This window comes from Lactococcus sp. S64 (assembly GCF_016516525.1).
GTDB classification, from domain to species: domain Bacteria; phylum Bacillota; class Bacilli; order Lactobacillales; family Streptococcaceae; genus Lactococcus; species Lactococcus lactis.
In genome coordinates this window covers 57,672-98,925 of sequence record NZ_JACVUQ010000009.1, presented here as the reverse complement: position 1 = coordinate 98,925, position 41,254 = coordinate 57,672, and the positions used below count along the sequence as shown (strand labels likewise).

Sequence of the window (41,254 nt, the reverse complement as noted above, 5' to 3'; positions counted from 1 at the left end):
TTGGTTTGGTGGGCTAACAGCCAAATTTTCATCAGCCTTTACTGCTAAAGGCAGACCAGGAACTAACAAACTTAAAAGAATTCCAGTGCTAAGTAACCAAAATTTACTTGGTGACTTCATCTGAAAGTACTTTTTCTGATTTTCCAATGCAAAACCTCCTTTCAGTGAATATTTTTTGTTTTCTGATTATTTAATATTATACGCTTAATTAGAAACTTTGGTAAAAATAAAGTAATCGTTTTAACTTAATTTAAAAACAAGACTTTTAGAATACAAAAAAGCCCACCAAAAGTGGTAGGCTGATATTTTAAAACTAAAAAAATCACTGACAGAAGTCAGTGATTAAAAATTCTAATTAGTATTTTTTACGTTTACGTGCTGCTTCTGATTTACGTTTACGTTTTACAGAAGGTTTTTCGTAGTGTTCACGTTTGCGAAGCTCTTGAAGAGTTCCAGCTTTTGTTACTGAACGTTTGAAGCGACGGAGTGCGTCGTCAAGTGATTCATTTTTGCGTACAAGTGTTTTTGACATAGATTTTCACCCCATTTCCAGCTCGAGAGTTCGTGGTCTTTCACACGACTTTCCTATTATATCAAATGGAAAAGACCTTGTCAAACTAGACTAGCTTTGTTGCCTCCTCATTTAAGCGTTCTTGATGAATATTAATTTTTTTATCCAAATAAGCCATCGATTTTTCAAGTTCGGCTAATTCTTTTTCCATTTCCTTTTTACGAGCTTTTAAAACTCCAATTATCATTTCATGCTTATCTGTATTGGCAAAAACTTCTTTAATTTGTGCTAGGCTCAATCCGGCACAGCGATAATGGCGAATGGCATTAATTCTTGATTCTGTTGCCTCATCAAAATCACGAATTCCAGCTTTAGTGCGTGGAACTGAGATCAATCCTTCTTTTTCATAGAATCGTAGATTGTAGGCTGAAATTCCTGTTCTCCCTGCAACTGTCGCAATCGTGACCATTTTTTCTCCTTTGAACTTATAAAAATCACTTTTTTATGGCAATTTTACTTTTTTATTTTATTAATTAATAAAAAGTCAATTTTTTCTCTTGACTTAGAGTAACTCTAACTTGCTATAATATAGCATGTTGATTTCAAAGTGTCAACCACCGCATTTTGAATCTTATTTTAAAATAGAAAAGAGTAAAAATTGAATAAAATACAAGAAAAACGTTCCATAAGAGCCTTTATGCTCTCCAATGTGATGGCAGGTTTAGAAGGGTCAATCGTAGCGACCGCTCTACCTGCAATGATGGCGGAATTACATGGAATTAAATTAATGAGTTGGGTTGTAACCATTTATATGCTCCTCATGGCGGTTTCTTCTCCCATTTGGACGAAATTAGCCGAACGCTTTGGACATAAACAAATGTTTGTGCTTGGCACACTCTTATTTACAATAGGTTCTCTCGGCGAAGGATTAGCCATTAATATGCTAATGGTTATTGTCGCACGCGCGCTCATGGGACTTGGTGCTGGTGTGATGATTCAACTTCCTTTTGTCATCTATGGAATGATGTATCAAGCCGATGAGCGAAGACGAGTGATTGGAAATACTGTCGCTGCTTATTCATTTTCAACTATTGCAGGACCAATTGTCGGGGGGCTGATTGTCACTTTACTTGACTGGCGTTGGGTCTTTTTCATCAATATTCCATTTGGGATTTATATGGCTTTTATTGTTTGGAAAAATTTCGACTTGAAAACAGACCATACTAAAAAATCAATTGATTTTGCTGGCTCTGCTTCTTTATCCATCGCTGTCATTGCAATAATGTTGCTTTTCCAAATGATGGGAAATGCACTCATTAGTCTTCCTCTCCTCCTTATCTTATTAGTTGTAAGTTTTCTCTTTTTCATCGGATTTTATTTTGCTGAAAAACGGGCAGTTGACCCAATTGTTCCACTTGAACTTTTCAAAAACCCTTCATTTATCGCTAAAAATATCATGTTTTTCATGCAATATGGCTTCTTTGGTTTTTACACAAATTATCTGCCTACTTGGGGACAAGGAGTCATGGGCGCAACGGCTTTAGTCGGCGGAATGGTTTTGATTCCATCAGCAATCATGCTGGTTATAGGCACTAGAAATGTCAATCATCTCATTCAAAAAGTGAGAGAAAAGAAAACAATCTATATTGGATTTTCCATTATGGTTTTAGGGGCAATTTTCTTATTTAGCTTGCCTGAACATGCCTCAATTATGATGCTCTTTGTGGCAACAGCAATTCTTGGAACTGCCTTTGGAATTGTCAATATCACCTTGCAAGTTGCGGTTCAAGAAAGTGTTGCTAAGCATTTGATTGGTGCAGCCACCGCGGTTAATGCACTACTAAGAACAATGGGAACAACGCTTGTTTTATCTGGGCTATCCATTGCCCTTAATCGTACATTTACTGAGGCAACAGCACATAATCCAAAACTTACAACAACACTTCTTAATCAAATTTCTGATGCAAAAGCTTTAAAAAATATTCCAGTAAATCTTATTGCCCCTTTGCGTCACACCTTATTTAACGGCATGCACTTGCTTGCTCTTATCTCAGGATTACTTCTTTTCATCGCTCTTTTTGTCAATTGGCTCGACCCTTGGAAAAAAGGCTTAGAATAGGAAAAAAACTGCTGACAGGCTCGTCAGTAGTTTTTATTTTGCTGACAAAATTTCTGTCAAAGGATAGCCGTTTGCGCTTTAGCGCATTTACGGATATGCTAGTATTCCGTCAGTAATTTTTGAGTTCATTAAAGTCTGCAATTGCTTTTTCTAATAAATGATGTAAACTGTCAGCATCATTTTCTAACCATTCTTCCCAAGCCACACTATAAACTGCTCGAGCTAGGCGAACAGCTAATCTTGCACTTCTTTCACCATAAGCCGTCAGTAAATATTCAACTAATAGTTCTTCGATTTTACTTTGTTTTAAAAGTTCACGTTCTTCCAAATCTGGGTGACTGGCAATTATTTTTTGTCTTTTGACTGTTCTTTCTCGATGTTCATCAAAGAAGTCTGCAGCGTAAAAATAACTTTCAAGAACAATAGCCAAAGGATTATTCGCTTTTGATTCTTTCATTTTCGTCAGTAACATTTGGCTGTATTGCTCACCGCCAGCAAAGAAAATATCTGCTTTATTTTTAAATTTACGAAAAAATGTTCGCTCTGTTAAACCAGCTTTGGTGGCAATTTGTAGAACAGTTGTATTCTCATAACCTTGCGCTGTAATCAATTCCAAGGCTGCTTCATATAATTTTTCTTGACTTGTTTTTTTCATTTTTTCTTCCTAAACATATCCCAAACCCTAAAATGTCAGTTTATGACATTTCTCTTGACAATTACTTTCTAAAGGATTATACTATTCTCAAATGTCAGTTACTGACATTATATAAAATTAAGACTGAACCTGTCAAGAGAAAGCTATAGCATACAATTTCATCAGTCAAGTCAGCCCTTAAAGAAAGTCGTCAGGTAATCAAATGAAAATCTTAATCACTGGTGCAACCGGAAAAGTTGGCAGTCGTCTGGCTCAATATTTTCTTAATCAAAAAGAAAACGTACGTCTTTTAGTACGTGATGAGAAGCGAGCCACTTCACTAAAAGAACAAGGTGCCGAAATCGTCGTTGGTGACTTAACAGATCTAAATGATTTGAAAAAGGTGGTAGCTGGCATTGATGTCATCATTCATACTGCAGCAGCTTTTCGTGGTGTTTCTGACCAAACACAAAAAGCAGTCAATCTTGATGCGACACTTAGTCTTGCCAAGGCAGCACTTGAAGCCAGTGTCCAACGTTTTATTTTTGCAAGTACAACTAATGTTTATCTAGGAAATACGCTTAATCGCCCAGCCACAGAAAACGATGAACCGACTGGAAAAGCGACTTATCCAGCAAGTAAAATTGCTGCCGAAAAAGGTCTTCACAGCTTATTAGATGGGACAGCTACCGAACTTGTCATTACTCGCTTTGGCTTAGTCTATGGGGATAAGGACCCTCATCTGAGTGAACTTGCCCCTTATCTGACAGAACGTTATCCTGATAAAAAAAATTCACTGGTTCATCATACAGATATTGACCGCGCCCTCCTGCAAATCGTTCACACTAAAGATTTGAAGCATGACCTTTACAACATCGTTGACGATTCTGAAACTTCTATTGCTGACATTTTGGCCATTGAAAATATTGCTCAAGAGCATTCAACTGACAATGACTACAACAAATGGGAGTCGGTTTCTTCAAATCATCGTTTGAAAGAAGATTTTGGCTTCAGCTTCCTCTATCCGTCTATCAAAGACGCAAAAGACGCCAACACCCTTTAAAAATTAGAAAAGAGAACAAGTATGAAAATTACACTTTTAGGTTCATTAGGAAACATCAATCGGCATTTTATCCCCAGATTAATCGCTGACGGGCATGAAGTCACTGTCATTACTTCACGTTCCGAAGGTGCTGCGGCGATTGAAAAGCTCGGTGCGAAAGCCGCAGTTGGATTAAATAATGACCTCGACTTTCTTAGCCGAACCTTCACTGGTTCTGATTTGGTTTATCTCATGATTACGGGTATCGCTTTTTCATCTGTAACATCAATGTCAGATTTGGCAAAAATTTACAGTCAGGCCATCAAAAATTCTGACGTCAAAAAAGTCATTAACCTTAGCTCAGTCGGCGCCCAAAGTCCTGAAGCTGGCATTCTTTACGAATACCATGCCATGGAAAATGAGCTCGATGCACTCGCTGGTGTTACCGTCAAACACATTCGCCCTGTTGGTTTTTATACCAATTTACTGACAGAAATTGCGCCACTTAAGGCACAAGGAAAAATTTTTGAAGCCATCAGTCCTGAAACAATGAGAGCTTGGGTCCACCCAAGTGATATTGCTGATGCTGTTTATAATCGTATCAATGATTTACTGACAGACAAAGCTGTCAGTAAAATAAAATATGTCGTTTCTGATTGGGCGACAGGTACCGGTTGGATCAATGCCTTAGCGACTAATAAAATTACTGCCCAATATATCACTATTTCTGTGGAAGATTTGATAGAAAACTTTGTCAAAGCAGGTCTTCCCAAAGTTGTGGCAGATGGATTTGGGCAAATGAATCAATTTCAGCAAAGTCCTGACAAACTCTACCAAGAAATCAAATCATCAAATTATCATCATGGCAAAGTCAAAATAAGTGATTTTGCTAAAGAATTTGCGCAAGTTTACTATCAATAACCCATTCCAAAGGAGAAAATAAATGGTTAAAGCACTACAATACAAAACATTTGGTAAACCCGATGTTCTTCAACTCGTGGACCTTCCTCTCGTCCATCCGAAAGCTGACGAAGTTTCTATCAAAGTCAGTCATGTTGGACTCAATCCAATGGATTGGGCTATTATGGGAAATCCTGAAGTGGCTCCAAATTTTGGTGTCAAACTTCCCCAAACTTTTGCCTATGATTTTGCTGGAATAATCGATGAAATTGGTCCAGAAGTGACCGACTTTAAAGTTGGCGACCATGTTTTTGGAACAACAATGAAAGGTGCAGCAACCGAACAACTCATTTTTTCAACGAAAGAACGTGGACTTTTTCATAGACCCGATTTTGTAGAAGATGACGTCGCCTCTACTCTTGCCGTGGCTGGCCATACTGCGGCAGTTGCTCTGCGAAAAGCTCACGTAACAGCAGGGGATACTCTTTTAGTTGGTGGTGCAGCCGGTGGCGTAGGAATTTTTACGGTTCAACTTGCTCAAATTTTAGGCGCTAAAGTAATCGGTACTGCTTCTGACTCTACCGCTGACTTCCTACAAGATTTAGGTGCCGAACAAATAAGTTATGGCCCGGGTCTGGCTGACCGTTTGAAAAATAAAGAAATCACGGCGGCTATCGATCTATTCAGCCATGAAACGCTTAAAGCTGCTCTCGAATTAGGAGTCAAAGCTGATAAGATGTCGACTGTCATCATGTATCCAGAGCCTCCAGCTGGGATTCCAACGGCTACAGGTGGCGAAGCTCTTCCTTCTGATATGGAAATGATTTTAAATGCCATCTCTAATCATCAACTGACGGTTCCAATTGCAGCTAAGTACTCTATCGATGACTATTTGGAAGCAATCAACTTACAGATGAATCGTCACGCACATGGAAAAATCGTTCTTTATTTTTAAATAAATAAAAAAACAGTCAAATCAGACTGTTTTTATTTACTCCAATCAATTGGACTTTGACCAGATTCAACCAGAAATTCATTGGTTTTTGAGAAAGGATGCGAACCAAAAAATCCACGACTTGCTGACAAAGGTGACGGATGCGCCGCTTCTAGTATGAGATGCTTACTTCCATCAATTAGTTTGGCTTTCTTTCTAGCAAAACCACCCCAAAGAATGAAAACTTTTGGTCGCTCATCATCTGAGGCAATCTTGATAATTTCGTCTGTCAACGGTTCCCAAATTTTACCAGCATGGGCATTTGAAGCAAACTCAGGTACGGTCAGAACTGCGTTTAGAAGTAAAACACCTTGTTCGGCCCAAGCCGTCAAATCACTGTCATCTTTAGAAAAACCTTCCTCACGCAATTCTTTTTGGATATTAACAATCGAGTCTGGACGATTCACTTTGAAAGTAGCAGGATAAGAAAAAGCCAAGCCTTGAGCTTTCCCGGGCTGAGGGTAAGGGTCTTGCCCAACAATGATAACCTTTGTTTGTGCCAAAGGAGTCAATTCAATCGCCCGAAAAATTTGATTTTCTGGTGGATATACTTTGCCCTCTTGATAAGTCTGATTGATAAATTCAATCATTTTAGGAAAATAATCTTCTGCTAATCGATTGCGTAAGGGTTGTGACCAATCTGTTTTCTTCATTTTTCTTGTCCTCTCTCCACAAAAATTCGGAGGGTTGTTTTCAATTTTTCTGTTGCTGTCTTTCTGAAATCACTGATATAAATTTCTCGATGATGAAATTCTTTGTGAACAGCTTTTAAATCATGTTCTTTAGCATACTCAAAGAGTTTCTCAAAGCTTTCCCCTTCGTCATCAAAAGAACCTAAATGAATGGTTTGCAGACATAATCCGTCTTGAATAGCTTCAAATTTAACTTTTGATAAATCAAATCCTTTTTTACTCTCAACTAACTTCTTAGCTTTTTCAACTGTTTCAGAATCCACAAAATCGGGCATTCTAATCATCAATCGCCAAATAAAGTCATTTTTATCTAGTTTACCAGCTCTAGGTTCATTTTTACTGGTCCATAAACCTTCAAGAGGCGGAACCACAAAAGGTTGGAAATTTTCAATTATAAAGTCTGGGTTTCTATAGGACATTGAAACCATATAGGCTGTCGCATACAAATATTGAATGGCTTCTTGAAAAGCTGGACTTGTTGGTGCTCCTTTGCCATCTATCATTAGATAATTAAGGACAGGCAGCTCAATTAAAGAAATTCCTTTTGGTAAATAATAATTTTTATCAGATTTTTTATAATCAATTTTCGGGCTAGACATGCTTTTATTATATCAAATTTATAAATAAAAAAACCTGCCTTAATGACAGATTTTTTATTTTCAAATTAGAGATTTGCAACGTTATGATAAACTTTTTGGACGTCATCGTCATCTTCAAGAGCATCAATGAGTCCTTCAAAGATTTCTAAATCTTCAGGTGAAAGTTCAACTTCTGATTGAGGAATCATTTCTAATTCTGTTGTTGAGAACTCAGTAATTCCAGCTTCTTTAAGTGCTGCAATTCCTTTATGAAGGTCTGTTGGTTCTGTATAAACAACAATATTTCCTTCTTCTTCGGTCACATCACGAACATCAACTTCAGCATCAAGCAAAATTTCAAAGATATGGTCAGGGTCAGTTCCTTCAAAAACAATCACCCCTGTATTGTCAAACATATAGCTGACAGCACCGGCTGCTCCGATATTCCCACCATTTTTGTGGAAAGTAGTACGGACATTAGCGATTGTACGGTTAACATTTGAAGTCAAAGTTTCGGCGATAACCATTGAACCATTTGGTCCAAATCCTTCATAACGTCCTTGAACGAAAGTTTCATCACCACCACCTTTGGCTTTATCGATTGCTTTATCAATAACGTGTTTTGGAACTTGCGCTTGTTTGGCACGTTCAATAACGAATTTTAATGATGAATTTGATTCTGGATCTGGTTCACCTTGTTTAGCAGCGGCATAGATTTCAACACCGAATTTTGCATATACTTTAGAAGTTGCACCGTCTTTAGCGGTTTTTTTAGCAACAATATTGGCCCATTTACGTCCCATTGGAATAATCTCCTTGAAATTTTATTTAAATTATTGGCAGAGGATTAATCTGCATGATTTTTTCTATCATATTATATCACAATTTGTAAAGGCTCGTCTATGAGAAATCAAAAAAATCCCGATTTTACGGGATTTTACTTTAATTTCATCAGGGATTATTCTTGTGAGGAAATTTCATTAGAGTTTTCTTCACCTTCTTTTATTTTCATTCTTAATAAGAACACGGCAGCAATAATCCATAAAACAAGCGAAACAAATATAATAACCCAAGCAAAGATTCCTGCAATCAGTGTTAAAATTGCTGCTGCATTGCTCAAATTGAATCTTCTATTTTGGCGAAGTAAAATAATCGCAAGGACAAATGTTGCTATTCCCACAAACCCAATAATAATTTTGATAAACATAGCAGGGCCAGAATTTGCTGCATTAAATCCGGCTTCAAAGCTGTTTGAACCAGTTGAATTGAGTGCTTGCGATAGTGAAGCCATTGAAACGATGGTTGAAAGCACAACCAAGGCAGCACCAATGATGTTAAGAATCCCCGTCACTTTGACAAGATTCTTCATGCTTTTTTCAGTCATAATAAAAATTCCTTTTCTTTTTATCATAACATATTTTTTACGTTATTTACAAATATTTATCGTAAATGTCTATCTGATTGATGAACGAATTGGTTTTCGACCAAAATTTTGTTCTTCAAATTGAACATTTCCTAATTGATAAATTTCATCAGCTTTTTGGGTCAAGTTGTCCCATGGATTTTGCCCAATTTTACTGATAATTTTTCCCCGATTTTGAGCTAAAATTTCTTGACCAGTTTTTGAAAAGCCTAGCACATGAATTTGTTCTGGTAAATCAAACTGCTTTGGAATATTTAACAAAATATAAGTTAAAAGCCTACGAACACGCGCTTTCGTATAACGTTTGGTATAAACTTGTTCGACCAATTCATCAAGATTTTTAGCAGATTTGACCGCCTTTTTTAAGCGGACAGAAAGTTCTTGATTGACTTGAAAAATATTTTCCAAGTGCTCATCAACTCGAATTTTATATTGCAGAAGTGGAAAATAAGCTGCCCAATTAGTTTTTGGACTTGCATAAGTCGCTAAAATGGCTGACGGAACATGATTTTTTATTGCTGACAAGTCTGTCAGCACCGATTTATTACTGACAGATTGATTAGTTTGCTCTGTCAGTAAATTTTGCCTTTCTGTCAGTGAAAATAACTCCTGACGGAGTGCGGTTGCACTAGCAAATCCTTCTGTCAGCTCTAGTGAATGAAATTTTCCGACGCGTTTAATCGCTTGTAAATTAATTTGTTTACCTGCCGCTGCTTTAGCATAGGCAAGAGCTAAGACGTGATTTGGTGTGTTCCCGTCAAATTCAATTCCCGTAAAATGCTGCCACATTTTTTGAGTTTTTTCAGGGTAGGAAAACTGGTCAGCTAATGATTGAATGTAACTTTCCATTTCCTCCCCTCTTTTTTCATAAATATCAGCAATTTCATTATAATCAATTGCTGATTCTGAACCAAAAGCCAGGTCAGTAATTCCAAGATTTTTTAAAATAGCCACAGCACCACTTGCAAAAAAATCAGCTGCCTGTACCGAAACAGTGACAGGTAATTCAACCACTAAATCAGCACCACAAGCTAAAGCCATTTGTGCTCTCGTCCATTTATCAAAAATAGCAGGCTCACCTCGCTGCATCCAATTTCCTGACATGGCTACTATTTTTATGCCCTCAATCTGGTCCAAAAGATATTCATGTCCCTTATGAAATGGATTAAATTCGGCAATAATTCCTGTAATCTTATTCATTTTCTACCTCTAAAAAAATCTGTCAGTAACTGACAGAAATATTTTTTCGATTATTTTTTACAGACAAAGAACCAACGCGCACTTTCTTCGCTCGGCGCCTCGTCAGTAAAATCTGCACAGACCATCGCTTCTTTAAAGCCAGCAGTTGCCAAGCGTGCGAGATAATCGTCGATTGGATAAGTCCGTTCTTCATGAACTTCGTCTTTTCGTGTAAATTTCCCATCAGAACCCTGAATGAAAAAACTTAATTCATGGACAATAGAATGTGGAACTTCTCCTCCAAATGAGTCCCATAAAAAAGCAAAATCTTCCGCATTTTCATGGTAAGAGTAATTGGGGAAAACTTCATCTACTTGATAAGTTGAATGCACATCAAAAATAAAAGTTCCACCTTCATTTAGTATTTCAAAAACACCATCAAACGTAGCTTGTAATTCATCCAAATTTTCCAAATAGCAAAGTGAGTCAGAATAGCAAGTTACCGCATCAAATTTTCCAAGTCCAGAAAGTTCGCGCATATCCCCAGCAGTAAAATCAAGTTGATAACCAGCTTGTCGAGCTTTTTTACTGGCCAAAGTTAACATTTCTTCAGAAATATCAAGTCCAGTCACTTTGTAGCCTTCTTGGGCCAAACGAACTGATAAAGCACCAGAGCCACAAGCTAATTCAAAAACTGATTTTGTTTCTTTTGGTAAATGTCTTTTTGTAAAATCAAGCCATTGCTCATAAAGTTCTTGGTCCATGACCTGATCATAGACTCTCGAAAAATCTTCGTAAAATGCCATTTCAGCCCTTTCTAGAATTACTGACAGCTCTTTTAATAGGGCTGTCAGTAAATTTTAAAATAAATAAGAGCTCTGTCAGTAAGACCGACAAAGCTATTAATTATTCAGCCATAAATCCAGAAATATCTACCATTGGTGCATCAGACCAAAGTTTTTCTAAATTAAAGTGTCCACGTTCATCATGGCCAAAGACACTGACTACGATATCACCAAGGTCAATCAAAACCCAACCTGTTTTTGCATCGCCTTCAATATGACCTGCTGCTTTTGCTCCAGCAAGTTCAGCCGCTTCAGCAATATTATCAGCAATTGCATCTAACTGACGGCTATTCATTGCTTCCATGATCACAAAATAATCTGCAACAAATGTCACTTCAGACATATCTAAGGCCACAATATCAAGTGCTTTTTTATCATCGGCTGCTTTTACAACCACTTCAAGTAATTTTTTTGAATCCAATTCTTTCCTCCGAGACTTTTTGCCTCTTTTTATTCATTAAAAATCTTTTTAAGATTTATTATTCATTTTCTCTAGATCCTTTACAATCAAATGTAAAAACTAGACCCACTTATTTTAACATAAAAAGTTACAGCAACCAAAAGTTGCCTGTTATATTCATTATTTTTAGAGAAATTTTAAAAAACGCTTCTGTGAATGATTACTGGTATAACCTTGATGTTCATAAAATTGATGCGCCTCATGCCTTTGCACTCCGGAGTTCAGTCTAATAACTTTAATCTCTCTCGCTTTAGCCTTTTCTTCTAAGGCATTAAGTAATTGAGCACCAATTCCCTGTCCTTGATTTTTTTCATCCACAACTAAACCTAAGACATTTAGCATCACTTGTTCAGCATAAACCGGAGCATAAATTTCTGCTTCGATGAAAGCTGTCACTCTTTCTCCCAATTCAAAAACAAGAAATTCATGGTCAGCATCTTTTAAAATACGTGCAAGATTTTTCTTGACAGCCGCTTCAGAAATTGGATAACCAAGTACTCCAGAAAGGCGAGCAATGTCAAGATAATCTTTCATTTCAGCTTTTCTAATCATTCATTTTCCTCTGTTCATAATAAGCAGTTTATCTCTAACGATATTTCAAGACAAATAACCAATAAAAGCATTATAGGCTTCAAAAGTTTGAGGATAAATGGTCAAACGACGTTCTGCTAAATACTCAACCAAACGCATGGTTTCAAAAGCAACTGCTTGATTTAAATCTTGATTAGCAACTGCACGGGCTTCAATGACCCCAGGAAATGTTCGACCTTCCTCAATGTAATCTGCTACATACAACACCTTAGCCAAACCAGACATTTCTTTATCTCCGACCGTATGAATCTCAATCGCCCTTAAAATTTCTTCATCTTCAAGTCCGAAATCTTCACGCATTTTATAAATTCCGACTTTTCCATGCCAAATATTATTATCCCAATTTTTCAAATCAGAATCTAAGCCATATTTATCAATCAAGGCTAGAAAAGTTTCATCATCCACTTCTTTACAATAGTCATGTAAAAGTCCAGCTAAACTTGCTTTATGCGGGTCAACTTCACATTTTTGCGCTAACGCAATCGCTGCTTTTTCCACACCGAGCATATGTTCAAAACGTGATTTTTTGACCATGCTAGCAATTTTCGCTAACAAATCTTCTCTTGATAAATTCACTTCTGGATAAAAGTCAAACATATAAGCCTTCTTTCAAAATGTAATCTAAAACCTTCGGCGCCAAAAGAAAATGTGGTTTAATTCCACGGTGCAATTGTTCCCGAATCAAATTTCCAGAAATATCCATCATTGGAACATCCACCCACATAATCGGATAAGAAGTTCCTGCCCGATAACGAGGCCTACGAATCCCAACGAATTGAACTAATTCTAATAACTCATCAATATGTGCCCAATGAGCTAAACCAGAAATCATGTCACCACCGATAATAAAATAAAAATCACAATCTGGATTTTCTTCATGAAGCTCAAGTACCGTTTGATAAATATCAGCGCCATCTTTAGCTTTCAGGCGACAAGCGTCTACTTCTAAACCAGGACAATCTTCAATAGCTGCGGTCAGCATAGCTGCAACATGCCCGTCAGTATTATGTTCTGGTAAAAAGACAACTTTTTCCAAATTAAGTTCTTGGCGCACTTGGTCAGCAATTGTCAAATGGCCAACATGAACAGGATTAAAATTACCCCAAAAAAGTCCGATTGCCCGTCGTTTCTCGTCTTCTTTAGCTTTTAATTCTACCTTTGTAAAAGGAGTCAATAAATCTATTGCCATTTGTTCACCCATTATATCTTAGTCTTTGATTATTTTTTAGAACACTTTATTTCACAATATTTTTAACTTCAACCGAAATTTTGCGATTTTCTTTGCGGTCAGAAACTTTAAACACAATGAGATTTCGACCGATGATTTGAACCACATCAAGTCCCATTTCTTCAATTGCTTCTGCCACATCTGTTGCCACTTCATCTGAGTTTTGTAAAATATTAACTTTGATTAGTTCACGTGCATCAGCAGCATTACGAATGCTTGTCAAAATTTCATTAGACAAACCACTTTTGCCAATTTGAACAATTGGTTTAATATTAACTGCCAAGCTACGCAAGTAGCGTTTTTGTTTTCCGTTCATTTCCATGATTTAATTTTTCCTATTTCTATTTTTAAAATTTCCGGCAACCTTTAGTTATTGGGTAATTTCCAACTCAATTCAGGCGCAATCAACCCTTTAATCAGATACCCTTCTTCACCCTCAACCACTGATTGCACCAAGGCACTTTTTCGTAATTCAGGTAACTGATAGGCTTTTTCGTAAGGTAACTCTAACTCAAAAGCATCAAAAAGTTCATGTAATTTTTCCAAAATTGCTGTTTTCAGCCATTGCACGCCACTTTCAGATTTAATTGAGAGTTGTAAACTTGGCGATAAAGTTGGCAAGAAATCACTTGGTGCTATATCCATTTTATTATAAACATTCAGCACAGGAATATTGGTAAGCTTCAAATCTTCCATGATTTTTAATACTGTTTGTTCATGAATTTCGTGATGAGGGTTGCTAGCATCCACAACATGAATCAGTAAATCAACATTAGCTGATTCTTCTAGTGTTGATTTGAATGCTTTAATCAGCTCTGTTGGCAGGTTTTGGATAAAACCGACAGTATCGGTCAGTGACACCGTAAAATCTTCAACCAATTTAACTGCTTTTGTTGTGGCATCCAAAGTCGCAAAAAGTTCATTTTGCTCATATTGTTCTTTATCAAGCCCAACTAAAGCATTCATAATGCTGGATTTTCCGGCATTGGTGTAACCAATTAAACCAATCCGAAAAATTCCTGATTTCGAGCGTTTTTGACGAATATTTTCCCTTGTTTTTTCAACTTTTTTGAGGGCTTTATCAATGTTTTCAATTCGAGTGCGAATATAACGTCGATCTGTTTCAAGCTTGGTTTCACCCGGCCCTTTAGAACCAATTCCCCCACCTTGACGGCTGAGCATAATCCCTTGTCCCACCAAACGAGGCAAAAGATAATTGAGCTGGGCTTCTTCAACTTGAAGCATTCCTTCATGCGAGCGCGCACGCATAGCAAAAATATCCAAAATCAATTGCATTCTATCGATGACTTTGACACCCAAAGCTTCCTCTAAATTGACATTTTGCCTTGGTGATAAGCGATCATTGAAAATAACCGTATCAATTTCACCCACTTCAATCGCCCAACGCATTTGTTCTAATTTTCCAGAACCAATCATTGTCCGACTATCTGGACGTTCTCTTTTTTGAGTGAATTGGTCAATAACCAAGCCGCCAGCTGTTTTTGTCAGTTCAGCAAGTTCAATCATTGATGACTCAAAAGCCTGAAAATTTTCAGCTGTTTCCACTCCTGCAAGGAGAACTCTTTCTTGTTTTTCTTCTAAATCTATCAAATTTTTAGTAAAATTTTCCTTTTTTATTTTTGTCAGCTGAGTTTAGACTAAAATTGTTATAGAGTCAAACTCTGCTCATTTATTTATTCAGTTGTCACAATTCTTTTGATTTGAGAATTTACTGACAGATTTTTCAGCTCGTCAGCAAAGAATGTCGGGAAAGCTTTGTAATTTTTATACTCAGCAATTGGAATCCATTTCAAAAATTCTTTGCTACCATCAGTCCCAAAACTCTCCGATTTTACTGACAGATTTTCTGTCAGTGGTTTCATCAGAAAATAAAAACTCAATTCATGACAATTGACTTTATTTAAAAAATCACTTTCCTGACCTGTAAAAAAATTTTCATGGATAAAAGCTAATCTTTCGATTTCAAGTTGTAAACCAGTTTCCTCATAAAGCTCACGCAGACAAGCCTCCTCGGCCGTTTCACCCAGTTGCACGGCACCACCAACCGAATAATAATAATCATTGTGGTCATTGCCAACCATCAAAACAGCATCATCTTTAATAATAATTCCAGCTGCCCGATATCGAAACCACTGATTATTACGCGTAAAACCAATATCCTGACTAGTCTCTTCCATTTTAATTCTCCAAGATTTTACTGACAGAAATTCTGTCAGTAATTTTACAAGACAAACTGTGAATATTCTTTACCCAATCAAAGCTTTACGAACAACTACATCCACACCTTCTGGCACCCAAGCTGCCACAACTGCTTTTTGTGGCACACGAACCCAGCCGAGACCAGAAAAGACAATATCCGATTTGTCAGTAATTTTAAACTCACGACGAACCAATTTAGCACCAACTAAAGCAGGAGCCAAGAGTTCTCCTTTATGCTTTTCATAAAATTCAGTTGCACCTTCAAGTTTCGTCCGATGAACGTTGATTTCATTGTCAAAATAAGCCGTCATTCCTTGACGTTCGCCACTTATAAAATCAAAACGTGCCAAACCACCAAAGAACAATGTTTGTTCAGGATTGAGCTGATAAGTTTTCGGCTTAATTTCTTTACGCGGTGACACATATTTCAAATCTTCTGGTTCCAAATAATGAGCCATTTGCCCACGGTGAATAATCCCCGGTGTGTCAATCAATGCCGAATCTTCATCAAGCGGAATTTCAATCTTATCAAGAGTTGTCCCAGGGAAACGTGAAGTTGTAATCACATCCTCAGAACCTGAAGCTGATTTAATAATTGCATTAATCAAAGTTGATTTACCAACATTCGTTACCCCAACCACATAGACATCACGCCCACGGCGGTAGTATTCAATAGCTTCCATCAATTCAGCCACATCATCTTTATTTTGAGCCGAGGTCACTAAAATATCTTTAGGTTTAAGCGAACGTGAAGCAGCTTGTTCTCTCAACCAAGCAGTTAATTTCCCGACTTTTAGTGATTTTGGTAAAACATCACGTTTATTGGCAACCATGAGTAAATCATTTCCACCAGTCAATTTATGAAGGTTAGGAATCAAAGAGCCATTAAAGTCAAAAATATCAACCACATTGACAATCAAAGCATCATGTTGACCAATTTCTTTAAGTAAACGCAAAAAATCTGCATCCGTCAAACTTGTCGGTGCAATCTCATTATAATGACGCAATCGGAAACAACGCTGACAGTATAAATCCTCAGTTTTGATAGAAGCTTCGCTTCCCTCATCTCCAGCCTGAACAGCTTCCATTTGGTCGCGTTCAGCTATTTTTTTCTTCAAAGCACCCGCAGGCAAAAAGCCAAGTGCATTTTTATCCTCAGTTTGAATTTTTGCACCACAACCAATACAGTACAAATCTTCCATTATATTTTCATTTTCAATCATATTGCTTATTATACCACATTTCAACAGCATTTTTAGCCTTTTTTCCTATAATAAAAGACCTATTTTTATCATCTTTTTACTGACAAATTTTTCTGTCAGTAAATTTCAAAATAAAAAAGAGAACGACAACTTGTCAGTTCCCTTTTTTTACTGACAGAATTATTGTCAGTAATTTTTATTGTACAGAATAGTTAGGTGCTTCTTTAGTAATTTGTACATCATGCGGATGTGATTCTTTCAAACCAGCACCAGACATTTCGATAAATTGTGCTGAATCATGCAAAGCAGTAATATCAGCCGCACCAGTATATCCCATTCCTGCTTTCAAACCGCCAAGCATTTGGAAAACGATATCTGTCGCTGTTCCTTTATAAGCCACACGTCCTTCAATTCCCTCTGGAACAAGTTTGTTAGCTTCATTAACAGCCCCTTGGAAATAACGGTCTTTAGAACCTTTTTTCATTGCTGCCAAGCTACCCATTCCACGGTAAGTTTTAAACTTACGACCTTGGAAGATTTCAAATTCTCCAGGAGATTCGTCAGTACCTGCAAGCATTGAACCAAGCATAACAGCGTCTCCACCAGCAGCAAGCGCCTTAACAATATCACCAGAATATTTAATCCCACCATCAGCGATGATTGTTTTACCAAATTCACGCGCCACATTTGCCGCATCATAAATGGCTGTAATTTGCGGAACACCTACACCAGCAACAACACGAGTCGTACAGATAGAACCAGGACCAATCCCAACTTTAACCACATCAACACCAGCTTCAAACAAAGCACGAGCACCCTCACCAGTAGCAATATTACCAGCAATCAAAGTACGGTCTGGGAAATGATTACGGATTTCACGGATTTTACGTAAAACACCAGCTGAATGTCCATGAGCCGTATCAATAACAATCGCATCAGCCCCTGCAGCGAACAAAGCTTCCGCACGCTCAAAAGTATCAGAAGATACACCAACTGCTCCAGCAACAAGCAAACGACCTTGCTCATCTTTAGCAGCATTTGGGAATTCAATCACCCGTTCAATATCTTTAATTGTAATCAAACCAGCCAATTTACCAGCTTCATCAACCAAAGGTAATTTTTCAATTTTATGCTCTTGCAAAATACGAGCAGCTGTATCTAAAGTTGTTCCAACCGGAGCAGTAATCAGATTTTCAGAAGTCATCATATTTTTGATTTGTTGATTATAATCCGTAATAAAACGCAAATCACGGTTAGTAATAATCCCCACCAATTTACGATTTTCAAGCGTATCAACGATTGGTACGCCAGAAATTCGGTAAGTTGCCATCAAGTTTTCAGCTTCTTCAATTTTATGATTTGGAGTCAAGAAAAACGGATCTGTAATAACACCAGATTCTGAACGTTTCACTTTATGAATTTCTTCAGCTTGTTCCTCAACAGACATATTTTTATGAACTACACCAAGTCCACCTTGACGCGCCATTGAAATAGCCATTTTTGAGTCAGTTACAGTATCCATGGCAGCAGAGATAATTGGAATATTCAAAGTCAAATTTTTAGCCAACTTTGTCTTCATACTCACCTCATTTGGTAAAACATGAGACTCTGCTGGAATCAGCAATACATCATCAAAAGTAAATCCCTTTTTCAAAAACTTAGTTTCCCAGTTTGACATCGAAAATATTCCTCCATTATCGTGCTATATATAAGCAATATAGCTATATTTCTATGGCATTCGCCAATTTTTTATTTTTACTATTCTACCACTATTCCCAAAGCATTTCAACAGTAGAAAACAGATTAAATAAAAAATATGCAAAATTTAAACTCATAATTACCTTATTATTTCATAAACCTGCCTTAAATATGGTAACATATATTATGAAAGGCAAAAAAAACAACTTAAAATTACATTTTAAATCAAAGAAAAACAAAGCCGTTAAATTGTTAATTTTTTTTTACTTAAATGCAACATCCTATTCTTCTTATCATTGTAAAATATGATAAGAACTCTTATTTATCCTACACCATCAAAAGAAAGCAATAATTTTAGAAATGAAACTGAAAAAATCTTATATTATTTCCTTAATGCTCTTTTCTGGGCTACTATTTGCGAAACCAGTATTAGCTGAAGATGCTATTAGTTCAGATAATACACCAATGGGACATTACATCGAGCAAGAACAAAGTCAAGAAGCTTCAAAAGAGAATACCAGTGATTCTTCTACCACTACTCCCAGTATCAGAGCACGATCTTTTGCAGCAGTTCCAGCTGCCAATGTTCCTTCTGATCTCAAGTCTGATGATAACACCCTGCCAAGAAAAGATGCTGTGGATATTGCCAGCTACCAATCATGGATGACACAAGCAGACTTTAATTCTCTTAAGGCATCGGGTGTCCAATCAATTGTTGTTAAACTAACTGAAGGAACCAACTATACAAATCCATATGCTGCTAATCAAATTAAAATGGCTCAAAATGCCGGCTTAAACGTTGCAGTCTATCACTATGCACGATTAACAGGAGCCAATTCACAAAGTACTGCAAATTCATTAGCTATACAGGAAGCCGCATACTTTGCAAAGGTAGCTAAATCTTTTGGATTAGCTAGCAACACTGTAATGATTATGGACTGTGAGCAACCTTATAGAGATGGTTCTGGAAATATCATCGGCCCGAACCCAGTAACAGTTGATTGGGCAACAGCTGGGGTACAGTTTGCTAACAGCCTAAAAGGAAATGGTTATAGCAACACAAAGTTTTATACCTCTGCTTCATGGATTGGAACAAATACAGCAACTTGTCAAATGAATTATAATACCCTAGGAGGTCCCAAAAACCTATGGGCTGCCCAATATCTTTACGGAAAACCATCTTCTAGTAATCTACAAAATACACAATATGGCGCTTGGCAATATACAAGTCAGATGTATTATCAAGGAACCTCTAACTTAAAAGCCAATGCTGTTGATACTTCAATTGATTATAGTAATTTTTTTGCATCATCTGGTACAACTCCCCCCGATAATTCTATCATTCCTCCCGGAGATAATTTAGTAGCTAATGGTATCTATAACATATCATCTGCAAACAGAGCGATAGATATTAGTGGAGGTGGTGTAGTAAATAATTCTACAATTCAAACTTATAGTAAAAATGGATCTGCAGCTCAAATTTGGCAAGTAACACGTTTGAGTAACGGCTACTATACTTTCATGAATCCTCAATCAGGAAAATATTTAGAGATTAAAGCCGCTGCAACAGCTAATGGGACTCGAGTTAATCTTTATCAAGGCAATGGAACCGATGCCCAACAATGGGTTATCGCGCCAAATAGTTCTGGAGGATATTCTATTCTATCTAAACTTGCAGGAAAAGCCATTGATATTCCAGCAAATTCTTATAATAATGGTTCACAATTACAAATATATGCTTCAAATAATACTCTTGCTCAAAGTTGGTCTTTCACTAATACAAGTACTCCAACGCCTGTCACCGATGGAATTTATCGTATTAAAAATCTTACTCATCCTCTTTTTGTTGATCTTGCTGGAAATAATAGCGCAAATAAGACACAAATTCAAATTTATTCCGAAAATAATACACCAGCTCAACTTTGGAAGTTCACAAAACTTTCAAATGGGAATTACGAAATTTCAAATCCAAATTCTGGAAAATGTATAGAAGGTGCAGGTGCTAATCTGAGCAACGGCACTAAAGTACAGCTTTATCAAAGAAATGGAACCATGGCACAGCAATGGATAATTACTTCATTCTCTTCTGGAATAAGAATTAAAAATGCCAATTCTGGAAAAAGTTTGGATATCAAAAATGGGAACTATTCTCCAAATGCGCCATTACAGTTATACGACTCAAACTATACAGAAGCTCAACAATGGCAACTTATAAAATAAAAAAACTCGTGTGGAATAATCTCCACCGAGTTTTTTTTATTGATTAAATAAGATTCAATTTTTATCTAAATCTTTAAATTCTTTCTCAACTGCTTTTAAAGCTACTCCAAAGACCTGATCCATATCATAGTATTGATAATTGCCTAAGCGACCACCAAAAATAACATTTGGATATTTTTTTGTCTCTTCTTTATATTTTCTGAAAAGCTTAGAATTTTTTTCATCATTAACTGGATAATAGGCTTCTTTTGTGCGATCCCAATTTTGAGGATACTCTTTCGTTAAAATCGTATATCCCTCGTCAGCTTTTTTATCGAAATGTCTCCACTCCATCACACGAGTATAGGGCGTTTCTGCATCAGTATAATTGATGACAGCATTCCCTTGAATATTATCAGATTTTACAGTTTCTGTTTCGAATCGTACAGAGCGGTATTCCAGTTCTCCAAAAGAATAATCAAAAAACTGATCAATCATTCCCGTATAAACAATTTTTGGAAATTCTTCTAAAAATACTTCTTTATCACTGAAAAAATCCACACCTGTTTGAACATCGATAAGGTCAGAATCAAGCATTTTATCAAAGATTGCAGTATAACCATCAACTGGAACCCCTTGATAACGATGATTGAAGTAATTATTATCAAACGTATAGCGAACCGGAAGACGGCGGATGATGAATGAGGGGAGCTCAGTAGCTTTACGTCCCCACTGTTTCTCAGTGTAACCTTTAATAAGTTTATGATAGATATCAGTACCAATCAAACTAATTGCTTGTTCTTCTAGATTTTTAGGGATTCCTGAAACTCCTGCTTTTGCCTTCTGTTCCTCAATCTTAGCAGCCGCTTCTTCTGGAGTCTTTACCCCCCACATTTGATAAAAAGTGTTCATGTTAAAAGGAAGGTTATAAAGTTCCCCTTTATAATTCGCAACAACTTGATTAATATAATTATTAAACTCTGTAAATTGATTGACGTAATCCCAAACCATTTTATTATCGGTGTGGAAAATGTGAGCTCCATAATCATGGACATTGATTCCATGTTCTTTATGAGTGTACATATTCCCACCAATATGAGAGCGACGTTCAATAATTAATGATTTTTTACCATGCTTTGCAGCTTCATGGGCAAATATCGAACCATAAGGTCCTGCCCCAACAATAAGATAATCATAATTTTTTTTATTAAATTTCATTTTTTCTCCTATTATCATGATATCACATATAAGTTGTGATTAAAAAGTTCTAATATAAATTTTCATAGTTTTTATCTTTACAAATAATATACACCAAAAAGTGTAGAAAACAGAAGTAAAAGATTTGTAAGTACCGCAGTACCAGCTACAAACAATAGTACACCTTTTGAACCATTAATTTTAATTTTAAATTTTTCTTGGCAAGTGATGAATAGAAGTAAAAACAAAGTAGGAGTAAAGTATCTCCCCTGTAAGCCCTGCATCTGGCCTAATATAGTTGCATTTCCAACTGGTGCTCCAGTGGGAGTATATGTCATATAGACATAATAAACAGCCATAACTCCTAATAAAAAGATGATAAAACTTGTCAATGAGATAAATTTATTTTTAATAAATTTATCTTCGGAAAGTAGCGTAGTGAACAATACAATGTACCAAATCATACTTACCCAAGCAGGCGTATAATTGATATTAGGATATGGTGAACCTAATAAATTATAGAATACAGAACTTACCGATAAGTAATCTCGTAAATTGACAGAATAATTAATTATAAATCTATAAATACTATAAAAAATCCCACCATGTTTCAAACTTAATAAAAAGAGTAAAATTGAAAGCAAGAGTCCAATTCCCACTAATAAAGTTATAGATATTCCTCTTTTATTTCTCCATAAGTAACTAAGAAACAAAGATATCTTACTGTATATTCTTGGGAAAATAAACATTATTATTAATACTGGTATGAAAAGTAACAAAACTTTAAAGTTAGTCTTTGCTCCAAAATAAATAGAAATTGAAGCCACCCCCAACTCTACCCATCTCCACCAGTTAATCTTTTGATCAACTAAACTATTAATAATTATAGCCATTAACCAAGCAACTAATATAAAACTCAGAGAATCATAAGATAAACTTGCAAACGAATTCAAAGTAACCGGAGTTAGAGATAAGGCTACAAAAATCATTTTCCCTTTTTTAACAAACTTAATTATAAAAAACATTAATAATGAGTTAATGAGTACTGAAAATAAGCGAGCCGTTGTTATCATAACACCAATTGACGGATAAATTTTATGTCCCAGCCATACTCCTATAGAAGGAATTAAATGACCCCAAAAGTTATAGGATTTTAAATTTGGATTCTCTGTTAATCCTTCTCTTGGTTGCTTACTCATTGGCATTTCAACTATTTTAGTTAAATAGTAAGTTTGAAAATAATCTCCCTGTTGATATGCTTTAATTTGTCGATCAATTCCAGTTCCTATTTCAGGTTCACCATAAGCCGAAATGTCATTTGACAAATTTGCCATGTTTGAACTTACTACATAATGATATTGACCATCTGGTTCATTGAAAAAGGGCATTCCTATTGCAAGGATCATACCGAGTAAGACACTAATAATAAGATAAACCTTGTGGACTTTACTTTTTTCCCCAACTACAGAAGAGGAAACTGATTTTTTTTCTTTTCTCTTTTTCATATCCACTCCTTATAATCTTCTATACTTTACCAATAAAATTACCACAGCTAAAATTAGTCCACCAAAAAAACTAATAGCTACAAAGATATAAATTGGAATAGTATTTCGCCCTTGTCTACTCCCATCTAATGTTAAATTACTATATTCATTAACACCTGGAGCATAATCAGGAATTTCTCCCGTAAGACCAATCAGGACATTACTTGGATTAGTTATTGAATTATCAACCATTAAGGAATTATTTGAAGAAAAATAGCTTCGGCTAAAAATAGAAAACTTAAAAATTTTATTAGAATCTGACAAATCAGTATTCGTATCAATACGATAAAGAAAATAATCGTCTCCTTGTGCTAGACCTAGAATCTGTATTAAGCTATTATTGATTTTTTCATTTTCTTTCTCATTAAAATTAAATCTTAAAACGCTCAGGGGAATTTTTTGAGGCTGATCACTTCCCAATATATATCGATTTCCACCTTCTAAAATTAGGGGATCTGAAGCCTGTGCTATATCCAGGTTATCAAACTTATTCCATTTTTTATTTTTGCCATATATCTTATAAGCACTACCATCTGTTTTAGCTAGTATAAATTTTCCACCTTCAGCAAACGCCGTAGCATTTTTTGTAGTCATTGCAAAATTTATACCTGCGATAATTAAATTAGGAGTTGAAGCCACACTTGAACTACCATCCTTATTTACAGAGATCGCTTGCAATGATGTATGAATAGGTTTATTTGTACTTACGTTATTTCCTTCAAGATTTACATGTACCGTGACACGCAATAATATATCACTTTGGGTTGGATTTAATGTGATATTGGCAGCAATCACTGGTTCAGAAGAATTGAATACCAGTGTATCGTTTAAAGTTGGATTCGTCACTATTGTTGCTGCCTCTGAGTTTTTTAAAACTTCTATCGAATCAAAGGAAAGATTTGATTTTGGTGGTAAAACCACATTAATATTTCCTGATTGCTGCCACATATTTTTATTAATAGAAAGATTGAAACTAAATTTTTGATTAGTACCAACAACATACTGACCAAAGTTTGAAGCCAAAGCGCTTAACTTATTATCCGCCGTAAACTTTATTTTATCATCCACATTTACAAGATCTATCACAACTTTTTCAGAAGATTTTTGTATATTCGTAAGTTTAACAAAGTTGTTATTATTATCAAGAATTAACGTATAGCCTTTCATAATATTGGCTTTGGCTAAACCTTTGCTGTTTGTGAACTTATAAATAACATGTTCTGGATTCAAAAAGGGAACTGTGGTATTTGACTGATTAATTTCACTGATTAGCGATAAATTATCAACATTAATTAGGCCTGAAATTATTGAGCTCATTTCCTCATCTGTATGAGTAATACCTTGACCAATTTTTTGACCATTACTTAAAGCAATTACACCATTATTAGTGGTACTATTTGTATTTTGAGATGCTAATATCCAGGCTGCAGAGCTTCTAGCTTTCTTACTTATATTTCCACTTTTTATTTCTTGATAAGCACGATCAATGTTCATAGCACTATAAGAAGTATGAATTACGGGCATACCATTATTAGTAACTTGTAATTCAACATTCGTTTGTTCTGGTGGCAAAGTATTGGCAATAATTTTATTTTCTGTCACTAAAAATATTAATATAAAGGAGCAGATTAAAATCAAAAATTTTGTATTTATTTTTTTTTTCATAATGACTTTCAATATTTGGGATAGCTTATCTTTTTATAATTTTTTTGATATACGGACTAACTAACGAATTAGCTGGTGCACGTAATATGTATAAAGTTATTATATAAATTAATACTGCGATAATCGTTTGAATTAAATAATTTAATATACTAATTGGAAAATTCTTATTAACAAAATCCAAGAATACAAAAACAAAAGCTCCACCAATAATATACTTCCAAAGACCATGAAAAACTTCCTTAACTGTAAACAAATCCCTCAACTTCCATAAAATATATGTTGCTACACTAACTTCTGTCAATATTGTCGCTATTATAGCACCCATTGTTCCTAAAATAGGAATTAAAGTAAGATTGAAGAGTACATTCACTATAAGACCGACAACCGTTGACATCATATATTCATGCATTTTTTTTGCCGCTAACAAATACTGTGTACTTAGGGCATTTGTTAGTGCCAAGAAAAATATAGTTAATGAACCAACAGCAAGCAAAGAACCTACTGGAGCAAAGTTTTTACCAAAATAAAAGACAGCAAAAGTTTGACTGACACCTATAATACCAGAAATGCATAAGATAGAAATACAGTTTCCTAAATCTATTGATTTTAAAATAAGCGGTTTTACTTTTTCACTCTCACCAGATGAAAATAATCCTGATAAATGAGGTAAAAATGCGGAGTTAAAACTTGAAACAAGTGTCGCTCCCAATATAATGATCATATAGGTTTGTGTAAAGTATGCTACGCTATCAAGTCCAGAAAATATTTGAAGTAAATTTTTATTAAGTGAAGTGTAAATTGTAATAGATACTTGTGGAAGCAATAACATTGTTACTGGACGTAGATGTTGAAAAATATTGAGGGAACGAACTGGAATTTTCATTAACTCTCTTCGTAAAAAAGGCCAAACAGTTATATTGCCTATCAATGTTGAAAGAGCAAGTAATAAAATATAAAGCCATAAATCATTCGGTGTCCTGACAAAAACAAAAATAGCAACGGTTAAGAGTAATCTGATAATTGTATTACGAACAACTATAACCTTGAAGTTTTCAAGCCCCATAAAAAACCAAGAAACATCAAAAGCAACAGCTACCAAAGTAATTCCTTGAAGTAAAAAATATATTTCCCATTTATTTTGAAAGAAAATAAAAATTAAATATGCAACAAGTGCAACAGCTACAGTAATGAACTTTAAGCTTAATAGCTCATAAAATATGCGGCTTCTTGCCTCTTTATCCTTTTGATGATAGGCTATCTCACGATTACCATACAATGTAATACCCAGTCCACCAGCAAGTACAAAATACCCAAGCCAGGCGGCTGTGGATGAATAAATACCCACTCCTGTAGTTCCCAATGTTCTTGAAACATACGGCGCAGTTATCAAAGGTAAAATTAATATTAAAACTTGATAAACTGTATTATACATCATATTTTTTATTAACTTCATCAAATTATCCTCTAAATTTCACCATTTATTATTTTTATTAGCCGTTCTCCAGATTTATCTATTACATACTGTTTTACATCTTCATTTCCCTTGTGAGTTACAGCGATACGTTTCCCGTCATCTTTAAGCATTTCTATAATATTATCGACAAATTCTTTTTTATTATCAGGTTCAACTAAAATGCTATTAGCATCATTAGCATAATCTACTATGCCACCTATACGACTTGCAACAACTAATGCTCCTGATGCCATAGCTTCCATACCCGTTAAAACCCAGCCTTCTAAAACACTTGGAAGAAGATAGATTTTAGAAGAACCATAAATTTCTTCCCGGAGCTGTTTTGATGTGGCATTTTTAGTAAAATGAATCCAATCTTCTAGCTCCTCAATAGGATCATATGCACCAAATAAATGAACTTCAAGATTAGGAATAGTTTGTTTTACTTCTCTCAAAATTTCTAACCCAAGTTTTGTACGTTTTGTTTCTTGAGTATGATTTAAAAGACAAATAATATTTTTCCGATTTTCTATAGGATTTTCAAGAAAAAATTCATCATGATTATAGAAGTTTGGAAGATATTTAGGATCTGGTGCCCCCGCTTCCAATACTTTTTGTCGTAATTCTTTGGAAATAACAACATTTGTTAATCCTAAATTGTAAGTATTTTGAACAAACTCTTTTTTATTTCCAAAGCCTTCGGCTTCATAATTTTGAATAAAGTAGAATTTCTTTCCTTTCTCTTTGGGAAGCTTATGAACAAGAGAGGCAGTTTTAGCTCCAGTTGCAAATACAATATCTGCATCAGGAAAGTCTTTAGAAAGGATGCAATTGTAGTATGATTTAATTTCATTTTTCAAAGAAAACCAAGTTACCTTCGTTTCTCTTTTAGAAAATTTATATATGTGTGAATCTACCATACGTTTTAGAAAAGAATAACTTTTACTGTCACTTGGAGAGTAACTGTAACTGATAGAAACATCAAACCCCTGATCTACCAACCAATTTGCATATTGATAGACTATCTTAAAGCCACCAACTGCATGATTATAATTTGCTGGCATAACAAAATTAATTTTTTTATTTTCTCTCATTTCATTTCTTTCTTAAATCCAAAGATTATATCTCTGATTTGACTTGAACGATGCTCATAATTTTTCCAATCTTTGAATTGCTGCATTATCACCTTCCAAATACTTCCAGATTGTGCATTTTCTACTCTTCTTTTAGTGAACTCATAGTATTTTTGTTCTTCATGAGCTAAAGAGGATTTATTATCTTGAAGAACTTTATAAACTATTTCATAATATCCTTGATATTTTGCATAAAGCTCCTGGATATGAAGCTTTTTTGGTGATTTAAGCGTTACGACTGCTTTGCCGCTTGCATTTGACTCATGGCGATTATGAACTGCAACACATTCGTTCAGGTTATAACCAACTCCTAATAATCCAGCTAGACACTCAATAAGAGCGTCATGAGGGAGTAGGTTATAATCTTCTTTCCAATATTTTAAGAATCTACTGATAAATTCTTTTTTTATCGCCAAGGTCATACCTTGACGAAAACCAGCCTTATAAAAATGTTCAACAGGAAATTCTGAAAGTTCTTGATCATTGTTCTTAAAGATATAATTAGTTGGAACTGTCGCTTCACTAGTACTCACAGTAAATTCAGTATCAGCACTCAACACCTCAATTTCTTGATGCTTAGCTAATATCTCTAATTGTCGTTTATTTTTTTCCAAATTCCAAACATCATCTTGGTCTGATAAAAAAATAACATCTGCATCGGTATTTTGCGAGTCAATCAACAATTGGCGAAAATTCAAGCGCCAACCTAAGTTCTTTTGATTTTTAATGATATTCCATCCAACTAAGTCATTAGTTGCTATGTAATCTTTAACAAATTGAACCGTTCCATCCGTTGAACCATCATCACGTATGATAACATAATCAGGAGCAAGCACTTGATTTTTTATAGAATCTAATTGCTTTTCAATAAATTTCTCTCCGTTATATGTTGCCATCAGTACTGCTGTTTTCATTATTCAAAACTTTCTATTGTCTTTTTCAAGCCCGAGTCGAGATCAACTAATCTGTTCCAACCCAATTTTTCTATTTTAGACATATCCATCACTGTTCTACCGTCTGTACTATAAGCTGTACTTTGAGAAGTAGGAATATCAAACTTAACTTTTAATTTTTCATCAGGTAAAAGTGATACTAATTTTTGTGCCAAATCTCGTATTTGAATAGGTTCGTCTTCATTTGCAACATTATATGCTTGTCCAGAATCACCATTTAACAAAACTGTTAAGAGTGCTGTAGTTGCATCTGATATATAACAAAAGGCTCTTTCAGCAGTCCCTTCAGATTTTAGAATGATATCTTCATGATTAACAACATTCGAAATCAAATCACTCATGATACGTCCATCATTATTTATTTCCATACCTGGACCATAAGAGTGAGCAATTCGAGCTACAGTATATGGAATCTCATATTGTACAGAATAGCTTTCCAATAACGTTTCTGCCATTCGTTTACTTTCGGGATAACAGGCTCTTGGAGAAAGGATATCAAATCCCCCATAATCTTGTTCTGTTAATAGATTTTTAATTGATTTTCCATAAATTTCGCGTGTTGATAAGAAAAGAAAATTTTGAATTCTCTTTGTTCTTGCCAACTCCAATAAATTCATTGTTCCCAAAGTATTAGCTTTGATAATTCCTACAGGATCTGTTGAAATAAATTTCGGACTAGCGTTACTTGCCGCATGTATAATATAATCTATATCTTTTTCATAATCAAAGGGTTGAGTAACATCATGCTGAACAAGTTCAAAATATTCTTTTGATAAGCTTTGAAATTTAGCATTTGCTTTTTCCATGTTTCGAGCAGTACCAATAATTTTTGTTTGAAAATTTTTGTGAACATCTAAATAATAAATAACATAAGCTAAATAAGTAGCTAGCATTCCAGAAACACCTGTAATTAGTACAGTTTTTCCTCTTAGTTTTTCAAAATTAATATAAGATGAACTTACAATTTTTTTTAAATCTTCTTGAACAATTTTGTTTTCAAATGTAATCATTGATTATACTCCATAAATCTGACCTATTTCGCGTGCATCACACAGTGCTTTGAACATATAAAAATCATCTGGTGTTGTAATTTTTATATTTTCATATGGTCCTTCTACAATATGTAAGGTTTTATTATACATCCCCATAAGTGTGCTTGAATCAATTGCATCAGTAATACCTTTCGAAATTGCATCACGCTCAACTTTTAAAATATCTGAAAGATTAAAACTTTGAGGAGCTTTAGCAGTAAAAGAACGTGTTCTATCCACAACTTCTGAAACCTCCTGAGAGCCATTAACAAGTACAATTGTCTCTTTTGCAGGTGCTGTTGTTATAGCTGAACCATTTTTCTTAACACATTCAATATTATCACGAATAACTTTACTGTTAATTAACGGACGCACCCCATCATGTATCAAAACAACAGATTCTTTGCCTTCTGATATTTTTTCTGCCGCTTCAAGACCGTTAAATATTGATAGTTGTCCAGTTTCACCACCTGGTACAATTGCTTTAACTTTTTTTAAGTTGAATTTCTTAACTAATTCAGCCATATAATCTAAATACTCAGACAATATTACAACAACTACTGCATCCACTTCATCTGTTTCTTCAAATAAGTCAATGGTATGTACAATAATTGGTTTCCCATGAACTTCCAAAAATTGCTTAGGCTTATCTTTAGAATTCATTCGTGATCCTGTACCGCCCGCAAATATTAACCCAATATTCATTTTTAAACTTCTTTCCAATAAAAAGTAACATAATCATGATTTATTCGCTGACTTTCAGGAGGAAGTTGCATATAATCTCCATGAATTTGACGCAAATAACTATCATGATCAACAATTTTTCTCACAGTTAGATTCTCAAATTTAACTTCTTCATACTCTTCAAATATTTCAATTTGAAAATGTTCTTTATCGAAATAACGACTTGCAAGAAATCCAATTTGATTTGCACTAGAATCTAACTGATATCTTGACATGAAATCATCCACATCTCTTGCCACTTGCCTATTTTTTCCATGATATTTAAGATATTTTGGTCCTCGGAGAAAAAGACGAGCAAAAGAGTAGTACCACTTTGAACCACTTACAAATGCTGGAAAGGATGTTGAATATAAAATTTCCGCTTTATGCTGTGCTTCATGCATGAATTTAACTCTCTCCTCTTCTTTGGAGGGCATAGAGTCCATCGGGAAAATATCAATATTTACACCAATCTTGGGCCAAAGAAAGTCGAAACCAGACTTAGCTTGGTAAGTTTTTTTATTACAGAGTTTCGCATAGGGTTGAAAAGTCTCTTTAATTGAATAATGCCATAACTCCGCTTCCTCTTGATGGCTAAGAAGCTTTATAAGTTTGTCGTAATTTTTACGAGTTAGCATAATATCTATATCGTCATCCCAAGGGATGAACCCTTTATGTCTCACACTACCAAGTAATGATCCTCCACCTAGAGAGTATTCAATATCATTTTCACGACATACCTTGTCTACTAGATCTAATAGTTCAAGTTCAAGTTTTTTTATTTCATCTAATGAAACTTTATTCAAATCTTATCTCCTTTTGTATAAATTCTGGCAAATAAAGACATAAGACCTAGTTTATAGATACTAAAGAAAGTAGTTACAACTAATCTCACTTTTATTTCATCTCCTTTGGATCCTTTAATAATTGAAGTTAGTTTCAAAGCACTTGGAAGTCTATTTTCAAGTAATTTTTTTTCTTTATAAAATTGAGTAAGAAATCCTTCTCGACTTGCCTGTTTCCCCTGTCTAAGTAGTTGATGGGAGATAGCTTTAAACATGAAGTAGGAAAATTCTGGAGAATTTGTTAATTTAATAGCTCCAACGTCTAAAAATATTTCTAGCATCTCAACTGCTTTGTCAGTATTTTCTTCATTTCCTACTTTTAGCTTGGTACTTGAAAATGACACAGGATTGAATAACCAATTATAACCAATATAATCTATAAATCCATACTCCGCCCCCTGAGCAATAATGGATAAACAAAATGGAGTATCTTCAACAAACGTATTTTCAAAAAATAATATCTTTTTTCTTTTCAAAAAGTCTAAACGATAGATTCGATTACACGAGGACATAGTTGAGTACTTCGTATACCTCTGAGGTGAGCTAGGCGAATATATTCTCAGAACTTTACCTTCACTTGTAATTCTACGGAATCCCGAAATGATAACATCAGCATCTGTTTCCTCAGCCTTTTTAACATGTCTACTCAAAAAATCAACTTCATAATAATCATCTGAATCAAGAAATGAAATGTATTTTGAATCTGCCAACTCAATACCAACATTCCTTGCCTTACCTACGCCTTGATTCTCTTGATTAACGACTTTAATACAATTAGGGTATTTCTTCTCATATGAGTGAAGAATTTCAAGTGATTTGTCTGTTGATCCATCATTTATAGCAATAAGAATAAAGTTTTCCTGTCCTATATCTTGTGATAAAACGCTTTGTATAGATTTTTCTAGATAGATTTCTGTATTATAAACAGGCATTACGACTGTTATTTTTTTCATTCCTATTCTACTCTTTCATGTAAGTAATTTTTTTGCTAATCCCCTGATAAATTCATTATTATAAAGTAAGATTGACAATTTTAAATAACCTTTATATAAGTTGATATTCCAATATAAAGCTCTTCTTTGTTTGCTAATCGTTGCAAATTCCTGATTTTGTTGGAAAAGCTTATTAAAAAGAATCATTGAAAAATTTGAACCATCACGGATACACTTCATCATAATAAAATCATTTTCATTCATACATAATTTATAAACATAATTTAGTATCTCTGGATATTTTTCTTTTGCAAACTCTATTTGTATGCTATTTTTTTCAAAAATATCATAATTTTTTTGAGAAATTTTTATATTCGTTAGGCTTGAAACAACTTGTCGATAGTACCACAGTGGCTGATTTACAAGTACAATTTCATCAGCTTGCTCTATAACAGGTAATATGATGGAAGTATCCTCATGTATTGCCAAATTAGGAAAGCGAATATTTTCAAAAATATCACGACTATATAATTTTCCCCAAGGGCTAAAAGAGGGATAACCTGATGATTGCACAGCTTTTATCCTATTTATCATTTCACCCTTTATAGAAACTATCTCTATATTCTCATGATGGTCACTCAAAGTATCTTGAGTAGAATACCTTGCCATTGAAAAAATATGCGTTTTCCCCTTGATTGGCCGTAATAAAATTTCTATAGCATCCTTCGAAATCTTGTCATCAGAATCCAAAAACATAATATATTGGCCATCCGCCTTATCTAGCCCATTATTTCTGGCCATTGCAACGCCTTGCCCCTTTTGATTAATAAGTTTAACTCTCTTGTCCTTATTAACATAAGTCTCAGCTATATCCAATGAACGATCTGTTGAACCATCATTAATCAAAATAATTTCCAGATCTTTGTAGGTTTGATTAATAATAGATTCTAAACAATCATCCAAATATTTTTCAACATTATATATTGGGATAATCACACTGACTAAAGGTTTCAGATTCGCCATTTTATTTCCATTTCCTTGATTTTATATCTAAATCCAACAAGCTGACTAATAATCCTTTGCTTATCTACTTTATTTATCTTTTTCCGCATAACTCTAATACTACATGAGTCTTTTAGAGCAGCAAATCTTAGTCACTCTAAAACACGAGAATTAAACATATTAAGGTAAATATTTAATTTCTCATTCTTTTTAAAGTTGTCAGTAAAGCTCGCTCTACACCTCTCCAAGCTTTCTGATTTTGCAGCATATTTCTCAGCTTTACCCCTGGTACGATCACGCCACCATTAGTACGAATCACCAGCTTAGACAAGTTTAGAACTTCTGGAATTTCTAGAATTCCTTCAGTCTTTAAATATGATGTAAAATCACTCGTTTCAGTTTTTCTCTCAACTTTATCAGGGATTGAAAGGTTAATTACATATTGAGCAAAAATCAATTCTGAGAAGCGCTGAATTAACACTTTTTTCACTGAATTTGATGAATTTTTAGGAAGATTTTTTATGAAATTCCAAATATGTTTTGTCATTTTTAAATGCATCGTTCTATTTTTTACCATGTTACCAATTGCCATGGATTGTGTCCCTGAGTTTGTACGGTAGACATAAACTGGATAATCCAAATAAACTGATTTCTTTACAAAAGGTAATGGATAACAAATATACTCAACGTCAACATAAAACATTTTTTCATCAATTTTTATATCATTATCTTTCAAAATTGAAGTTCTATATGTAATTGTATGCATGGGCGGAATTTTGATTTCTCCGATAATCTCCTCATGATCCATAATATGATTTGCCGGAATTTTTAATTCCATCATAAGTTTTTTTTCTGCTGTTACCTCATCATGTTCAAAATAGGGATTATTAATAAGATCTACATCAGATTTTTTAAGGAATTCAACCAGCTTGACAAAATTTTCTGTTACAACCCAATCGTCTCCGTCTACTACTTTAAAATATTTACCAGTTGCTTCTAAGATCCCACGATTTATAGTTGAACCGTGTCCTCCGTTTTCTTTATCAATTACACGAATTGAGTCAGGATATTTATCTGCCCATTTTTGTGCAACAGATACTGTATTATCCTTTGACCCATCACTAACGATTAAAATCTCAATATCTGAGATAATCCGTTCATCAATAAGGTATGGTAGACATTCATCGATGTACTTTTCTGTGTTATACGAAGGTATTGTTACTGTTAAAATTTTACTCACTTGATTATTTTACTCCAAAGTTTTATTTATGTGGCTTACTTTTTTCTTTGTTTCATTATTGCCTAGTTCTGTGTCTTTCATATCTTTACGCAATAACGAAACTTCTTGAATCAGTGTTTTAATTTGCTTTTCTGCTGCTATTAGAGAGATTTGATAGCGTATTGAAATAACAAGAAGCATTCCAACCAACACAAAAAGTGCAAAGGAAGTTAACGTTGTCACCCCTAAAGCATAAGCGATTTTTGCCGCAAATTCTGAAAAAATTGCACCAAATAATATAACTAGTGCAAGAATAAACCATTTCAACATGTGCCGAACTTCAGCAAGATTTTTGCGAATAAGTCGGATGGTATAGATGAAAAAGAGAACGGCCAATATAATGGCTAAAATCCTTAATGGTAATGGCATCATGATTTCTTACCTCCCATAATTGCAGAAAAAAGTATAGCAAGAGATACACTTATCATATAGCTCATTCCTTTAAATAAATTAATGCTAGATGTCCCGGTTTCTCTTTCAAACATACGCACTCCCACCTCTTTTACACGAATGTTTTTTGCAAACAAATGCATATAACTCTCAGGTTCAGGATATTGACTTGGATAGCGACCCACAAACTGTGAAATGACTTTCTTATTTGCTGCTCTATATCCACTTGTAACGTCTTTTATTCTTATTTTTGAAGTCATGAATATTAAAGCAGATAATATTCTAATTCCTACCTGCCTTGTAGTTGAGGACTGAAATTCTGAATTACTATCTTCTAGGAAACGTGAACCCACTGTGAAATCTGCTACTCCGCTCAACAATGGTTCAATCAGACAGGGAAGGCTTTCAATATCATGTTGTCCATCTCCATCATACTGGATAGCAATGTCATAGCCCTTTTCCAATGCATACTTATATCCTGTCTGCACTGCTCCTCCAATACCTAGATTTTGAATCAATTCAACATGATTAATTTCATTTTTTCTAAGTATTTCTTCTTCGTTGTCCGTAGAACCATCATTGATAACAATATAATCAATCATATATTTTGATTTTATGCGATATTGTTCAACCTTTTGAACAACTTGCGTAATTCCCTCGGATTCATTATAAGCTGGTATAATTAATAATATTTTTGGTTCTACCATTTTATTTCTTTCCTAGTATTATTTTTATGAGTGCCTTTGCAGGGAAAGTATCCCCCTTAAGCCAACCTTTAACTATCATTCTAACATATTTCTTTCTAATTGAGTAGAGATGCTCGGGCTGATAGTTTTTATAGTAGTAGTATTCTGCTGTAAAAATTTTGACAAATCTTGATTTTGATAATTCTTCTAGACGTTGTACTGAAAGTTGATGATAAATCTTCTCATCAATCACTTGAATAATTTGATGATGTTTTCTTAATTGCCAAAAAATCCAATGGTCTAGATAGTCAAGGGGAAATTCGTTAGTAAATCCTCCTATTTTTGTCATGAATAATTTTGATAAGACAAGCCCACTAGAAATACCAGTAATATCTTCATCGTAGTTGCCAGCTTTTTTAGGATACTTCAAATTCTTTATTGTTTCACTAGATGTAGGAGATATTTGGATTTCTTTATCAAAAATTTGTGGACAAATAGCACTGACTTGTGAGCGCCCTAAGTCTTCAAATACTTTGTATATATAGGTTTCCGTTATCCTTGTATCATCGTCTAACAGCATAAACCACTCATCTTTTGTTTCTCGTAAAGCATATTGGTAGGCTATTCGTGTCCCACGTTCTTCATTATCTTGATTATAATAATATACAATAGACGAAAAGTCATTTGGTTTTTTTTCACTTGAAAAATCAATTGAACCATTATCAAAGATAATAACATTTAGAGATTCTTTAATAGAACTTTTCATATTATTTAGTTGCTTGTAACTTACAGTTTCAGTATATTTTGTACTATATGCAACTAGACAGATTGTCAACTTCATCGTAATATCCTCATTTTAATGAGCACGTTTTTAATCATGTATTTAGCTTTCGCAATAAAACTTTCAGAGTTATTATCATTAGTTGTCAATATTTTTTCCAAATGCCTAATACTCTGATTATTTAAATCGTAATTTACTTCTAAAAGTTTTATAACTTCTTGATAAGCATTTTCTACTGAATAAATTGCTTTAATATCCTTCAAAACTGATAAAGACTTTTGTTTTTCTAAATCAAAAGCATTCAAGGTATTTGAAATTAATTTTGTTAGTTGATTCACGTTGCCACTATCATAAAATTGCCCGAACCCAAAAATATCATATGCTGACAGATGACCTGGGTTACTTGAAACAATGCTCGGAACTCCATGTAGTAAAGCCTCTACATAAACTAATCCAAAGGTTTCCATTTTTGATGGACCAATGAAAATATCTTTGTCTGTTACCATTGACCATGGTTGAGCTTTGGGACCAGCGAGAGTTATGTTTTTAATTTTATTTTCTTTAATAAAGTTGACAACTTTTTCTTTATAATCTTTATCAAAGTTTCCGATTAGTACTAATTCAACTTCTGGATCATCTAATCTATGAAAAGCTTCAATTAATTCCAGTTGATTTTTACGTTCTGTTAATCTCCCTACTGATATAAGACGAGTTTTATCTCCTTCTCGTAAATTTTCATTTGTGGTTTGGGTATAAGGATAAAAACCATAGATTTTACGATTGGGGATTAAATTTTGTAGTTTTTCTTGGAGGCGTCCTTGAACAGCAAAAATTTCTGTTGAGTATTCATTAATAAAATCCAGTTTGTCTAAATAATATGAAAATTCACCTTCTGGAAATTCGTGAATAATCCAAAAATGTGGAATTTTTTTAATTGCTGCGACTAAAGCTCCTTGGAACATGTTTACAGAATTTGTAACTATTAAATCAATTTTTTCTTCGTCAACAATTTTTTTAATTTTATTAAGATGTTCGCGATAATAGTGATAAAGTTCCCTTTCAGTTCCTTGGATAGGACCAGGTGCATCTTCCCACCACCACTTTACCGCATTTAACATATAATTTTTAATACCAGCTTTTTCAAAAGCTTCTATATAGGGTTTATCTCCTGAGGCTTGAGTCACGTTTACAACGTTAAAGCCTTGTGATTTAAGCTGCTTTTGCAACTCAAATATCGAAATTTCTGCCCCATTATCTAGTGTACCCGTTGGGGAAACAAATAAAATGTTTTTCATAAATTAACCTTTTGAAAACCAGAACACAATCGTCAATATAATGAATAGTGATAAATTTACAAAACATAATCCAAAAGCCATTAATTTTCGATAAGTTCCAGTTATTTCTACTTTTACTTTCTCAGAAATTTTCATGAAAAGCGGAAGTAAATAAATTAGAAATGGTGTATAATATCGTCCTTGCTCACCAATACTCACGTTCCCTTTCCCACCAGTCCAGCCAAGATACATCATAGTTCCAGTAAGAAGTATATTAAAGACAAAAATACAACTACTGATGAAAATTACTCGATTATCTATTTTTACTTTTTTATCACTTAGCATCAGCCATGACAAAATAACAAAAGTCAGGATAATGAGCCATTCTGGTAAACGATAACTGAACGCACTAAAGGCTCCTACCATACCTGATACAATTATAGGATCTAAATTTCCGTTCATCCACGTTGCAAAATAAGTATTAAACATAATGTGTGCCCATCTCACAAAACCTCCGTGAGATTGAAAGAGAAAACGAAATATTACAAAACTTCCAATAACTAATACAAGTAGGACTAACCATTTGCGCTTATTCCAAAAGCTCCAAAAACGATGACTCAAAGTCTGGATTTTTTTATTATTAAAGAATGTTGTGGGGAGTGTCAACAGTAGGGATAATAAAATTAATGCAGATTTTTTCGTCAAATAAAACCCTAATAAAATTAAAGGAAAGTAGATTACCCACTTCCAAGAAATTTTATGTTGTCCTGACCAAATTCTTGTCATTAATGAAAATACAAGAAATACAGTTACAAAAAGTGTTGTATCATAAGAGAGTGAGGCTGCTTGCTGAATAGTAATAGGAAAGAGAGCAATTACGCTTATAGGGAGCTTCCCGAAAGCCGCTTTTTTAATTGCAATATAAATCAATCCTATATAAAAAAGTAAGTTAAATACTCTTCCTAAAAAAAACATTAAACCATAACTTGGGTAGATCAGGTATCCAAGTAAAACTCCCAAAGCTTGGGGAAGATGTAGCAGGCTCTCTTTATTAAATTTAATTCGAAAATGGGACTGTTCTAAAACTTCCACTTTACGTGTAAAGCTAAGTTTAAATAAATCATCTGCACTACCAGCGACTGATGTATCTCGAATAGCAAATAAGTCTTCAGCCCCTAAAAGTCGTTGCTTAGATGGGGTATTTGCAACATTTTTCTCCATCTCTTTATTGCTAAGAAACTCATTAAAACTTATATTAAAATGATAAGTTTCATCAGGTACGGAAGCAACCGGCATAATTATAGCTGCTATCAAACCAAAAAATAATGAAAAACTGACAAAAAGAGTAGTAATTTTGATATTTTTTAACTTAGCCATGAATTGCCTCTATAAATTCATCCTTATGTTTCGTTGTTTTATAAGTACTAATCGCTTTTCTTTTAGCATTAATACCTAAAACTTCCAATTTAGTTTTATTATTAACTAAATCCCTCAACTGTTCATACCACATGCCATCAGCTACTAGAACTCCTGTGGTTCCATTGGTTATGATATCAGAAAAACTTCCTATATCACTCGCTACTGTAGCGACACCTACTAAAGATGCTTCTAACCATTTAATTTCAGATTTTGCTCGGTTAAACACGGTATCAACTAGTGGCGCAAGATTAATATCCATATCTGAAACCAAAGAAGGCAAAAGAGTCCAATCTACGAAATCATGAATGACAAGTTGCTCTTTGTAGCGTTTCATTTCATCAGGAATTGTCAAATGGCCTACTAAATGTAGTTCTGTTTGAGGGAACTCTTTTAAAATCTTTAGAATAGCAGACCTAATTAAATCAAAGTTTTCATTATGTGTAATTGAACCTGAAAAATATCCAATTTTTATTTTTTTCTTATCTTTGATATTTTTAGTGATGGCTTGTTTGCTGATTGATATTAGCTCTTCGCTTGCTAAATTACGGTTAAGATAAACTGGTTTTCCTAATTTTGATAACTCATTTTTTAAATCAGTTGTTGAGGTAATAAAAGCATCACATACCTTCATTAATTTACCATAACTTCTTACACCCGAGTCATAGGCTTCTTTCTCTTGTTTGCCTAATGTTTTTACGTATTCTAGTTGATCTGTATAACTAGTATCATAGACCAAGTCATCAATATCATAGAAAACAGGTTTGTTATATTTATGAGCTAGTTCAACCAATTTCTTAAATTGTTCACTATAAGGGGTACGATAAATGATAATCTGACTCGCGTATTCTGCGTAGCCCATTTGAAAATCACTTGCATTAACAGTCCAAACATCATGACCGAAACTTCGGAGCTGTTCGGCTTTATTAATGACACGATATCTAGTACATTGCGGAATTTGATTTTCAACTCCATCTATTATTAAAATGTGTTCAGGATGAGGAGCATGTTTAATGGTGTTAATTACCTCATCAAGAATTTCTTTTGGAAACTCTGTTTCATTTTTAATATAATTAATTAAATCAGGTACTTCTGTTTTTCTTTCTAATCCTTGCCATGCAAACTTATCATCTGTATCATTTGAAAACGCTGTGTACTTAACTAGCGGAACATCAAATTTTTTGAGCATTGTTAATGGATGGATATACATAGCAGAATCTTCATTATTCCCAGCAACTGCCCCATGAATAAAACCTAAATCCGAAAAATATTTGGTGAAAACCGTTTCATGTTTTCCAATTGCTTTATTCCGAGAATCTGTATCAGATAAATTTTCCCAATACTGTAAAAACTCAGGGGTTTGGAACATGTTTTTTTCAATTACTAAAAAATAGGATTGGAGGTGTTCATGGATTGCACCATAGGGATTAAAACCTGTGAAATCTGCTTGTTTTTCACCATAAGATATCCCCCAAAAATCTAATTTTTGAGTAGACATTTTTTGAAAAACTGCTGATAGATCCTTCATTGGGCCAACATTGGTATCATTAACCAAAAGTAGTTCATCAAAGTTCGCTAATTCATCTTTTAAAAGTAAGATTCCATGGCGAAACGCAGCTGTATCATAACCTGTATTCTCTCTACTGATTACCTGACCAAATTCTTCTAACTTTTTAACATCAGTATCAGCAAGAGTGCTATTTAAAACAATTAAAACTTTATCAGAAAGGTCTGCGAGAGCTTTTAAGAAAAATAATTTGTAAGATTGTAGTTGAGGTTGATCTTCATAAATTACATAAATTAATACCCGTTTAGGATTTTCATAATTATTTAATCGACGAGTCTTTTTACGTTTATTTTTATTTATTTGCAGCTGTAAACTTTTTAATGGATGAAAATGTTTCTGAGTCTTCCGCAAGATTTTGCCTGGCGCTTTAACCAATAGTCCCGGATTTTTAGTTAAAACATATTTCATTCGTTCAAGATTTGTTGGCACTGTTTCTACCTCCTTTCCTTTTATTGTTTCAGAGCGTTTTCAGAAGACTAGCTGCCTCTTTATCTTCAGGGTTACGATAGATAAATCGAATATCCTCACCAGGTTGAGTCACCGCTATAACCTCAGTTTGAGATAATGGGTTATCATTTTCCCAATCGGATGGATCTTTACGAAGCGTCGCCCCTAACTGAAACTCTGTATTATGAAAATTTTCCATCGGAATTTCTGCAGAAACACTCTCGCCAATTTTAACTTCTTGTGCTGGGGATTCATAAGCCGCTCCCCCTCGGGTAGCATCATAAAGAAAATATGATAGATAAAGTCTTTTTTCTGCTTTGGTCTGCTCTGAGTTTGCTTCAAAATGTACAGTAAAAGATAACTTGTCACTTGTTTTTGTTAATAAAGTCTTAGAATCAGTAGTTAACCAAACTCTATCAGC

The 41,254-nt window shown here is 34.4% G+C and carries 42 protein-coding genes (1 of these 42 running past the window's edge); 5 read left to right on the top strand and 37 right to left on the bottom strand.

Going from position 1 to position 41,254, the window contains the following annotated elements:
• Window positions 1-355: 355 nt before the first annotated feature.
• Together rpsU and IAE51_RS09995 are read right to left on the bottom strand one after the other, a co-directional pair.
• A complete protein-coding gene (rpsU, locus tag IAE51_RS10000; protein ID WP_003129844.1) occupies window positions 356-532 on the bottom strand; it encodes a 30S ribosomal protein S21 in 177 nt (58 codons plus the stop codon).
• A gap of 85 nt (window positions 533-617) precedes the next feature.
• Window positions 618-980 (bottom strand): MerR family transcriptional regulator, encoded by a 363-nt coding sequence (locus IAE51_RS09995; RefSeq protein WP_010905229.1) that lies wholly within the window; start codon window positions 978-980, stop codon window positions 618-620.
• A 228-nt stretch (window positions 981-1,208) separates the two neighbouring features.
• On the opposite strand from IAE51_RS09995, the gene IAE51_RS09990 reads away from it, so the two are divergent.
• Complete coding sequence (locus IAE51_RS09990) at window positions 1,209-2,630, top strand: MDR family MFS transporter (protein ID WP_370524370.1); 1,422 nt, start codon at window positions 1,209-1,211, stop codon at window positions 2,628-2,630.
• A gap of 109 nt (window positions 2,631-2,739) precedes the next feature.
• Here the strand turns inward: IAE51_RS09990 and IAE51_RS09985 are convergent, their stop codons facing one another.
• Window positions 2,740-3,285, bottom strand: coding sequence for a TetR/AcrR family transcriptional regulator (locus tag IAE51_RS09985; RefSeq protein ID WP_010905227.1), 546 nt, complete (start codon window positions 3,283-3,285; stop codon window positions 2,740-2,742).
• A gap of 202 nt (window positions 3,286-3,487) precedes the next feature.
• Here IAE51_RS09985 and IAE51_RS09980 point away from each other — a divergent pair, with 202 nt between their 5' ends.
• From IAE51_RS09980 to IAE51_RS09970, 3 genes are read left to right on the top strand one after another with little or no spacing between them, the layout of a single operon-like run.
• The gene (locus IAE51_RS09980; RefSeq protein WP_200095302.1) at window positions 3,488-4,327 is read left to right on the top strand and encodes an NAD(P)-dependent oxidoreductase; all 840 of its coding nucleotides are present in this window, start codon (window positions 3,488-3,490) and stop codon (window positions 4,325-4,327) included.
• A 21-nt stretch (window positions 4,328-4,348) separates the two neighbouring features.
• Complete coding sequence (locus IAE51_RS09975) at window positions 4,349-5,227, top strand: SDR family oxidoreductase (RefSeq protein ID WP_200095300.1); 879 nt, start codon at window positions 4,349-4,351, stop codon at window positions 5,225-5,227.
• Window positions 5,228-5,249: 22 nt separating this feature from the next.
• A complete protein-coding gene (locus tag IAE51_RS09970) occupies window positions 5,250-6,161 on the top strand; it encodes an NADP-dependent oxidoreductase (RefSeq protein WP_021215050.1) in 912 nt (303 codons plus the stop codon).
• A gap of 32 nt (window positions 6,162-6,193) precedes the next feature.
• On the opposite strand, the gene IAE51_RS09965 is transcribed toward IAE51_RS09970, so the two are convergent.
• From IAE51_RS09965 to guaB, 15 genes are all read right to left on the bottom strand, one after another.
• Window positions 6,194-6,853 carry a uracil-DNA glycosylase gene (locus IAE51_RS09965; protein WP_003129839.1) on the bottom strand — a complete coding sequence of 220 codons (660 nt, stop codon included), beginning with the start codon at window positions 6,851-6,853 and terminating at the stop codon, window positions 6,194-6,196.
• Window positions 6,850-7,491 (bottom strand): GyrI-like domain-containing protein, encoded by a 642-nt coding sequence (locus IAE51_RS09960; protein ID WP_058221181.1) that lies wholly within the window; start codon window positions 7,489-7,491, stop codon window positions 6,850-6,852. Before IAE51_RS09960 ends, IAE51_RS09965 begins: the two co-directional genes overlap by 4 nt.
• A gap of 65 nt (window positions 7,492-7,556) precedes the next feature.
• The gene (locus IAE51_RS09955) at window positions 7,557-8,273 is read right to left on the bottom strand and encodes a YebC/PmpR family DNA-binding transcriptional regulator (RefSeq protein WP_010905223.1); all 717 of its coding nucleotides are present in this window, start codon (window positions 8,271-8,273) and stop codon (window positions 7,557-7,559) included.
• 155 nt (window positions 8,274-8,428) lie between these two features.
• On the bottom strand, window positions 8,429-8,854 hold the full coding sequence (locus IAE51_RS09950; RefSeq protein ID WP_012897058.1) for a hypothetical protein: 426 nt from the start codon (window positions 8,852-8,854) through the stop codon (window positions 8,429-8,431).
• Window positions 8,855-8,923: 69 nt separating this feature from the next.
• Complete coding sequence (locus IAE51_RS09945) at window positions 8,924-10,093, bottom strand: nucleotidyltransferase (RefSeq protein WP_021723333.1); 1,170 nt, start codon at window positions 10,091-10,093, stop codon at window positions 8,924-8,926.
• Window positions 10,094-10,143: 50 nt separating this feature from the next.
• Window positions 10,144-10,878 (bottom strand): class I SAM-dependent methyltransferase, encoded by a 735-nt coding sequence (locus IAE51_RS09940; protein WP_012897056.1) that lies wholly within the window; start codon window positions 10,876-10,878, stop codon window positions 10,144-10,146.
• Window positions 10,879-10,978: 100 nt separating this feature from the next.
• Window positions 10,979-11,338 (bottom strand): ribosome silencing factor, encoded by a 360-nt coding sequence (gene rsfS / locus IAE51_RS09935; RefSeq protein ID WP_003129832.1) that lies wholly within the window; start codon window positions 11,336-11,338, stop codon window positions 10,979-10,981.
• Window positions 11,339-11,503: 165 nt separating this feature from the next.
• A complete protein-coding gene (locus IAE51_RS09930; protein ID WP_021469173.1) occupies window positions 11,504-11,929 on the bottom strand; it encodes a GNAT family N-acetyltransferase in 426 nt (141 codons plus the stop codon).
• A 45-nt stretch (window positions 11,930-11,974) separates the two neighbouring features.
• Window positions 11,975-12,565: a bis(5'-nucleosyl)-tetraphosphatase (symmetrical) YqeK gene (gene yqeK, locus IAE51_RS09925; RefSeq protein WP_200095298.1), complete on the bottom strand. Its 591-nt coding sequence runs from the start codon at window positions 12,563-12,565 to the stop codon at window positions 11,975-11,977.
• Complete coding sequence (locus tag IAE51_RS09920; protein WP_012897052.1) at window positions 12,558-13,157, bottom strand: nicotinate-nucleotide adenylyltransferase; 600 nt, start codon at window positions 13,155-13,157, stop codon at window positions 12,558-12,560. Before IAE51_RS09920 ends, yqeK begins: the two co-directional genes overlap by 8 nt.
• Before the next feature lie 46 nt (window positions 13,158-13,203).
• Window positions 13,204-13,518 (bottom strand): ribosome assembly RNA-binding protein YhbY, encoded by a 315-nt coding sequence (gene yhbY, locus IAE51_RS09915; protein ID WP_003129828.1) that lies wholly within the window; start codon window positions 13,516-13,518, stop codon window positions 13,204-13,206.
• A gap of 44 nt (window positions 13,519-13,562) precedes the next feature.
• Window positions 13,563-14,807, bottom strand: a complete 1,245-nt coding sequence (gene hflX, locus IAE51_RS09910; protein WP_003129826.1) for a GTPase HflX — start codon at window positions 14,805-14,807, stop codon at window positions 13,563-13,565.
• Window positions 14,808-14,890: 83 nt separating this feature from the next.
• The gene (locus IAE51_RS09905) at window positions 14,891-15,394 is read right to left on the bottom strand and encodes an NUDIX hydrolase (protein WP_003129825.1); all 504 of its coding nucleotides are present in this window, start codon (window positions 15,392-15,394) and stop codon (window positions 14,891-14,893) included.
• A 69-nt stretch (window positions 15,395-15,463) separates the two neighbouring features.
• Window positions 15,464-16,639: a ribosome biogenesis GTPase YqeH gene (yqeH, locus tag IAE51_RS09900; RefSeq protein WP_233611057.1), complete on the bottom strand. Its 1,176-nt coding sequence runs from the start codon at window positions 16,637-16,639 to the stop codon at window positions 15,464-15,466.
• 175 nt (window positions 16,640-16,814) lie between these two features.
• Window positions 16,815-18,296 (bottom strand): IMP dehydrogenase, encoded by a 1,482-nt coding sequence (gene guaB / locus IAE51_RS09895; protein ID WP_003129822.1) that lies wholly within the window; start codon window positions 18,294-18,296, stop codon window positions 16,815-16,817.
• 380 nt (window positions 18,297-18,676) lie between these two features.
• Here guaB and IAE51_RS09890 point away from each other — a divergent pair, with 380 nt between their 5' ends.
• A complete protein-coding gene (locus tag IAE51_RS09890) occupies window positions 18,677-20,536 on the top strand; it encodes an RICIN domain-containing protein (RefSeq protein ID WP_080735905.1) in 1,860 nt (619 codons plus the stop codon).
• A gap of 54 nt (window positions 20,537-20,590) precedes the next feature.
• On the opposite strand, the gene glf is transcribed toward IAE51_RS09890, so the two are convergent.
• The 19 genes from glf to IAE51_RS09795 form a co-directional block, all read right to left on the bottom strand.
• Window positions 20,591-21,733, bottom strand: a complete 1,143-nt coding sequence (gene glf / locus IAE51_RS09885; RefSeq protein WP_023190015.1) for a UDP-galactopyranose mutase — start codon at window positions 21,731-21,733, stop codon at window positions 20,591-20,593.
• A gap of 77 nt (window positions 21,734-21,810) precedes the next feature.
• Complete coding sequence (locus IAE51_RS09880) at window positions 21,811-23,217, bottom strand: DUF2142 domain-containing protein (RefSeq protein WP_052062129.1); 1,407 nt, start codon at window positions 23,215-23,217, stop codon at window positions 21,811-21,813.
• Window positions 23,218-23,226: 9 nt separating this feature from the next.
• Complete coding sequence (locus tag IAE51_RS09875; protein WP_200095296.1) at window positions 23,227-24,921, bottom strand: hypothetical protein; 1,695 nt, start codon at window positions 24,919-24,921, stop codon at window positions 23,227-23,229.
• A gap of 25 nt (window positions 24,922-24,946) precedes the next feature.
• Window positions 24,947-26,374, bottom strand: a complete 1,428-nt coding sequence (locus IAE51_RS09870) for an oligosaccharide flippase family protein (RefSeq protein WP_023190018.1) — start codon at window positions 26,372-26,374, stop codon at window positions 24,947-24,949.
• Window positions 26,375-26,385: 11 nt separating this feature from the next.
• Window positions 26,386-27,468, bottom strand: coding sequence for a glycosyltransferase family 4 protein (locus tag IAE51_RS09865; RefSeq protein WP_058211807.1), 1,083 nt, complete (start codon window positions 27,466-27,468; stop codon window positions 26,386-26,388).
• On the bottom strand, window positions 27,465-28,421 hold the full coding sequence (locus IAE51_RS09860) for a glycosyltransferase (protein WP_200095294.1): 957 nt from the start codon (window positions 28,419-28,421) through the stop codon (window positions 27,465-27,467). Before IAE51_RS09860 ends, IAE51_RS09865 begins: the two co-directional genes overlap by 4 nt.
• Complete coding sequence (locus IAE51_RS09855) at window positions 28,421-29,470, bottom strand: NAD-dependent epimerase/dehydratase family protein (RefSeq protein ID WP_023190021.1); 1,050 nt, start codon at window positions 29,468-29,470, stop codon at window positions 28,421-28,423. Before IAE51_RS09855 ends, IAE51_RS09860 begins: the two co-directional genes overlap by 1 nt.
• A 3-nt stretch (window positions 29,471-29,473) precedes the next feature.
• A complete protein-coding gene (locus IAE51_RS09850) occupies window positions 29,474-30,196 on the bottom strand; it encodes a 2-C-methyl-D-erythritol 4-phosphate cytidylyltransferase (RefSeq protein ID WP_023190022.1) in 723 nt (240 codons plus the stop codon).
• 2 nt (window positions 30,197-30,198) lie between these two features.
• Window positions 30,199-31,020, bottom strand: coding sequence for a phosphorylcholine transferase LicD (locus IAE51_RS09845; protein WP_058211808.1), 822 nt, complete (start codon window positions 31,018-31,020; stop codon window positions 30,199-30,201).
• Window positions 31,017-32,012 (bottom strand): glycosyltransferase family 2 protein, encoded by a 996-nt coding sequence (locus tag IAE51_RS09840; RefSeq protein WP_200095292.1) that lies wholly within the window; start codon window positions 32,010-32,012, stop codon window positions 31,017-31,019. Before IAE51_RS09840 ends, IAE51_RS09845 begins: the two co-directional genes overlap by 4 nt.
• A gap of 15 nt (window positions 32,013-32,027) precedes the next feature.
• Window positions 32,028-33,014: a glycosyltransferase family 2 protein gene (locus IAE51_RS09835; protein WP_200095290.1), complete on the bottom strand. Its 987-nt coding sequence runs from the start codon at window positions 33,012-33,014 to the stop codon at window positions 32,028-32,030.
• Window positions 33,015-33,186: 172 nt separating this feature from the next.
• Window positions 33,187-34,233, bottom strand: coding sequence for a glycosyltransferase family 2 protein (locus IAE51_RS09830; RefSeq protein WP_033899117.1), 1,047 nt, complete (start codon window positions 34,231-34,233; stop codon window positions 33,187-33,189).
• Window positions 34,234-34,242: 9 nt separating this feature from the next.
• The gene (locus IAE51_RS09825) at window positions 34,243-34,641 is read right to left on the bottom strand and encodes a DUF2304 domain-containing protein (RefSeq protein ID WP_033899195.1); all 399 of its coding nucleotides are present in this window, start codon (window positions 34,639-34,641) and stop codon (window positions 34,243-34,245) included.
• Window positions 34,641-35,369, bottom strand: coding sequence for a glycosyltransferase family 2 protein (locus tag IAE51_RS09820; protein WP_023190028.1), 729 nt, complete (start codon window positions 35,367-35,369; stop codon window positions 34,641-34,643). Before IAE51_RS09820 ends, IAE51_RS09825 begins: the two co-directional genes overlap by 1 nt.
• Before the next feature lies 1 nt (window position 35,370).
• Window positions 35,371-36,114: a glycosyltransferase gene (locus IAE51_RS09815; RefSeq protein ID WP_233611056.1), complete on the bottom strand. Its 744-nt coding sequence runs from the start codon at window positions 36,112-36,114 to the stop codon at window positions 35,371-35,373.
• A 71-nt stretch (window positions 36,115-36,185) separates the two neighbouring features.
• Window positions 36,186-37,424, bottom strand: coding sequence for a glycosyltransferase family 4 protein (locus IAE51_RS09810; protein WP_033899125.1), 1,239 nt, complete (start codon window positions 37,422-37,424; stop codon window positions 36,186-36,188).
• A gap of 3 nt (window positions 37,425-37,427) precedes the next feature.
• A complete protein-coding gene (locus tag IAE51_RS09805; protein ID WP_033899129.1) occupies window positions 37,428-38,780 on the bottom strand; it encodes a DUF2142 domain-containing protein in 1,353 nt (450 codons plus the stop codon).
• Window positions 38,773-40,815, bottom strand: coding sequence for a rhamnan synthesis F family protein (locus IAE51_RS09800; protein ID WP_282800179.1), 2,043 nt, complete (start codon window positions 40,813-40,815; stop codon window positions 38,773-38,775). Before IAE51_RS09800 ends, IAE51_RS09805 begins: the two co-directional genes overlap by 8 nt.
• A gap of 28 nt (window positions 40,816-40,843) precedes the next feature.
• On the bottom strand, window positions 40,844-41,254 hold the 3' portion of the coding sequence (locus IAE51_RS09795) for an ABC transporter ATP-binding protein (protein ID WP_023163672.1). The gene runs 771 nt beyond the window's last position; the window shows 411 of its 1,182 coding nt (coding positions 772-1,182); the start codon falls outside the window, past its right edge — the gene reads right to left on this strand; the stop codon is at window positions 40,844-40,846.

Coding starts and splice junctions, on each gene's coding strand:
- rpsU (WP_003129844.1), bottom strand. CDS start 532: ATGTCAAAAACACTTGTACGCAAAAATGAATCACTTGACGACGCACTC.
- IAE51_RS09995 (WP_010905229.1), bottom strand. CDS start 980: ATGGTCACGATTGCGACAGTTGCAGGGAGAACAGGAATTTCAGCCTAC.
- IAE51_RS09990 (WP_370524370.1), top strand. CDS start 1,209: ATGCTCTCCAATGTGATGGCAGGTTTAGAAGGGTCAATCGTAGCGACC.
- IAE51_RS09985 (WP_010905227.1), bottom strand. CDS start 3,285: ATGAAAAAAACAAGTCAAGAAAAATTATATGAAGCAGCCTTGGAATTG.
- IAE51_RS09980 (WP_200095302.1), top strand. CDS start 3,488: ATGAAAATCTTAATCACTGGTGCAACCGGAAAAGTTGGCAGTCGTCTG.
- IAE51_RS09975 (WP_200095300.1), top strand. CDS start 4,349: ATGAAAATTACACTTTTAGGTTCATTAGGAAACATCAATCGGCATTTT.
- IAE51_RS09970 (WP_021215050.1), top strand. CDS start 5,250: ATGGTTAAAGCACTACAATACAAAACATTTGGTAAACCCGATGTTCTT.
- IAE51_RS09965 (WP_003129839.1), bottom strand. CDS start 6,853: ATGAAGAAAACAGATTGGTCACAACCCTTACGCAATCGATTAGCAGAA.
- IAE51_RS09960 (WP_058221181.1), bottom strand. CDS start 7,491: ATGTCTAGCCCGAAAATTGATTATAAAAAATCTGATAAAAATTATTAT.
- IAE51_RS09955 (WP_010905223.1), bottom strand. CDS start 8,273: ATGGGACGTAAATGGGCCAATATTGTTGCTAAAAAAACCGCTAAAGAC.
- IAE51_RS09950 (WP_012897058.1), bottom strand. CDS start 8,854: ATGACTGAAAAAAGCATGAAGAATCTTGTCAAAGTGACGGGGATTCTT.
- IAE51_RS09945 (WP_021723333.1), bottom strand. CDS start 10,093: ATGAATAAGATTACAGGAATTATTGCCGAATTTAATCCATTTCATAAG.
- IAE51_RS09940 (WP_012897056.1), bottom strand. CDS start 10,878: ATGGCATTTTACGAAGATTTTTCGAGAGTCTATGATCAGGTCATGGAC.
- IAE51_RS09930 (WP_021469173.1), bottom strand. CDS start 11,929: ATGATTAGAAAAGCTGAAATGAAAGATTATCTTGACATTGCTCGCCTT.
- yqeK (WP_200095298.1), bottom strand. CDS start 12,565: ATGTTTGACTTTTATCCAGAAGTGAATTTATCAAGAGAAGATTTGTTA.
- IAE51_RS09920 (WP_012897052.1), bottom strand. CDS start 13,157: ATGGCAATAGATTTATTGACTCCTTTTACAAAGGTAGAATTAAAAGCT.
- yhbY (WP_003129828.1), bottom strand. CDS start 13,518: ATGGAAATGAACGGAAAACAAAAACGCTACTTGCGTAGCTTGGCAGTT.
- IAE51_RS09905 (WP_003129825.1), bottom strand. CDS start 15,394: ATGGAAGAGACTAGTCAGGATATTGGTTTTACGCGTAATAATCAGTGG.
- yqeH (WP_233611057.1), bottom strand. CDS start 16,639: ATGATTGAAAATGAAAATATAATGGAAGATTTGTACTGTATTGGTTGT.
- guaB (WP_003129822.1), bottom strand. CDS start 18,296: ATGTCAAACTGGGAAACTAAGTTTTTGAAAAAGGGATTTACTTTTGAT.
- IAE51_RS09890 (WP_080735905.1), top strand. CDS start 18,677: ATGAAACTGAAAAAATCTTATATTATTTCCTTAATGCTCTTTTCTGGG.
- glf (WP_023190015.1), bottom strand. CDS start 21,733: ATGAAATTTAATAAAAAAAATTATGATTATCTTATTGTTGGGGCAGGA.
- IAE51_RS09880 (WP_052062129.1), bottom strand. CDS start 23,217: ATGAAAAAGAGAAAAGAAAAAAAATCAGTTTCCTCTTCTGTAGTTGGG.
- IAE51_RS09875 (WP_200095296.1), bottom strand. CDS start 24,921: ATGAAAAAAAAAATAAATACAAAATTTTTGATTTTAATCTGCTCCTTT.
- IAE51_RS09870 (WP_023190018.1), bottom strand. CDS start 26,374: ATGAAGTTAATAAAAAATATGATGTATAATACAGTTTATCAAGTTTTA.
- IAE51_RS09865 (WP_058211807.1), bottom strand. CDS start 27,468: ATGAGAGAAAATAAAAAAATTAATTTTGTTATGCCAGCAAATTATAAT.
- IAE51_RS09860 (WP_200095294.1), bottom strand. CDS start 28,421: ATGAAAACAGCAGTACTGATGGCAACATATAACGGAGAGAAATTTATT.
- IAE51_RS09855 (WP_023190021.1), bottom strand. CDS start 29,470: ATGATTACATTTGAAAACAAAATTGTTCAAGAAGATTTAAAAAAAATT.
- IAE51_RS09850 (WP_023190022.1), bottom strand. CDS start 30,196: ATGAATATTGGGTTAATATTTGCGGGCGGTACAGGATCACGAATGAAT.
- IAE51_RS09840 (WP_200095292.1), bottom strand. CDS start 32,012: ATGAAAAAAATAACAGTCGTAATGCCTGTTTATAATACAGAAATCTAT.
- IAE51_RS09835 (WP_200095290.1), bottom strand. CDS start 33,014: ATGGCGAATCTGAAACCTTTAGTCAGTGTGATTATCCCAATATATAAT.
- IAE51_RS09825 (WP_033899195.1), bottom strand. CDS start 34,641: ATGCCATTACCATTAAGGATTTTAGCCATTATATTGGCCGTTCTCTTT.
- IAE51_RS09820 (WP_023190028.1), bottom strand. CDS start 35,369: ATGGTAGAACCAAAAATATTATTAATTATACCAGCTTATAATGAATCC.
- IAE51_RS09815 (WP_233611056.1), bottom strand. CDS start 36,114: ATGAAAAGTTCTATTAAAGAATCTCTAAATGTTATTATCTTTGATAAT.
- IAE51_RS09810 (WP_033899125.1), bottom strand. CDS start 37,424: ATGAAAAACATTTTATTTGTTTCCCCAACGGGTACACTAGATAATGGG.
- IAE51_RS09805 (WP_033899129.1), bottom strand. CDS start 38,780: ATGGCTAAGTTAAAAAATATCAAAATTACTACTCTTTTTGTCAGTTTT.